Raw genomic sequence first — 44,195 nt, forward strand, 5'->3', positions numbered from 1 at the left:
CATTCAGGAGAGCAATGGCGATCGCCACCCTTTGCCGCATGCCGCCAGAAAACTGGTGGGGATAAGCCAGCAGTCTTTCATCAGGCGAGGGAATACCAACCTTGACCAGAGCCGCGCGTGCCATCTCCCGTGCTTTTTCACGACTCACATTTTGATGAGCAAAGATGGTTTCCATCATTTGTGTATCAATGCGCAGGACCGGATTCAGGGTCATCATCGGGTCCTGGAATATCATGGCGATGCGGTTGCCACGGATTTGCCGCATGGCTTCTGCCGGCAGGTTGCGCAAGTCCTGGCCCTTGAACAAGACCTTGCCTGCCATGACTTTGCCGGGTGAATCGATCAGGCCCATGATGGAATAGGCGGTCATGGATTTGCCAGAACCGGACTCACCGACCAGGCCCATGATTTGTCCTGGCTGCACGCTGAAACTGACATCATTCACCGCGCGCACAGTACCTCCACGGCTGGCAAATTCAGTCTGCAGGTTTTGTACTTCCAGAGTCGCCATCGTCATATTTAGCACCACCTATTGCGTCTGCAAGCGCGGATTGAGTACATCGCGCAAATGATCAGCCACCAGATTGATGGAGACGACCGTTAGCAACAAGGCCAGGCCAGGATAAAAGCTGATCCAGTATTTACCGGACAACAGATATTGATAACCATTGGCGATCAGCAAACCCAGTGAAGGTTCGGTCACTGGCAAACCCAGGCCCAGGAATGAGAGCGTGGCTTCGAGGGAAATGGCAGATGCGACCTGCAAGGCCGCAATGACGATCAGTGGCGGCAAACAGTTGGGCAGCAAGTGACGCCAGATAATGCGCGCTGGTGACAAGCCCAGGCCGACTGCCGCTTCTATATATTCTTTTTGCCTTTCCACCAGTGCCGCGCTGCGGGCCGTGCGCGCATAATAAGCCCATTGCACCAATACCAGCGCGATGATGATCTTGCCCACGCCCTGCCCTGTCAGCGCCAGCAAGATCATGGCAATCAGGATGGCGGGGAAAGATAGCTGTATGTCAGCAATGCGCATGATGATGGATTCGACGCGGCCACCCAGATAACCCGCCAGCAGGCCAAGACTCAAACCGATTACCAGCGCAATTACAGTGCTGGAAAAACCAACGATAAGCGAAATGCGCAAACCATAGAAGATGGCTGACAACATGTCGCGCCCCTGCTCATCAGTGCCTAGCAAAAACGTATGCTTGCCATCGGCAGAGAGTTTGCCAGGCTCCAGGCGTGAATCCATGACATCCAGCGCCATCAGGTCATACGGGTTTTGCGGTGAGATCAGTGGCGCAAATACCGCCAGCAAGACCAGCAGCAATAAAATCAAACTGCCCAGACTGGCGATGCGGCTGGCAAAGAAGTCGCGCAAGAAACGCTGTAAGGGCGTTTCAATTTTTGGGCTTATGGTTTCTGTCGCCATCACATCAGCCCCGGCTTTCTGACAAACGCACGCGCGGGTCCAGCAATGAATACAGCACATCCACCACCAGGTTGATGAGGATAAACAGGCTGACGATCAACAGCAGATAGGCAACGATGACTGGCCTGTCCAGCACGCGGATAGAATCGATGATGAGCTTGCCCATGCCTGGCCAGGCAAACACTGATTCTGTAACTATTGCAAAGGCGATGATGGAACCAAATTGCAAGGCAATCACAGTAACGATAGGAATCAGGATATTTTTAAGTACATGCACGCCTATGATGCGGCTATTTCGCAAACCCTTGGCGCGGGCAAAACGCACATAGTCTTGCAACAGCGCTTCTTGCGCACCTGAGCGCGTCAGGCGTATTACCATGGCGATATTGAAGAGCGCCAGGTTCAGCGCAGGCAAGAGCAAATGCCTGAGGCCATCTATGCTCAAAAAACTGACAGGCACACCCAGCAAAAGCGTTGTCTCACCACGCCCGCTGGAAGGCAGCCAGCCCAGTTGCACGGCAAACACCATGATCAGCATCAGCCCGACCCAGAAGGTCGGCAGGGAGAAGCCTAATATCGATACCGCCATGATGCTCTTTGCAGCAATGCTGTCTGGCCACAAACCAGCCAGCAAACCCAGTGGTATGCCCAGAGCTATCGCAATCAATATGGCAAATACGGCCAGTTCCAGCGTGGCAGGCATGCGTTCTATGATCAGAGCCAGTGCAGGTGTGGCATAAGCGAAGGAGCGCCCCATATCGCCAGCCAGGGCATTTTTAAGAAATAACCAGTATTGCTGCGGCAGGCTCTGGTCCAGGCCAAAGGCAGCAATGATGCGCGCACGCTCAACCTGGTCAGCCTCAGGGCTGATCAGGATATCGATGGGATTGCCTATCGCATACACGCCAGCAAATACCAGCAGTGACATGAGTAGTAAAACAGCCAGGCTTTGCAGCAGGCGGCGCAAGATAAATCCGGGCATACCTATCTCAGCTTCATAAGGGCGTCTGCAAACCCACAAAAACTGGTTTTCCTGGCGAAGTTCTGTATCTCTTTAAAGGTGTTTATCATGTGCAATCATTATTCTTTTTACCGGAAATCTCGGTCCGGAACATGTCGCCGGGTTTTACCGCCTTTCACTCGATGTCCTTGGCGCAGCACGAACATACCTGATTGTGCAAGGGTAACGCAAATCTGTTTTTATAGTATCGATATGCCAGGAATGAAATAGGCGTCAGGGCTACCAGTTTGCCTGGAATCTGGTATCTTTCTCTATACTGAAGAAAGTCATAGTCCGCCAACCAAGGTGCGCAGGCTATTCATTCTCTTTTCAACAGGATAACATCCTGTCAAGAATAATTGGCGTCTACCTGCCCATGGGCCAGAATACGCTACCCGGAGACAAATAATGAACCTGATCGATCCTATCGTCCAATTCCAGGCCGAAATCCAGCAAATCCGGCGAGATATCCATGCCCACCCGGAACTTTGCTTTGAAGAACACCGCACATCTGAAGTTGTCGCGCAAAAGCTGGAGGCCTGGGGCATACCCATTATCCGTGGCCTGGCTGGCACAGGCATCGTCGGTGTGCTCAAGAATGGCACAAGCGAACGCGCCATAGGCTTGCGTGCCGATATGGACGCCCTGCCCATGCAGGAAATCAATACCTTTGCCCATACCTCAAAACACGATGGGAAAATGCATGCCTGCGGTCATGATGGCCACACTGCCATGTTGCTGGGGGCGGCGCATTATCTGTCCAAATACAAGGAATTCGATGGCACGGTCTATCTGATCTTCCAGCCTGCCGAAGAAGGCGGTGGCGGTGCGCGCCGCATGATAGAAGAAGGCATGTTTGAGAAATACCCAATGGATGCAGTCTTTGGCATGCATAACTGGCCAGGCGCAGCAGTGGGCACTTTTGGTGTCACGCCAGGCCCCATGATGGCCTCGTCGAATGAATTTGAAGTCATTGTCAGGGGCAAAGGTGCCCATGCGGCGCAACCGCACAAGGGTATAGACCCCATCATCGTGGCGATACAGATGGCGCAGAGCTGGCAAACCATCGTCAGCCGCAATGCCAGCCCGCTGGAGTCAGCCGTCTTGTCGGTCACGCAAATCCATTCCGGCAGCGCGACGAATGTCATCCCGGATGAAGCGACGCTGATAGGCACGGTGCGCGCCTTCAGTACAGAAATGATAGATCTCATCGAAAAACGCATGCGCACCATCGCCGAGCATACGGCCGCCGCTTTTGATGCCCAGGTGGATTTCCGCTTCAAGCGCAATTACCCGCCCCTGATCAATCACGCCAAGGAAACTGCCTTTGCTGCCGAAGTCATGCGCAGCGTGGTAGGTGCAGACAATGTTGATGAACGGGTAGAGCCCACCATGGGAGCGGAAGATTTTTCTTTCATGCTGCAAGCCAAACCGGGTTGTTATGTCTTTTTGGGCAATGGCGATGGTGGACACAGGGACACGGGCCATGGCCTCGGGCCTTGCAACTTGCACAACCCCAGCTATGACTTCAATGATGATTTGCTCCCCATAGGCGCAACTTATTGGGTCAGGCTGGCAGAGGCCTACTTGAAAAAAAGCACCTGAGCTGCCATCTAGGCAGCCTGAATGACTTAAAATCACCTGAATTCACCTACTCAACCAGAATAAGCAAAGAAGACTTCTCCATGGCCGACGAAAAAGACAATAACGACGCACAACGTAGCCCTTTCCTCGAAGAAAAGGCATTTAAATCCCGTACCGTGCTGGTATTTGGTACGATTAACGATAAACTCGCTGCTGAAGTCAGCAAGCGTCTGATCGCCTTGTCGGCAGAGTCCAAAGAACCTATCACTATCCTGGTATCTTCACCTGGTGGCCATGTGGAATCTGGCGATGTCATTCATGACATCATCAGGTTCATCGATGCGCCAGTGAATATGGTTGGCACAGGCTGGGTAGGCAGTGCTGCCGTCAATGTCTTCTTGTCGGTCCCCAAAGAACGCCGTGTCTGCCTGCCAAATACCCGCTTTTTGATCCACCAGCCTAGCGGTGGTTTTGGTGGCCAGGCAACGGATATTGCTATCCAGGCCCGTGAAATCGTCAAGATACGCGAACGCATCGCTGCTCTGATCGCCAAAGAATCTGGCCAGACACTGGAAAAAGTGACGGCAGATATAGACCGTGATTTCTGGATGAGCGCTGTTGAAGCCAAGGAGTATGGACTGGTTTCTCGCATCATTGTTAACCAGAGCGAACTGTCCTGAGCTTGCGTTTCTACGCTGTATTTCGAGTTTAAAAAAATGCCCGTCAATAGACGGGCTTTTTTTATCAAGCTTAAAACTCTTCCCAGTCATCGGTCGCTGCGACTGGTTCTTTTCTTGTCGAGGCAGGCTTTGTAGCTTTGACAGCAGGCTTGGGCAAGTTACGCACCGCCGGTTTTGCGCCGGTATTTTTTGCTGCTACTGATCTGGCCACCGGCTCTGGTTTGCTACCGACTGTATTTGTCTGATCAAGTTTGAACACACTGACTACACGACTCAGGTTTTGTGCCTGGTCTTGCAAGGCGCCTGCTGCCGCAGCAGCCTCTTCCACCAGAGCGGCATTTTGCTGCGTCATCTGATCCATCTGGGTGACGGCAACATTGATTTGCTCTATACCCGCGCTCTGCTCCGTGCCAGCCGCCGTGATTTCACTGATGATGTCACTGACGCGTTTCACACTGTCAACCACTTCTTTCATGGTCTCACCAGCCTGATCAACAAGGCGGGTACCCTGTCCTACCTTGTCCACAGAGTCATTGATCAACTCCTTGATTTCCTTGGCAGCGCCGGCTGACCGCTGGGCCAGGTTGCGAACTTCTGACGCCACCACGGCAAAGCCGCGCCCCTGCTCACCGGCACGAGCTGCCTCTACCGCCGCATTCAAAGCCAGAATATTGGTCTGGAAGGCAATGCCATCAATAACAGCAATGATATCAACGATTTTTTTGGAAGATTCATTGATGGAACCCATGGTATCAACCACTTGCGACACCACATCGCCCCCTTTTTGCGCTACGGCAGAGGCAGAATGCGACAGTTGATTGGCCTGGCGTGCATTGTCACTATTGTGTTTGATGGTGGAAGTAATTTCTTCCATGGAAGAAGCGGTTTCTTCCAGCGAGCTGGCCTGGTTTTCGGTGCGGTTGGATAAGTCCATATTGCCTTCGGCAATTTCTTTTGTTGCAGCGGCGATTTCATCCGTACCCTGGCGCACTTCAGTCACCACTTGCAACAGGCTCTGGTTCATTTCCTTCAATGCCTGTAACAGCAAGCCGGTCTCGTCACTGGTACTCGATTGGATATTGCTGGTCAAGTCGCCAGATGCTACCGTTTGTGCAACCTTCAGTGCATCTTGCAAAGGGCGCGAAACGATGCGGGCGATGACATAAGCCAATAACATACCAAGCAAGATACTGGCGACCAAAACGGCAATAATCAAAGTGCGCGAAGCTAGATAAGCCTCCGTACCCTTCTTGTAGGCATCGACACCACCATCAACATTTGCTTTTACCATGTTATCGACCAGTCCACGGACTTTGGTATTGATTTTGGAAGAATCGCCACGCATCAAACTCATGGCATCCTTGCTATTACCTTCGCGTGCCAGTGCCATGATCTTCTCAGAAATCTGGAGATATTCCCCCATGGATTTACTGTACTCTTCGAACTGTTTTTTCTCTTCAGAAGTAGAAGCCAGGCGTGCGTATTCGGCCTCGTTTTCTTTCAACCCGGTAATCGCTTCCTTGGTGCGACCAATATATTTCTCTACCTCTTCGGCATTTTCTGCTGAGACCAGTTGAGCTTCCTGAGAACGGATGCGAGACACCCTTTCCTTGATCCCCATGGCAGCATTCACACTGGGCATCCAGTTGGTCCCCAGTTCATAGGCGTTTTGATTGACCTTGGCCAACATGGCGATGGAAAACACACCTAGAAAAACCGTGAGTAACAGCAGCAAACCAAATCCGACAAACAATTTGGCTGATATCCTCAGGTTATAAAACAATTTCATGATAAGTCCTTTATTGGAAAGAACAACAGAATTGCGAGGGAGGGGGAAATAAGAAACTTACTTAGACTATATATGTAGTTTTAGATGGATTTGTTGCAGATTGCAAATTTCTCATTGGAAATTTGTAGTTATCCAGCAAAAACCACAAAAAAAAAGAAAGCTGACTAGCAGCTTTCTCAAAAACAACGATGCATGAAAAATCAAGGCAAAACCGTGATTACCTTGACAGTTGCATCCACGGCGGAGCGTTCTATATAACCGATGCCCGTCGGATTGGCGGCGACTGCTTTCTTCACTTCAGCATAGTTATGCATTTCTTTCGGTGCAGTACCCTTGCCCGTGAAAACCAGTTTGGACCAGATAGTCTTGACTTCAGATAAATCCTTGTCAGCCACTTTTTTATAAAACTCGGCACGGATAGGGGAGTTGTCTGGCAAATCCACAGGGGTGAACATCGCCGACTTACCGAGGAAAAACTGGGATGCCTGGGCAGCAGTCATCGCCGTTGCCGGGTTGGCTGTATTGACGATGACAACCAGTTCTGCGGCACCGGCAAACGACGCACTGGTCATGAAGCTTGCGGCCAGCATTAAGTGTGTTAAATGTTTATTCATCGCACACCTCCATCAAAATACAAAATCAACTGCTGCCGCAAACACCGTGACCGGGCCCTTGAAACCAGGTTTGGCATTAATGAATACGCCTGGCCCATTTTCTGGCGACATCCTGTCGAGTTGAAGTTTTAAAGCGGCTGATTTATGGAAGTCCCAGCGCACACCTATGCTATTGCTGGTTTGTATAGGTGAAGCCGAGGCCAGGCCATTTGCACCCAGGGTGTAAGGCAGCAGGGGACCGGCAGTTGGCAAGCCAGCAACGGTGCGTGGGCTATCCTGTGTTGCCGAAGCATGGACGAAATATGGCAGGAAGCTGCCCATGCGATAGCCAAACATGGTGTACCAGGATGTCGTGTCGGCAATCGACAGGCTGGCAGATTTGCGCTTGCCATATTCAGCCTGCACGACCATGCTCTTCCAGTCCACACCCAGACCAACAGAGGTGAAAGATGCCTTGGTATCGTTGACTGCAATTGCGTTCGCACCAGAGACAAATCCAAACTTTGACAAACCGGAAACCAGAGTGTTCAGATTGGTTGAATTATCGACTGTGACATTCGCATCGACACGGCCGAAGCGGAAAGTGAAAGGACCATGCTCGGCGACAAGATTGATACTTGAGACCTTTTTGAATTTTGCCGTAAAGTTACTGCGGTTTTCTGAGTCGGTCACGCCGTAGGCAACTTGTGCCGTGATATTGGTGTCACCCAGACTGGTCTGATACAGCAAGTCTGCACCATCCAGGCTTTCCAGCGTCACCTGAGCATACATTTCTACCGGGGGACGCAACATGGTGTTGGCGTAACCGACATTGCGGTAATCAGAAATCATATAGACCGGCAAACCTATGCGGCCCACCCGTATATTCAGGCTCTCGGATACCTTGGCCTTAGCAAAGGCCCAGGCCAGTTCTGCACCAAAATTGTCCGTCACATTTTTACGCACCAGACCCTGGCCTGTGAAAGACAACCAGTCATTCATTTTTGCAGTGACTTGCAAACCCAGGTTGGAATCTACCCCGGTTTTTGCGCCACTGGTGACCCCTGCCAATTGATTGGGACGGGCAAATTCTGCATCGGAAGTATTACTGCGCGTCAGTGCAGCTGTACCAAATCCGCTAATGGTTATATTGGAAGTATCCTGGGCCCAGGCGGCCGATACTGCGGAAGTCATTGCCAATAAAGTGATAAAAGGCTTCAAATTCATGCTATCTCCTTGAAAGTTTCTTCATTGTAGGTTTTATTCATCTGACAGACTTGAACTATTTCCTGATGGAAATTTTCAAAACCATTTCACAACAACAACTTAACGACTGGCAATAGAGCACTGACTTACCTGATGTCTCGTAGGAGATGCCTGGTGGAAATAGAAATTTCAACCATTCTTTTCAAGTTAGATGATGACAAGACTTACAAAAAGTTATTTCACCATTTCTTGCACATTCCGTGGCGAAATGCCGACAGTTTCAATAAAACAAAAACAAGAAAACTGCACCTCAAATGAGCAATCTTGCCACATTGGTGCGTGCTGCGCTGGTGCAAAATTTATGTCAGCAAATATAAAAAAGCCTGAGTAAAAATACTCAGGCTTTTTAAATTTTTCTGCTTTTCTGACGAAATAGAAGCAGGCTTATTTATTCTTGCATTCCGTTTTTTTGCCTTGCGTACGACATTCCGTTATCAATTTACCGCGCTTGTTCCAGGCCTGGATTTTCCAGCTGTGCTGCTCACGTTCCATCGTCATGAAGCCAACTTCATTGGAATTGCTAAAGAAATCGAGTCTGGCTTCTGTATATGGCGTGGAATTCGCCGCGAGAGGTATCGGCAAAGGAGTATCCAGAGAAGAACCACCATTACCCGCTACAAATTGCACAGGATGATCTGTGCTAAAAGTCAAAGCCTGGAATAAATGCACATGACCTGCCAGTGTCGCTTGCACCCTGGATGGAAACAGGCGTGTGGTATTCAAAGTCTGCATGATGTCTTGCATGGCAAGATTGCCAGGGAAGATATTCAGCGGCCCATCTTTTTTACGCTCTGCGGCAAACGCCAGGATGGGGTGATGGTCAATGAAGATGTTGAAGTCTGCACTTTCTGCCAATGCATTGACGGTCTTGAACTGTTCCATATAGAGCTGGTAGGCAGCATCGGTTTTTGCCAGTGGTTTAATAGGCACTTTAGCAGAGTCAAAGATGATGAGTTGCGCCTGCTCGCTGCCCGCGCGCCCTAGGGGTACGGCATAAGGATCGCTATAGTCGCCACGCATGTCATTTCCTTCATCCACACAGTCGCGCCCTCTCTTCAAAGGGCGCGGGTCCATCAGACGCCACCAGCCTTGGCCTGCACGAACACAAGTTTCATGATTGCCGCGCACAACGACCCACGGCGCAACCTTCAGCAAAGCGTGCGCTGGTGTGAAGAAATCTGCCTGCCAGGTATCCCAGCCATAACCCCATGGGCTACCTGCACATTCCTTATTACCTTCAGGGCAAGCATTTTCGCGGTAGTGATAATCTCCGACATGCACGACCAGGTCAGGCTTGAAGCGCGCTGCGGTTTCCACCATTTCACGGAAAGCCCATTTCTCACTGTCATTGCAGGACTGGAAGTAATTGTCTGCCACTTTCAAACGGCAGCCAGTGTCACCAATGACAATGATTTTTTGTGCCACTGGTTTGGGGATGGGCAAATCACGGCCAGCAATACTGGCTGTTTTGGTGCTCGCCAATAATGCTGCTTCACAAGTCAACACAGGAAAAGTGGAAGGCTTGCTGTCTTCCGGTTTGCTTGCAGTTTTGCGCAAAGGCAGGGTATCCGCTGCTGCCCTGATGTTCATACTGGCAGCTTTGCCATCCTGCACCAGGGCCGGGCAAGTCGTATCTGTCGTAATGGCTCTGGCAATGGCTTGCCCGTTTTCACCAATGACGACCCAGGCAGTCTGCATTTTACTGACTTGTCCGGTTCGTATAGGGACGCTGCTGCAGGCAGCCAGCAAGCTGCCGATTGCCAAGGCACCTATCAGGCGCAGCTTCGCTGTCGAGTAAAAATTCATGCTCTTCTCCTTTTGTTTATTTCACCCCTGCTGCCTCGTATGCCAGTCGCTTAAAGTCAAAAGAAAACGGATGCCAGAAGCTCATGAGTCTTTGCGTCATCAATATCCCGGCGATATTGTGGCGTGGTGATATCCACCAATGCGTGCCTGCGATACCACCCCACTCAAATTCACCAACAGACGCTGGTGGATCTATCGATGACGGTTTTAGTGTTACCGCACCACCCAGGCCAAAACCCTTGCCAGGTACATCACCAACGCCAGGAAATGCAATGCCAGTACCTGGGGGCAAGTGGTTTTGCATCATGCGTTTGATCGTTTCTGGCTTGAGCAAGGTATCACCATCTGGCATGAAGCTGCGCATCAGTGCCAGCATGTCCTGCATGCTCGATACCAGGCCACCACCGCCAGACAGGCGGGCAACTGACGTGGTGAATGCGCCAGGGTAAGGAGACTTGTCGAGCTTGCGCAAGCCACGCTGCAAGATATTTTGCGGGTCTGTACCAGCATAGTAAGACGCCAGCCTGTCAAGCTTATGCGCAGGCACGACAAAGCTGGTGTCATGCATGGCCAGGGGATTGAGGATGCGCAACTGCAAAAAACGGTCAAAACTCATGCCACTGACAACTTCTACCAGCCGCGCCAGCACATCGGTGGCAATCGAATATTCCCAGGCTTCGCCGGGATGAAAACTCAGCGGCAATTCTGCCAGCACATCCATCATGTCGTTCAGACTGGTAAAGGCATTCATGACCCGTTTTTCATTGTAGGCCTTGTACATGACCGTGCCATGATCGAGCAAGCCATAACTCAAACCGGCAGTATGAGTAAGCAAATGCTTGACGGTGATCTTGCTGCGCGCTGGCTCGGTATCACTGATATTGGTCGCACCAGGTTTGAGCACCTGCATATGCGCCAGTTGCGGCAGGAATTCTTCTGCAGGCTGATCAAGTTCCAGCTTGCCATCTTCCATCAACAGCAAAACTGCCACCGAAGTGATCAGTTTGGTATTGGAAAACACGCGGAACAAATGACCATCGCGCATCGGCGTCTGGCTCTCGCGGTCGGCCCAGCCAGTGCAATGCTGGTGCACCAGTTCGCGCCCGACCAGCACGGCGGTCGAGACACCGGACAGGATCTGCCTGTCCACATATTTTTGCATGGCTGCGTTAACTGCGCTGAAATCGTAAGTCATTTGCTAAATGTTGAAAGCGACAAAGCACATATCTTACCTTTAGCCCAGCATATACTGCCAGCTAAAGAACACCGTCAGCCCGACGATGATGGTTGCCAGTTGATGCCTGCTCACCGCACACAGCAAGGCTGCTACAATCGCCGCTACCAATTGCGGATTGCGCCAGGTCAGTTCCAACTCCTTGCCATGAGGCGACAAGATCATGGGCACGATGATGGCTGTCAGGACAGTCACCGGCACAAACTCCAGTGCCTTTTTGAGGTTACCGGAAAATGCTACGCGGTCACCGAGGATGAAGATCAAGGCCTTGACCAGAAAGGTGATGACTGCCATGCCAAGGATGGTCAAAGTAATATTCATGCCTGCTCCGCGGTGATTTGTTCTTGCTTATTATCTTGCCTGGTGAAGCGCGACACCAGCATGCCCGTCGCCACCCCAAAAGCAATCGCCACCAGCAAGCCCAGTTTGTAAGGCAAATGTTGCAACGCATAAGCTGTGCTTCCAGCAACGATGGCGGCCAGCAAATGCGGACGTTTGAACAATTGCGGCACAACTATCGCAATAAAAGTTGCCACCATGGCAAAGTCCAGACCCAGGGTCTGTAATTGCGGGAATATCGCCCCAAACATCAGGCCTATCAGCGTCCAAGTTTGCCAGTTGACGTACATGGACAAGCCAGAGCCCAGGAAATACCAATGCCCCAAGGCATCCTGAGGATGCTGTCGGTAATAGCGATCAACCACGGCAAAAGTTTCATCCGTCAGCAAAAAACCCAGTCCCCAGCGCCAGCGCCTCGGTAAATGACGCACATGTGGCATGAGAGCAGCCGCATACAGCATATGTCGCAAATTAACGATAAAAGTCGCCAGCCATATCACCAGCATGCCAGTATGACTGGCGATAAGACCCGTGGCGATGAACTGGCTAGAGCCTGCAAACACCGCCAGCGACATCAATTGCCCTTGCCAGGCTTGCATTTGTGCTGTGGCGACCAGGGTCCCAAAGATCATGCCGAAAGGGGCTGCACCAATGAGCATGGGGACGGTGTCGCGGACACCAGCGGTGAAGTGCTTCATTCTTGTGGTTGCGGGCATGGGGGTGATTCCATATTGCGGATGGCGATTGAATGGGATCTTGCCTGTAAATTGGGGAAGGGGCTTGTACGTTCTTGCGGTTTGGGGGCGTTATTTGAAATAAAAAATTTACTTACGTGCCTCATCTGGCTGAAAGTAAATTAAATGACTCTAATGTTAGTTACGTCATTCCAGCGTGGGGTTAGCTGGAATCCAGCGGCGTTCGTAGTATGCTGCGCAATGCATTAAATTCAAAATCGTAGACTTACGAGCTAAATTTCTAAATGCCCGTACACGTCATTGACGATTGCAGGCCGGGGGTAGCCCGGCAGCTACTCCCTTTTCTTGCTTTCGCCAAGAAAAGGAAGCAAAAGAAGGCGACCCAGGCGTCGTCGCCCCCTAAAGGGGGTTCCCGTTTATGCAGTACAAAAAATGGGAAGGCCCGAAACTCGCTACGCTCAGACAGCGGTCCTTCTTTTTCCATTTTCTGTACCGCACAAACGGCGTCGACACATGGGAACAGCAAAAGTCAAAAACAACAACAACCCCAACGTCAACACGACTACTAATCATATTCTTAATGCACGACTGATCGAACCATCGCAAGTAATTTCAAACCCGCCACTTCCCCGGCGCAACCCCAAACGCCCTTTTAAAATGCCGCGTGAAATGACTCTGGTCCGCAAACCCTATCATGGTCGCAATCTCAGTCACCGACAGATTCTGCCGCAGCAAACTCTGCGCGCGGTTCAATCTCAGTTGATTACGCCAGGCATGCGGTGGCATGCCAGTAGTGCGGGAAAACAAACGGGCGGAGTAGAAGCTGGACAGGCCAACCTCTTGTGCCAACTCAGTCAGGCTGATAGATGTGCTTAGGTCTTCGCTGAGCCGGGATTTCATCATTTCTACCCTGACGGCATCGGGCAAAATAGTTTGCATAACCGGGCGAGTGCGGGCGTAGCGGGACAGCATAAGGGCAAAGCCTGCGGTCAGGGCGTTTTCTGCTGCCAGGGGATCACTACCTGCTTCCAGCAAACGATGGGCATATGCCAGTTGGGTGGAGACTTCGGCATCTTCAATGACTCCATCCGGCAACCAGGGAACACCAACAGCGCTTCCCGCCATGTCGCTGGCGAGTTGCTGCATCCAGTCTACGGACGGGTAAAACGCGCGGTAGGCCCAGCCATGTTCGGTTGCCCTTTCGCCGGTATGCACTTCGCCGGGATTGATGGCTGCGATGCAGCCAACCGAGGCCAGGCAGCGGGTGCCGCGATAGCGGTAGGTTTGTGCGCCAGACTGTATGACGGGGATGGAAAAGCTTTCATGCCAGTGCGGAGCAAATTCCTGGGCAAAGTATTCAGCGGTCAGCAACTCAGCATCCGGCAGCAGCGGGCTGCGCCAGAAACGGGCATCGTCACGGAAAGTGGCTGGTTTGTCCATGCGCTAGAAAATACGGCAAATCCTTTGATTATTAAGGATTATTCTATACCCAAGCGAGAACATTGACGCGCGTCAGCACCATTTCTGCTTATATGTGATACATTTTGCATCCCATTTTTATGTAACATTTGCTAATTCGTATTTAGACCCGCCCTATGAAAAAACTATCCCTCCTATTCATTGCCTGCCTTACTGCCTGTGGCGGAGGTTCCTCTACTCCTAACACCACGACAACCCCAACTGTCTCCGAACTTGAAGGAACATGGGTCTACTCCACGGGGAGCCATACCACTGGAACTGCCTGCGGTTTAGACATCCATGGCGCGTATGAGACACGTACCACTTTTACTTTCTCAGGCAACGCTATCACCGGCAAGAAGGAAGTTTGCGCCATCCTTACCGGTAACACTGGAGGCTTCATCCAAAATGATAGCCTGACGGGAATTTTCAAAACGGGCGACATTTATTTGACTTCTGGCACTGAATCCTACAAAACACTGGATATCACTTCGAACGGTACTACTCAATACACCGGCTATGCTTTGTTGGGAAACAAGTTTAAATTGCCTTTACCCAACCCTGCGACTGGCGCAGATGGCAGCACGCCTGCCAAGCGGATAAATACAGCCGCGTCTGTATATACACCGGGAGCAGGATTGGTAGACCAACCAGTTTTTGTCAAGCAATAAAGCAAGAGTAACCGTCTGACTGAATCGAATACTTGATAGAGGTTAAATGCAGAGTGCAGCTACTGTTAAGCTTTCACGCCCTATTTTCTACACCATCCAGTTAGCTGCATAGAAGAGGAACATCACCATGGATGTTTCTCTTCTTTTCCTCCTCCCTATAAAGCCTGCTACTCAAGCTAAGTTTGCTTCACTTGCCTTGAGGGCTAGGCGCCAAATAGCGCATCCACAAAATTTTGTGCGCAGGCAATGCTGTTGATGCTGGAAAACAACGTATAGCCATCAGATGAAAAATTTAAACGATTTCTTCCAATTTGATTTCAGGCAAACAAATTCCACCTTGTACCAAATGACAGATAGATTTTGAAAATGTGCGCGACAGCCACTTATAATGTCAGGCAAATGTCCAACATGTCCTGAACGTGATGTGAACAGACGGACTTACTCCCTACTCTAGAATTTCAAACACCAGATGGAAAGGTCAAAGTGACTTCTGCTGCTTCACCCATATTGCCCAGGCTGGAACTGACCGACATCTGTAAACGCTATCCGGCCGTTATTGCCAATGATGGTGTCAGGTTACAGGTTGCGCCGGGCGAAATTCATGCAGTGCTGGGTGAGAACGGCGCAGGCAAATCGACGCTGATGAAGATCATCTTTGGTGCTGTCAAGCCAGATTCAGGCACGGTGCGCTGGAATGGCCAGGAAATCAAAGTAGCGACGCCGCAAGATGCGCGCAAGCTGGGCATTGCCATGGTGTTTCAGCATTTTTCACTCTTCGATACGTTGACAGTGGCTGAGAACATCGCCCTTGGCCTGGACCAGAATGTGAATATGCTGGAGCTGGCCGAGCAGATCGCCCAGACTGGTGAAAACTATGGCCTGGAACTGGAACCGCACCGCCATGTACACACCTTGTCAGTCGGAGAAAGACAGCGTGTGGAAATCGTGCGCGCCCTGCTGACCAAGCCGCAATTGCTGATCCTTGATGAACCAACCTCGGTACTGACACCGCAGGCGGTACAAAAACTCTTTGTCACCCTCCGCAAGATTGCCGCTGAGGGTTGCAGCATCCTGTATATCAGCCACAAGCTCGATGAAATCCGTGAACTATGTCATAGCGCCACGGTCATGCGTGCAGGCAAGGTAACCGGGCACTGCGACCCGGCACAGGAGACCGCCGCCAGCCTATCGCGCATGATGATAGGTGCAGACTTGCCACCATCGGCCCATACCGAGCCCGTGACCCTGGGTGAATCACGGCTGCTGATCCGCCAGCTAAGTCTGCCGAAGGCGCATGCCTTTGCCACGGCCCTCGAAGACATACAACTGGAATTATTTGGCGGCGAAATTGTAGGCATTGCAGGTGTGTCTGGTAATGGCCAGCAAGAATTACTGGCTGCACTTTCTGGTGAAGACAGGCGCGCTGCGCCGCAAATGATAGAACTGAAAGGCAAACCAGTTGGCAACCGTGGCCCTGAGAGCAGGCGCAAGCTGGGCCAGAGCCTGGTGCCGGAAGAAAGACTCGGCCGTGGGGCAGTACCAGAGATGAGCCTGACCAGTAATATGCTGTTGTCGCACCAGCATGCGCCCTTCGTCAATAAGCGCATGATCAATTTTCGCCATACGATACAGGCGGCGGCGGATATCATCGCCCGCTTCCGCGTCAAGGCAGGTGGGCCTGCGGCACTGGCACGCAGCCTGTCGGGTGGCAATCTGCAAAAATTTATTGTGGGCCGTGAAATCACGCGACAGCCAGAGGTGTTTATCGTTGCCCAGCCTACCTGGGGCGTGGACGTGGGTGCGGCAGCGCAAATCCATGACGAGATACGCAAGCTCAAGCAAGCTGGTTGCGCTGTGCTGGTGATCTCGGAAGAGCTCGATGAATTGTTTGAATTATGTGACCGCATGCATGTGATCGCCAAGGGCCGCTTGTCGCCATCGATAGCAACAGCCAGCGCGACCAGGGAAAAGATAGGATTGTGGATGAGTGGTTTGTGGGAAGAATGGACAACGGCAGAAACGGTGTCCCTCGGTAAAACCGGTAGCAGCGGCAGCCGCAAGAAAATAAATGTGAAGAATGAGCGGGGCGAGCATGTTTAAGCTGGAATTACGTGCCGCCAGCTCGCGCAGCATGGCTTATCTTTCCCCTGTACTGGCTTTGTTGCTGACGATCTTTTTCGGTGCCCTGCTGTTCATGGCACTGGGTAAAAATCCTTTGACTGGCTTGCAGGTATTTTTGATAGAACCGATACGCAGCAAGGCATCCATCGCTGAACTGCTATTGAAGACGACGCCACTGGTCTTGTGCGCACTAGGACTGTCGGTCTGTTACCGTGCCAATGTCTGGAACATTGGTGCTGAGGGGCAGTTGATCGCCGGTGGCCTGGCCGCTGGCAGCACCATATTGTTTTTTGATACCGGCACGCCGGGCTTGTCGGGCGGCACGGTGTTGCTGCTGGCAACTTGCGCTGGTGTGGTAGGCGGTAGTTTGTGGGCGTCCATCACCGCCTTGTTGCGTGACCGCTTCAATGCCAATGAGATTCTGGTGTCACTGATGCTGACCTATATCGCGCAATTGCTGCTGATGTATGCCGTCAATGGCCCGCTGAAAGACCCACATGGCATGAACTTTCCACAGTCCAAAGTATTTTCCAGCGATTATCTGCTGCCGCACCTGTTCTCGGGAAGCCGCTTGCATATAGGCTTTATTGTGATGCTGGTTGCCTGTGGCTTGATGGCGGTATTTGTCTACCGCAGCTTTGCTGGTTATAGATTGACCGTGGGTGGTCTGGCACCGCTGGCAGCACGTTATGCAGGCTTCTCCAGCCGCCGTGCCTTGTGGACATCATTGCTGATTTCTGGCGGTTTCGCTGGCATGGCTGGCGCATTTGAAGTGTCCGGGCCTATAGGCCAGGTCTTGCCTTCTATCTCGCCCGGCTATGGTTTTGCCGCCATCATCGTCGCCTTCATCGGTCGTTTGAACCCGATAGGCACCATCTTTGGTGGCCTGGTGCTGTCGCTGTTTTACCTTGGTGGCGAGATGGCGCAATCGCGCCTGGGCCTGCCTTCTGCCATCACTGGCCTGTTCCAGGGCATGCTGCTGTTTTTGCTGCTTGCATGCGATACCCTGATTAATTACCGCCTGCGTTGGCAGAAATAAGCGACCATGGAAAATTTTGCTGCACTTATCGCCGCCTCCATCAATTCCGGTACACCGCTATTGATCGCCGCTTTGGGTCTGTTGATCAATGAGCGTGCAGGCGTGCTCAATCTTGGTGCCGAAGGCATGATGCTGGTGGCGGCCATCACTGGATTTGCCATCGCCCACCAGACTCATATGCCATGGCTGGGTTTTGTTGCTGGCGCTATTGCTGGCATGCTGATGGCGACTTTGTTTGCCTGGCTGGCACTGGTGCTGGTGACCAATCAAGTGGCAACTGGTCTGGCGCTGTCCATCTTTGGTGCTGGCCTGTCGGCCTTCATAGGGCAGTCTTTTGTCGGACAGTCCCTGCCTGCGGGACCACATGGCATTCCATTTTTATCAGATATCCCCTTCCTCGGCAAAGCCTTGTTTGACCAGCATCTTGCGGTGTATTTTGGCCTCTTGCTGTGTGGCGGCATTATCTGGTTCTTGTACCGCAGCCGCGCTGGCCTGGTCTTGCGGGCAGTAGGTGAATCGCCAGAATCTGCCCATGCGCTGGGTTACCCTGTGCGCAAGATACGTTATCTGGCCCTGTTGTTCAGCGGTGCCTGCTGCGGTATCGCTGGCGCCTATCTGTCTGTCGTGTATACACCGATGTGGGTAGAAGGCCTGGTTGCAGGGCGCGGCTGGATTGCACTGGCACTGACCACCTTCGCCACCTGGCGTCCGGCACGGGTCTTGCTGGGTGCTTTACTGTTTGGCAGCGTGACGATATTGCAGTTCCATTTCCAGGCGATAGGCATTGCCATACCCTCGGAAATTTTATCCATGCTGCCCTATCTGGCGACGATTATCGTGCTGGTACTGATCTCGCGTAACCCTGACTGGATACGCCTGAACATGCCTGCTTCCCTGGGCAAGCCTTTCCGCCCGGGGTCAGCTTGAATCTGTATGAATGTAATTTGCTGTGCGTTTTTTGAATAAAACTGAAAATCAAACCAAGGAAGCTATCCATGAAAATCTCTCGCAGAAAAACCCTGGCAGCCGCGCTGTCCCTGGCTATCGTCGGTCTTGCTGGCTGTGGCCAGAAGGAAGCAAGCAAATCCGCCAGCGCAGCAGCGTCTGCACCAGCCAGCACCGCTGCCGCACCTGCTGCGGCAGAACCTCTGAAAGTCGCTTTTGTATATGTAGGCCCGGTCGGTGATGCAGGCTGGACTTATGCCCATGATGTTGGCCGCAAGGCAGTAGAAGCCAAATTTGGCGACAAGGTCAAAACCAGCTTCGTTGAAAACGTACCAGAAAGCGCTGCTGATGCAGAACGCGTGATCCGCGACCTGGCTAACCAGGGCAATAAAGTGATTTTTGGCACCACCTTCGGTTACATGGAAGCCATGCTGAAAGTCGCCAAGGATTTTCCTGATGTGAAGTTTGAACATGCTACCGGTTATAAAACTGCTGAGAATCTCGCGCAATATGATGTGCGCACTTATGAAGGCGCTTACCTCGCCGGTATAGCCGCTGGCAAGATGAGCAAGTCTGGCAAGCTGGGTGTGGTTGCCTCTCTTCCTATTCCTGAAGTGCTGCGCAATATCAACTCCTTCACGCTGGGCGCTCGCTCTGTGAACCCCAAGGCCACCACCAAGGTAGTCTGGGTCAACAAATGGTTTGACCCTGGCAAGGAACGCGAAGCCGCCACTACCCTGATAGGCCAGGGCGTGGATGTGCTCATGCAAAACACTGATTCTGCCGCTGTCGTGCAAACAGCAGAAGAAAAAGGCGTGTATGCTTTTGGCTGGGACAGCGACATGAGCAAGTTCGGCGCCAAGGCCCACCTCGCCGCATCCGTCATAGACTGGGGCGTGTACTACACCAAGCGCGTGGATGAAGTGCTCAACAAAACATGGAAATCAGAGACCACCTGGTGGGGCCTGAAGGAAAACATGATAGACCTCAAAGCCTTCAACGCCAGCCTGTCAGATGAGGTCAAAAAACTCATCGCCGACAAACGCCAGGGCGTCATCGATGGCACAGGCCCGATCTGGAAAGGCCCGATCAAGGATAATACCGGCAAGGAAGTGCTGGGCAAGGATGCAGTGGCGGATGACAAGTTCCTGCATGACATCAAGTTTTATGTCGAGGGTGTGGAAGGCAAAGTGCCGGGTTGATGTAGGAGCATCGTTCCCTTTCAAGACGAAGAGATGGACTGTAGGTTGGGCTAAGTCTTATCAGCCCAACATTTGGCGTTTAAATAAGATATACGATTGCTGAGCCCCAATGTTGGGCTGATAAGGCGAAGCCTAACGAGGCCCGGCTCAAGCTACATCTATATTTTTACACCATCACCTTAGCCGAAGCTTCGGCCACTATCCGTCTCAACCACTGCACCTCCGCCGCCGCATGCGCGCGTTCATGCCAGAGCATGAAGAACTTCATCTTGGGTACGGTGACCGGCATGGGCAGGACTTCTATGGGCCAGTCTTTGGCGCATTGCACGGCAAAGCTGCGGCTGGTGGTGAAGATGAGGTCGGTGCGTGAGAGTACATAGGGCACCATGCCGAAATAAGGGATGGTCATCTGTATCTTGCGCTTCAAGCCCTGCTCTGCCAGCGCAGTGTCGATGATGCTGCGGTGACCCATCATGTAGGGTGTGGGGGCCAGGTGGGCCATTTCCAGATAATATTTGATCGACAAACCTTTGCTGACGACTGGGTGTTTGCGGTTGACCATGCACACCACTTCATCTTCAAACAATTGCGCCAGATGCAGGTGGGGTGGCAAGTCTGGCCAGTTGCCGATAACGCAGTCAAGCTCGCCACTTTCCAGGCCAGCGGCATAATCAAAACCGGCATTCAGGGCATGTACGGTCAGGCCAGCATTGGGGGCTTGTTCACGCAGTTTTTCTATGATCAGGGGGATCAGCAAGGCACTCAGGTAATCCGGTGCACCGAGGTGAAAGATGCGCTGGGTTGAGGCGGGCATGAAAGCTGGAGCCGGGCTGGCGATGCTTTCCAGTACATTCAGGCCCTGGCGTGCCAGCAACAAGAGTTCTTCACCGCGCTCGGTCGCAGTCATGCCATTTTTGCCGCGTACCAAAATGGCGTCGCCTGTGATTTCGCGGAGGCGTTTCAGCATATTGCTGATGGCGGGTTGTGACTGCCCCAGTTTCATGGCGGTGCGGGTCACACTGCGCTCAGTCAGCAGGGTATGCAGGACACGCAAGAGATTGGTATCGAGTTGATCCATCAAACGCTGGTTCATGCTGCTACCTCTGGCAGGGGCAATACATCACCATCGACAAACACCAGCATCTGGCCAGATGCACACTGGGTCCAGCTTTCATTGGTGGTCAGTGGTTCGGTGACGATGATGGCGACCTTGTCGGCAGGTGTGGTCAATTGAGAAAAATCCACGGCCATATCTTCATCCGTCAATGCGGCTGTGCTGAAAGGATGCTGACGCACGATGTAGTATAGCTTGGTGGAACAATGGGTGAACAGGGCTTCGCCATTCGACAGCATCATATTGAAAGTGCCATAACTGGCAATCTCTGCGGTGATCTCGCGCATGAACTGAGCCAGTTGCTGCACCGATGGCAATTGCTCGCCAAAATGGCGGCGCATGCGCTGCAGCAAATAGCAGAATGCCCGTTCGCTGTCAGTATTACCAACCGGCTGGAAACTGCCGTCAAGCACAGGCGCGAATTCCTTCAAATCGCCATTGTGGGCAAACACCCAGTAACGTCCCCAGCATTCGCGCACAAAAGGATGACAGTTTTCCAGGCTGACCTGGCCCTGGGTTGCCTTGCGTATGTGGGCGATAACGTTCTTGGATTTGATGGGATAACGCTTGATGAGCTCAGCCACTGGCGATTCCACCGCCGACTGGTGATCGACAAACAGGCGTACGCCGCTTCCTTCAAAGAAAGCGATGCCCCAGCCGTCCTTGTGCTCGTCCGTCAAACCGCCGCGTGTTGCAAACCCGGTAAAACTGAAAACGATATCAGTCGGGGTATTGCAGTTCATTCCTAGTAATTGACACATGATGCATATAGTGAAAACAGTTTGCACATACCTTACCATAGGCAAACCTGCTTATTATTCCCATCTATATAAGATTTTGAAGTTTGCTTATGTTATTTACGGCCAGCTTTGATGGCAAAACAACGGCCAGCAGCATAAGCAGGGAATGTCCGTCTGAAAAAATGTCACTTTAAAGATGCCATCGGTAAATGTTTTACATTTTGACCGTAGACTAAGCGTGTATTGAGGCAGATAATCTGAACGTGGCCTGAAATCAGGCTGATAAAGGAATAATCATGCAAAATTTCAGCACCGATGCCTTATTGCTGGCAGTACCTGAATTAAAGGATGTTGCGCCCAAACACTACCCGGACCTGGTGTTACTGGCAGCGCAGAAAACATTCAAGACACGCAAGCCATTCTGGCGTGAATTCATGACGGCTTTGACAATATTCGCAGCAATTTATCTGTCCAACCGCATAGCTGCACCAGACTCGATATGGATTAGCTGCGTGCTGACTGTCGGGCTGGCTCTTGTTTCCATGTTTACAATAGACTTGGTGTACTTCCGCAAGTTAAAGCCAGCAATCATTGATAGGCTTGCCAAGATCAAATCTGGTACAAAAGAGTAAACCCAGAGTAAGCGCAGCCCAGATCTTAAGCATCAAGTCTAGGACCTGAGGTTTCAGGTCTTTAAGGCAAACACTTTTTGAAATTCACGTTTGCCCTTGCTGGTCAGAGCCAGCGCCCGGCTATCTAGGTCACGCTCCAGCCAGGCGTGGTTTAGCAGCAAATTCAATAAAGCGGCACCCAATGCGCCACCCAGATGCGGTGTGCGCTCACTCCAGTCCAGGCATGAGCAGGCGAAACGCCGTCTGGCCTTGCGGGTAGTGGCGATATCCAGACCCAATTCTTCCAAGCCTTTGCTGCCTGTGCTTGTCAATTCATAGGCGGTTTCTTCACCGTCCACAGGTCTGATCCAGGCATGCTGCATCAGGTAATCATGTACACCCACTGCCACCTCACCCGCCATGTGGTCATAGCAGGTACGCGCCTTGCGCAGGCGGTCTGGCGTGTTGGGCACAAAGCGTGATTTGGGCAAACCTGCGATCAGAAGCAGGGATTCCAGTGCAATCGCGACTTCATTGCTTGCTAACTGGTAGTAGCGGTGCTTGCCTTGTGCCACCACGTTCACCAGATGCTGCTCAAGCAATTTGCTCAAATGCACACTGGCCGTGGAAGGACTGACCTCAGCCACGACAGCCAGCTCAGTACTGGTGCGGGCGCGCCCGTCCATCAGGCTGCACAGCATACGGGAGCGCGCAGGCTCGGCAATGGCACCAGCCAACTTGGCTAATTGGGTATCGGCGTATTCTATATTGGTGGGATTGTCTGCATTCATAGTTTGATGGTAAGCGAATTGTTCAATGCAAACAAGCCCTATACTGCATTTCATTACTTACCCAACGGCCATGCCATGACACATCCAATCACCATCCTGAATGCCGCTTGCCACCCAGACCCTTATCCGTATTACGCCAGCCTGCGCGAAGGGCCCACGCTGGTTTTCGATGCAGAACTCAAATGCTGGATTGCCAGCCGCGCTGCAGTCGTGCAAGAAGTGCTGGAATCACCTGCTTGCGCCGTCAGGCCAGTTGCCGAACCCGTGCCGCGCAATATTGCGGGTGGCACGGCGGGAGAAGTATTCTCAAATCTGATACGCATGAATGAAGGCCAGGCACATGCCCTGCCCAAGCAAGTCATACAAAGCTCACTACGCAAGCTGGATTTGTCTGGCATCGCTGCACATACGCACCAGCATGCCGCTCAACTTGCAAGGAAATATGATGTCACTACAGGGAACGGGCTGACACAATATTTGTTAGCTTTGCCTGTTCATGTCATGGGCAGCATATTGGGATTTGAAGAAGAAACCTTGCCTGACCTGGCAAACTGGATGGCAGATTTCGTACGCTGTCTGTCCCCCTTGAGCACAGCAGAACAAATTGATGCGGCACATGTGGCTGCTCAGGCTTTGCAAGACAATTTCCGCCAACTGCTGCAAGACAGCCAGGCAAAACCGCAAGGATTTTTGGCAGGTCTGCAAAACGAAGCTGAACTATGTGGCTGGCAGCATGCTGATGGCATCTTGTCCAACCTCATAGGCTTGCTATCGCAGACTTATGAAGCCACTGCTGGCCTGGCAGGCAATGGCCTCGTTGCCTTGCAAGCACACCCCGTCTTGCCGCAAGACTTGCGTGCAGACACTTCTGCCCTTGCACAAAAATTAAGCCAGTTCGTAGCCGAAGTGGCGCGTTACGATGCATCAGTGCAAAACACCAGACGCTTCGTCAACCATGATTGCGAAATCGATGGTCAGCCCTTGCAAGCGGGCGATGTCATCGTGGTCTTGCTGGCTGCTGCCAATCGTGATGCGGCGGCCAATGTTGATCCTGATCTCCTGCAACTGGACAGGCCAGACAGAAAAGTGTTCACCTTTGGCCATGGTCGCCACGCCTGCCCTGGCCAGGACATTGCAGAGCGCATCACAGCCACTTGTCTGTCTCATTTGCTGAGCATACCCGCATTTGATTTTGCTGCACTACGCTGGACTTACAGAGCTTCGCTGAATGGCCGCATCCCGGTATTTACTCACAACATCTAAAACAAGGAGAACACATGATAGCCGTGATTTTTGAAGTCATACCACATGCAGAAAACAAACAGGAATACCTGGATATCGCAGCAGGGCTTGCACCTTTGCTCCGGGAGATGGACGGTTTCATTTCCATAGAACGTTTCCAGAGCCTGATTGACCCCGGTAAGATTTTGTCCCTGTCATTCTGGCGTGATGAAGCAGCAGTCGCCAACTGGCGCAATACCGAAGAGCACAGGGCGGCGCAATCACAAGGACGCGGCCACGTGTTCGCAGCTTACCGTTTACGTATTGCATCGGTAGTGCGTGACTATGGTTTGCTGGAGCGTGAACAGGCACCGGTAGATAGTCGCCATGTACATGGCTAACGCATAAGTGCCCCCCCCAAACTTATGGCGCAACATCCTGCCTAACCAAAGGCAGTTTTCATATCCAGAGGGAATATCAACATGTCTGAACTACAGCTCTACCTGAATAGACATTTCCTGAACAAGGCACAATTCGCAGCAGCCTGCGCTATTTCTGAAGCAGAATTAAATGACTTGCTGGCAGCACAAATATTGCCCGGTCCTTCTTATGTAGTCTCAGAAAATGCCACCATCAACTCTGCTGTATTTGGTGAGTCAGATGTCACCGATACTGTTGCTGGAGAATATTTCCGTGGCTGTCATACCGTCTGGTGCGAAAGAGCAAAACAGCTGGTGGCTGAGCACGGAGAAACAGCGGCACCAGAACTGATGAAACAGGAATTCATGCGTGACTATATCGCTGCGCTGACTGAAATGAATACCAGTGTATGGCATCTGCGAGACTGCTTTGAAGCGGATGGCACGGTCAACATAGCCGGGCTGGCGGAAAATGCAGAACTCCACTGGAAGCATTTCCTGCTTGGCACCTTTGGCATATGTACGGCCAATCCAGTTTCTGCCGCTGAAATTGCATGCAAAGGCGTTTTACAAGAAAAGCTTAGCCACCTGACAGCCAATGGCAGCAAGACTGATTTCAGTGCGGCTGAAGCGAGGGGAATTCTGCCCGTAGTCGATGCCTTTGCAAACGCCGCCATGTGGTTTTCACCGGCAGAATATGCACGCTCCAGTCGCAAACGCCTCGTCGATGATCTGCGACCGCGCTTACAGGCAGCCATGACTATGTAAGTGCTGCACATGCCCTCAGGGTAGTTTTCTTCAATACAGGTCAAGTGTGGTCACGTATAAATCTGTCTATCGACTCACTTATACGGACCACGTTTATGCTCAATCTCTATCTCTCCATGGCCGCATTTGCGCTGGCCTCATCCATTTCACCTGGTCCTGTAAATATCGTTGCATTACGGTCGGGCACACAGTATGGCTTCCGTGCCAGCCTTGCCCATGTCAGCGGCGCGACCATAGGTTTTACGATCTTGCTATTTCTGACGGGCCTGTGTCTGCATGAGCTGTTAGCCATCATGCCTGCGCTGGCGCAAATCATAAAATGGGCAGGCGTCGCTTTCCTGCTGTTCCTGGCTTACAAGCTGGCTGTTGATAATGGGAAATTGGAAGTGGATGAACATGGCAAGGGACCGTCAGCCTGGTATGGCGCGCTCATGCAATGGCTGAATCCCAAAGCATGGCTGGCATCTATCGCAGGCATGGGCGCTTATGCAGCGAATGGTGACACCAGCATGATTTACCATTTCACCATTATCTATTTTTTCATTTGCTATGCATCGATAGCCGCCTGGGCTTATGCGGGCACGGCCTTGCGCCAGCTATTCAAAAAGCCAGCGCTGATGCGGGCCTTTAACCGTAGCCTTGCTGTGATGTTATTGATCAGTGCAGCGTATTTAGTGCTGAGTTGAGCCAGATTTCAAGCCTGGTACTGTCCCGGCGTCGCCGCCAGCAGGCGTTTGAAAACACGCTGAAAATGCGCCTGATCCGCAAAGCCTGCTTCCAGTGCAGCATCGGCAATGCTCGCACCTTGCCGCAATTTCTCTTGCGCATATTGCACACGGCGATTAATCAGGTAGGCATGCGGCGTCATGTCATATTGCTTCCTGAAAGCGCGGAATAAATAAGAAGTGGACAAGCCTGCGTGGGCAGAAATATCATCCAGACTCAGGTCTTGCGTGCAATGTTCATGGATAAAATCAGCGGCCAGTTTGAGCCTCGCATTTTCCAGTTGCAGTTCTGCCGGAGCAGATTGCAGGTGCTTGTGCACCTCAGAAAAATACTGGATCACATTACCCTGTTTGCTAAGCAGTTCAGCTTCGCTATCTATCAGGGTTTGATACAAATCGAGCAGGCCTTCATACAGGAAAATATTACCCGACACAGCACTGGTATAAGCCTGAAATTCCGGTTTTCTTACTTGTCCCAGTTCAGTCTGCAAAGCTGCCAGCCAGTTGGCATCAACGTACAACATGCAAAAAGCCCAAGGCAAATCATCGACAGGTCTACAGATATGCACCTGTCCCGGATTGATGATCACCAACTCACCTGCATGCACATGATGCTGCATACCCGCCATGAAAAAATTGCTTGCCCCTGCAGTAATAGCACCTATGCAGAAAGTCTGATGTGCATGTTTGTCATAACTGTCTGAACGACCTTCTGCCAGATAGCGTGCCTCGATAAACGGTAATCTGTCGTCGCGCCAGAAGCGCGGGACGGTATCTGTCTGAGTCTTGAGTTGCGCCATGTATGATGCCGCTGCCTATTTTCCGATACAGAAACGCGAGAAAATCACACCCAGCAAATCGTCGGAAGTAAATTCACCAGTGATGCTGTTCAAACGATCTTGTGTCAAGCGCAGTTCTTCGGCAAACAAATCCAGCGACTGATCATTTTGCGCTGCGTATTCCGCTGCGTTTTGCAGATGCTCATGCGCGTGTTTCAGGGCGATAAGGTGGCGTTCGCGGGCAAGGTAGAGTGATTCACCGGTTTGCTCCCAGCCAGCAATGCGCAGCAATTCCTTGCGCAGCAGATCTATGCCTATGTGTTCATGGGCAGACAGGTAAATATGTGTGGCATCTGACATTTCATCGACGCTGGCATGGTGGCCGGACAAGTCTATCTTGTTCCAGATGCGTATCACCGGCACGCCTTCAGGGAAGCGGGCGACGATGGCATCATCAGCGCGGGTAGGGCCGCGGCTGGCGTCAAGCAGATGCAGGATGACATCCGCCTTTTCTACTTCTGCCCAGGTGCGTTCTATGCCTATGCGCTCTACCGTATCGATGGCATTGGCGACCTGGCCTGCTTCAGGTTCATCATGCTCGTGGCGTATGCCTGCGGTGTCGATGATGTTGAGCGGTATGCCTTCTATATGAATAGTCTCGGTCACCTTGTCGCGGGTAGTACCGGCGATGGGGGTAACGATAGCGACATCATCGCCAGCCAATACATTGAGCAAAGAAGATTTACCGACATTCGGCTGGCCGGCCAGCACCACGTTCAAACCGGCGCGCAACAAAGCGCCTTGAGCAGCTTGCTCAAACACTTTTTGCAAGGCCGTTTGTATAGTGGCCAACTGGCCGCGGGCATTAGATTTTTCCAGGAAGTCGATTTCTTCTTCCGGGAAATCCAGCGTCGCTTCTACCAGCATGCGCAAATGCACGACTTTTTCTACCAGTGCATGGATGACTTTGGAAAAAGCACCGGACAGTGATTGAGATGCCGACTTGGCTGCGGCTTCGGTTGATGCCTCGATCAAATCAGATACCGCTTCTGCCTGCGCCAGGTCCAGCTTGTCATTCAGGAAGGCACGTTGAGTGAATTCACCCGGCTCGGCCAGACGCAGACCCGCATCCTTGCCTGCTTCCAGGCAGCGTGACAGCAGCATTTGCATGACCACCGGGCCACCGTGACCTTGCAGCTCCAGCACATCTTCGCCGGTATAAGAATGCGGTGCCTTGAAATATATCGCGATGCCCTGGTCAATGACCGTGCCATCTGCCTGGGTAAATGGCAAATAACTGGCATGACGCGGCTTGAATTGTGTATTGCCAAACAGGGCCGCGACGACAGGGGCAAGGTCTTTGCCGGAAATGCGCACTACACCGATACCACCGCGCCCGGGGGCAGTAGCAATGGCAGCGATGGGAATGGGTTCGTAGATCATGTTGAAATTCTATCTGTGCTTGCACATGATGAGTGCAAATTAGTCAGTGGGTTTGTGACGGAAATGCGACAGAGCGTATACCTACAAGAGCAGATATCGTAGGTTGGAACATATCTGTGCAAAAACAAAAAAGCCCGCAAGCAAACTTGCGGGCTTTCTCATTTGCTCAATTTTTAAGCTCTATCTTCAAGCCTTATGCTCGGGCGGAATAAACTTGTTATTGATGACCCACTGCTGTCCAATCGACAAGATATTGTTAACTACCCAATACAACACCAGGCCAGACGGGAAGAAGAAGAACATGACCGAGAATGCCAATGGCATGAACAACATCATCTTCGCCTGCATAGGATCAGCCGGGGCCGGGTTCAGCTTGGAGGTGATATACATCGAGATCGCATAGATCACCGGCAAGATAAACCATGGGTCAGGTGCAGTCAGATCCGTGATCCAGCCCACCCATGGTGCGCCGCGCATTTCCACGCTGGCTTGCAAGACCCAGAACAATGCCAAAAAGATAGGCATCTGGATCAGGATAGGGAAGCAGCCGCCGAGAGGATTGATTTTCTCGGTTTTGTACAACTCCATCATGGCCTGGTTCATTTTTTGCGGATCGTTTTTGAAACGTTCACGCACGGCCTGCATCTTCGGCGTCACGACCTTCATTTTTGCCATGCTGCGATAACCGGCAGCCGACAATGGGAACAAAGCCAGTTTGATGGCGATCGTGAAGACCACGATCGTCCAGCCCCAGTTACCCAGCATCTTGTGGATTTGCTCCATGACCCAGAACAAAGGCTTGGCGATGATGGTCAATACACCATAGTCTTTAACCAGCTCAAAACCTGGGGCAATTGCTTCCAGCTTGGCAGATTCTTGCGGGCCTGAATACAATTGAGCATTCATACTGACGGTTGCACCCGGTGCCACTGTGCCCATGGGCAAGACATTACCGACTGCGAACAGATTGGTATCAACTTGTTTCGTAAAGATTTCACGCTTGGTCTTGTCTTGCGGGATGAAAGAAGACACAAAGAAATGCTGCAACATCGCTATCCAGCCATTGTCTGATGCTTTGGCATGACTATCTGAACCCTTGGCGATTTTTTCAAAATCCAGTTTCTGGAATTTTTCTGCATCTGTATACACAGCAGGTGCATAGAACTCACCACTGCCAGAGAAAATGCCACCACTTTCAGGCTTGGTGCCGTCATGCAGTAATTGCAGATACAGAGAAGGCGTAACCGCTGCCGCACTGGTATTGGTAACATCATGACGCACATCAATCAGGTACTCACCTTTTTTGAAGGTATAAGTCTTGGTCAGCTTGACGCCACTTTGCTCGGATTCCAGCACCAGTTGCACCTGATTGCCACCTTCCAGGGTACGTACACCTGGTTTGGCAACGAAGCCGGATTTGTGATTAGGGTAAGCACCGCCCAACAAACCGGTTTGCGCCAGATAAGTGCGTTTATCAGACTTATTAAACAGGAACACATTTTTAGTGCGGTCCGTGTCATTTTTATGCTTGAGCAATTCCAGTTTTTTCAGTTCGCCACCAATGGTATCAATTTCCGCCTTGACGACATCAGTTGTGATGATAATGGTTTCACTCTTGATAACAGGGGCTGCTGTTGCATCCGTACCAGCTACTGCGGTAGCGCTTGCCGATGTGGCTGTAGCAGCGGTAGCACTATTGCTGGCAGAAGCCGAGGCACTGGTCACTTTGACAGACGGTGGCGGTGGAGCGAACATAGACGGCTTGCCGTTATATTGCCCCCAACCATTCCAGAGCATGAGCAGTGAGAAAGAGAAAATTACCCACAGGACGGTACGTTTGATATCCATTTGTGTATGTCAGGAAAGGGGAGAAGAATGTCCAGTATGCTTGCCATCATGGCAGCACTGGGCAGATGTGGGGGCAGTTTGCGATTTTTCACTAGCAGGTGGCACATTATCCACGCCGCCAGGATGCCAGGGATGGCATTTGCACAAGCGTTTGCCTGCCAGCAAACTACCCTTGGCGGCACCATGTACCTTGATGGCCTCTGCTGCATATTCAGAGCAACTGGGATAAAAACGACAGTTCTGCCCCAGCATGGGACTAATTGCCAGCTTATAAAATCTGAGCAACAGGAGCAGCAGGGTTTTCATCTCAAATGCCCTAAAGTTGACTTACCGGCAGTTTGCTAACCGCCACTGCGCAAGCCGGTGCGGCAAACAGACGCAAGATTTCCGCCCTGAGCTCACGCTTGAGCTGGGCGGTCGTCGCCGGCCCTGCCTTGCTGTTAACAGGGCGGGACAGCCGCACGATGCAATCCACATTCAGCAATGATGCGTGACGAAAAATCTCGCGGGTGACACGCTTGATCGTATTGCGCGTCACGGCACGTGGCGCAAAACGTTTAGCGGCCACCACACCCAGACGGGCATGCGGCAAATCATTGGTTCTGGTGTACAGCACAAAATGCGCGGTCTTTTGCACGGGGCGCAAACGAAAAACGGATGAAAACTCATCCGTTTTAACGATGCGTCGAACGCGGGCAAAATCTGCGCCGCCTGCACCTGCCTGAACTGGCTCAGTTATATGATTGATCATGCGAATTCAGCAAGGCTGGCGCAGACCAAAACTGATAATCAAGCTGCCAGGCGTTTACGGCCTTTGGCGCGACGTGCGTTCAGAACAGCGCGGCCACCGCGGGTTGCCATACGTGCGCGGAAACCGTGGGTGCGCTTGCGGCGAACGACGGAAGGTTGGTAAGTACGTTTCATGTTGGTCTCGCTAATTGAGCAATAAAAAAAATCGGAATTACGGATAAAGGCTGTCTTGGGTGCGACTTCGGCTTGCACATTTTCGTCAGGCCTTTCGCCTTTACTGCCCCAAAACCGCTGCTCATGGTGTTGCGCATCAATCCATCAAAAAACCGATAATTAAAGCCGCACCAATAAAAGAGGGGTAGGGAACCCTGAATTAGACACCATTTTTGCTTTGCGTGTCAATCACTTAGCGCAAAAATTAATCAATCAGGGCACAAGCATTGGTGCAATGCAAAGAATAAATTTAAACCCAAACCTGTGGATAACTCGGTCAAGCGGGGTTAAAATAGCGGATTAGCGCGGCACCGTTTTATGTCTTCCAGACAACTTACCCAGCGATAGAGGCGCAAACCTCACAGTAATCTTTACTAAATATCGCACCGGTAGAATTTAATTCGGCACCGCGCATTTGCATTTAATAATTAAAGTCATACATGGAAAATTTCTGGCAGGCCTGTTCTTCCCAACTTGAGCAAGAGCTTCCACCACAGCAATATAGCGCCTGGATCAAACCGCTAGTACCGCTTGACTATGAAAACGGCAAGCTGCGCATTGCGGCGCCCAACCGTTTCAAACTGGACTGGGTCAAAGCCCAGTTCGCCAGCCGCATCACCGACCTGGCGAACCAGTTCTGGGATGAGGATGTCGAAGTACAGTTTGTGCTTGATCCGCGTGGCAACAGAAAGCCGGCTCCCCCAGCGGCGGCTGCGCCACGTTCGCAAGGTTTGAATGCTGACCTCGATGCCCAGGGCAGCGTGCCAGAAATGATGTCCGAACCGGCGCAACCAGAAGTATCACCGCGCCGCGAACAAAGCCGTATTAATTCCGACCTCACCTTTGACAGCTTCGTCACCGGTAAGGCCAACCAGCTGGCCCGCGCGGCAGCTATCCAGGTGGCGAATAACCCTGGCGTTTCGTACAACCCCTTATTCTTATATGGCGGCGTTGGCCTGGGTAAAACGCATTTGATCCACGCCATTGGTAACCAGATCCTGGTCGATAACCCGAATGCCAAGATACGCTACATCCACGCAGAACAGTATGTCCGCGACGTAGTGACCGCTTACCAGCGCAAGGGTTTTGACGAGTTCAAACGCTATTACCATTCGCTGGATTTGTTGCTGATCGATGATATTCAATTCTTTGGCGGCAAGAGCCGTACACAAGAAGAATTCTTTTACGCCTTTGAAGCCCTGATTGCGGCCAAGAAACAGATCATCATCACCAGTGATACTTATCCAAAAGAAATCACCGGCATGGATGACCGCCTGATTTCGCGCTTTGACTCTGGCCTGACAGTCGCCATTGAACCACCAGAGCTGGAAATGCGCGTAGCGATTCTGCTCAAGAAAGCGCATTCAGAAGGCGTCAATATTTCTGACGATGTTGCCTTCTTCGTCGCCAAGCATTTGCGCTCGAATGTGCGTGAGCTTGAAGGTGCCTTGCGCAAGATCCTGGCTTACTCCCGCTTCCATGGCAAAGAAATCACCATCGACGTGGTCAAAGAAGCACTGAAGGATTTGCTGTCGGTACAAAACCGCCAGATTTCCGTAGAGAACATACAAAAGACCGTTGCTGACTTTTTCAACATCAAAGTCGCCGACATGTATTCGAAAAAACGTCCGGCCAATATCGCCAGACCACGCCAGATTGCAATGTATCTGGCCAAGGAACTCACACAAAAGAGCCTGCCAGAAATCGGCGAACTCTTTGGCGGCCGCGACCACACCACGGTCTTGCACGCCGTACGCAAGATCACCGCAGACCGTACCAAAAACCCCGAATGCAACCATGAGCTGCATGTATTAGAGCAAACGCTCAAGGGTTGATGGGCTGGATGTTGTAGGATGTGCAAGTTGCGATGGTTTTGGCAGTAATTTTTATGGCAGTTTTGTAGGGTTGGCAAGGGTTTTGCTCTGGAATTAGCAATACGCGAAATCGTATTGACGTCATCCCAGCGAAGGCTGGGATCCATCTGCGCAAGAGCCGTTTGCACAGAGCGACATAGAAATTTGGCAATATGATGTGACGCCCTCCCCCTGAAAGGGAGGGAATGAAAAATTTGTAAGGTGCCCCATGCGCATCAAAGTAACAAGCAATACCGCAGTAAATATGTGAAGCAGTTTATAAAAAAACAGTAAGAGATAATTTAAGTTCCTTATCACCATAATTTAGTGAGGATATTCAAATGCAATTGGTTAAAACCCACCGGGACACCCTGCTCCGGCCTTTGCAAATTGTGAGTGGTATTGTCGAGCGTCGGCATACATTGCCGATTCTGGCCAATATCCTCATTCGCAAAGACGGTGAACAAGTGTCGTTCCTGTCGACAGACATCGAAGTGCAGATCACGACCAAGGCGGCCATAGGCTCAGGTGGCGACAGCATTGCCACGACGGTAGCAGCCCGCAAATTGCTGGATATTTTGCGCGCCCTGCCAGATGACAATGATGTTGTCCTCAAGCTTGAAAACAAGAAGATGACCGTGCAGTCAGGCAAATCACGCTTCTCCTTGCAAACCCTGGCAGCGGAAGAATTCCCTACCGTAGCCCAGGCCGAGCATTTCAATGCCAGCGTCAACCTGCCACAAAAAACCCTGAAGCACCTGTTCAACATGGTGCATTTCTCGATGGCGCAACAAGACATTCGTTACTACCTGAATGGCTTGCTGCTGGTCGTCGATGGCAAGAACGTCATCGCCGTGGCAACTGATGGCCACCGCCTGGCGTTTTGCCAGGTCGAAGTCGAGCAAGAATTCCCGCGTCATGAAGTCATCATCCCGCGCAAGACCATCATCGAGATGCAGCGCCTGCTGGAAGACAAAGAAGACCCGGTACAGATCGACATCGCCAACAACCAGGTCAAACTGACTTTTGCCGATATCGAACTGATTTCCAAACTGGTCGAAGGCAAGTTCCCTGACTTTAACCGCGTCATCCCAAAAGGCTATAAAAACAGCTTCACTTTGGGCCGCGAGCAATTGCTGCGTTCATTGCAGCGTGCCGCGATCATGACGTCGGACAAGTTCAAGGGCGTGCGTTGCGTCATCACCCCTGGCCTGATGCAGATCCTGTCGACCAATGCCGACCAGGAAGAAGCGATAGAAGAAATCGAAATCGACTACGGTGGCGACAGCGTGGACATCGGCTTCAACGTCAGCTATCTGCTCGATGTATTGAACAACCTCAAATGCGACCAGATATCGGTCTCTTTGGGCGACTCCAATTCATCCGCACTGATCACTATCCCCGACAACACCGACTTTAAATATGTCGTCATGCCGATGCGAATATAGTTTTTTTATGTGCTGAATTGCCGTGAAAGCAGTACGCAAAATTCACGGCAATCTCATTACCGTCATTCCAGCGCAGGCGGGAATCCACCGGGCTGGCGTTCCAGTGTCTTTATGCGTAATGCATCAACAACGCAGACACTGAATCCAGACCAAGCAGGAATGACAAAGCAGTCCCTGAATATGTTTCACATTGGGCGATTGACACAATTGTCCAAAACAGTTCGTTTTTTTAGAAGGTAGCCATGTCCGATAACACCCAAGACAACACTCCAGCCCAGCCCAATCAATACGGCGCGTCCTCAATCCAGATTCTGGAAGGCCTGGAAGCCGTGCGGAAACGCCCCGGCATGTACATCGGTGACACCTCGGACGGCACCGGTCTGCATCACCTGGTCTTTGAAGTGCTGGATAACTCCATTGATGAATCCCTGGCAGGTCACTGTACCGAGATCAATGTCACCATCCACAGCGACAACTCCATCTCCATCACTGACAATGGCCGCGGCATCCCTACCGGCATTAAATGGGATGACAAGCACGACCCAAAACGCAGCGCCGCAGAAATCGTCATGACCGAGCTGCATGCAGGTGGCAAGTTCGATCAAAACTCCTACAAAGTATCTGGCGGTCTGCATGGCGTGGGTGTCTCCTGCGTGAATGGCCTGTCCAAGTTGCTCAAGCTGACTATCCGCCGCGATGGCAAAATGTATGCGATGGAATTTGTCCGTGGCGTACCGCAAAACCGCGAACTCGAAACCGTTGATGGCATCGTTACCTCCCCCATCAAAGTCCTGGGTGACACCGACAAGCGCGGCACTGAAGTCCACTTCTGGGCCGATGAAGAAATCTTTACCCATGTTGAATTCCATTATGAAATCCTGGCCAAGCGCATACGCGAATTGTCCTTTTTGAATAATGGCGTACGCATCAAGCTCAACGACCATCGCACCGGCAAAGAAGAATTGTTTGCCTTTGAAGGCGGCACCCGTGGCTTTGTTGAATACATCAACAAAAACAAAAGCATACTCAACCCGACGATTTTCCAGGCCACTGGCGAACGCCTGTCTGACCAGGGCACCAACATCACTGTTGATGTCTCCATGCAATGGAATGACGCCTACAATGAACAGGTATTGTGCTTCACCAATAACATCCCGCAGCGCGACGGTGGCACCCACCTGACCGGCCTGCGTGCCGCGATGACCCGCGTCATCAACAAGTATATTGAAGAACATGAATACGCCAAGAAAGCCAAGGTAGAAGTCACTGGCGACGACATGCGCGAAGGCCTGACCTGCGTCTTGTCAGTCAAAGTGCCAGAACCAAAGTTCAGCTCGCAGACCAAAGACAAACTCGTCTCCAGCGAAGTGCGCGGCCCGGTAGAAGAAATCGTCGCCAAGACCCTGTCTGACTTTTTGCAAGAACGACCAAACGACGCCAAGATCATTTGCGGCAAAATCGTCGAGGCATCCCGCGCCCGTGAAGCAGCCCGCAAAGCCCGCGAACTGACACGCCGCAAAGGTGTCATGGACGGCCTGGGCCTGTCCTCCAAACTGGCAGACTGCCAGGAAAAAGACCCGGCCCTGTGCGAACTGTACATCGTCGAAGGTGACTCTGCGGGTGGATCAGCCAAGCAAGGCCGCGACCGCAAGTTCCAGGCTATCTTGCCACTGCGCGGTAAAGTCCTCAACGTAGAAAAAGCCCGCTTTGAAAAAATGCTGTCCAGTGAGCAGATCACCACCCTGATCGCCACCCTGGGCACCAGCATAGGCCCGGACGAATTCAATGCCGACAAACTGCGCTACCACCGCATCATCATCATGACCGATGCCGACGTCGACGGCGCCCACATCCGCACACTGCTGCTGACCCTGTTCTATCGCCAGATGCCACAACTGGTAGAGCGCGGCCACATCTACATCGCCCAGCCACCACTCTACAAAGTCAAGGCAGGCCGCGATGAACGTTATCTCAAAGATGATGCAGAAGAAGCCACCTACATGATGACAGTGGCCCTGACCGGCGCGTCGCTCACACCAGGCACAGGCGCAGCCCCCATCACTGGTGAAGCCCTGGGCGAACTGGTACGCCAGTACAACCTGGCCAACGCCATCATGATGCGCCTGACCCGCGTCATCGACCGCGCAGCCCTCACCGCCATCATGACCGGCGTCACGCTGAAACTGGATAACGCAGAAAACGCAGAAGCATCCGCCATCGCCCTGACCGCCGCCATTGGCGACAATGCGGTGAAAGCAGTAGTACGCAGCGACGAACTCTCAGGCGCATTCAGCCTGCGCATAGAACGCCTGTACCACGGCAACATCAAGGTAAGCAGCATCGATGCCGACTTTGTTGACGGTGCCGATTACCAGGTACTGGAAAACGCCGCGACAACCTTCAAAGGCCTGCTCACAGAAGGCGCATTCATCCGCCGTGGTGAAGGCGAAAAAGCCAAGGAAATCGCCGTACACGATTTCCACCAAGCCATGCTCTGGCTGCGCGACGAAGCCGAACGCGGCGTCAGCAAACAGCGCTATAAAGGTCTGGGCGAAATGAACCCAAGCCAACTCTGGGAAACCACCATGGACCCCACAGTCCGCCGCCTGCTCAAAGTACAGATCGAAGACGCGATCGCCGCCGACCAGATCTTTACCACATTGATGGGCGACGACGTAGAACCACGCCGGGCGTTTATTGAATCGAATGCGTTGCGGGCGGGGAATATTGACGTTTGATGTTCTGAAGTTTGTGATGTAAAACGAAAAGGTCAATCAGAAATGGTTGGCCTTTTTTTGTATTTAACCTCTAAACATCTTCCCTTCTCATGTTAGGTAAATTACATTAATGCTATGAATTTGAATATCCCAATTAAGGGCTGTCAAGCCATTAGTGTCTCCGCTCATGCATTTGAAAGGGTTTATTGAGGTAGCGGCGGCATAGTAATCGAAGCAACCTATTAACTGGGAAATCGTATTCAGCTCGCCGTCGACCAGATATTCCTCCGCCGATGGATGACAACGTGAACGACAGACTACCCATTAAACTATCTTGTAATTTTTCATGCAATATGAGCCCACACTACGCGGCTAAACTAGATGAGATAAAAATTATTAAGGGCAAGAATTATGATAAATGATGACTGGCGTGCTGAGACTCAAACAAGGCTAACAAAAAGCTATCTATATAACACTTTAAAATCGAAATGCGGACAGGAGCCATCCGGTAATCATGTTCTTCAGCTTGTTGATGATGCCACGTACTATGCTTTTCAAAGGACGAAAACAATTTTGATCCATATGGGGGAATTTACCCTGCATGATGGCGATCATCTATTTAGAGTTTTGAGCTTGATGGAAAGAATTTTGCCTCAAGATCTAACTGAAAAGCTTTCCTCGCCTGAACTAATGTTATTAATTTTGAGTGCATTTTTTCATGATATTGGAATGGCGCCAGAAGTCAAAACGGTTTTATCATGGAAAAAAATATGGGATCGCAACCCGGTATTCGACGACGAAACAGATGAATCTGAGTACCGAAATTTCTTAAGATTTTATTCATCAAGACCAGATCAACAAACTCAAATTGAGACCTTTGTATCACAAGAAAACTTTAGTGGTGTTGAAATGGTTAAATCGTATTTAGTTACAGATTACATCCGCTTAACACACGCCCAAAGAGCAAAGGAAATTATAAAAGCGCATTGGATAGATAAGATTGTCTTTCGCGATGTAGACCTCGCAGTCGAATTTGCAACCATTTGCTTCAGCCATAATGATGATGCCCTTAGCCTTCTTGAGTTAGACAAAAACTATTTATGCGGCCCAGATGTTTTTGCTTGTCTTCCCCTAGTAGGTGTGGTTCTTCGTTTAGCAGACCTATTAGATTTTGACGGCAAGCGAACTCCTTCCGTATTATTTTCGCATTTATTTGTAAGACATCCCATTTCCATAAAAGAATGGAACAAGCATAGAGCGGTCGAGGCTTGGATAATTAACAGCAAAACCATTCAATATGCTGCAAAATGCAAGCACCCTGCTATTCAAGCATCGATCCATGCTTTTTGCGACACTATTGACAATGAACTGAGCGTTTGCAATAACGTAATCTCCGCGTTAAACGATTTCAATAAAAGTATTGGGCGCGAGATTTTTTTGCAAATTCCTTTTAAAGTCGATCGTTCAAAAATCGAAACACAGAAAGATGTGTTTGGAAATCCGGAGTACCTGTATCGAGAAACTCAGTTCAATCTAAGTAAGAGCCAAGTCATCGATTTGTTAATGGGTACAAAGTTATATGGCGATCCGGCCGTAGCACTTCGAGAACTGCTGCAAAATTCAATCGATGCATGCTTGCTTCGAAGTGCACTTGAGACCAGTTGGAGCAATTCTTATGATCCGCAGATAACGGTCAGATATTTCCAAGAAAACGGTACAGATATCCTAGAGGTGACTGACAATGGAATTGGAATGGATCAGTATATTATTGACACGTACTATTCAAAGGTCGGTTCGTCGTTTTACAAATCTTCAGATTTTTATGATCTTAAGTCAGAATCTAAAGCTCAATTTACTCCAATGTCTAGATTTGGCATAGGAATACTGTCGGCTTTCATGGTGGCCGATACCATAAGTGTTGACTCTCGTAAAATATACGGCCCCCATACGTCTAGTGAACCTCTTCAACTTACAATAGAAGGCCAAGAAAGCATTTTTTGGACACGACCAGGCAAAAGAAAAATTCCTGGAACTTCGACGAAACTTTTCCTCAGAAAAAACAAGAATCCTTGGCACCGAATGGCCGACTTAGAATTTGTGAAGTCTGTGGAGAACGTCATCCCAAATCCTCCCTTTAAAATAAAAATCGAGAGTGGGTCAGAAAATAAACAATTGGATGAGAATACTTTTGAAGCTATAAAGGTGTCGTCACTTAAAAATTATTATTGGAAGGATCATGAGAATATAAAAGAATTTACCGTTGATTTCTCTGACAAAGCTAAGGGGTTAGTTGGGTCAGCAATCATTGCGATTCTTGAGCACAGCCAAAATCCAGTGAATGAAATTAATGTTAATGCTAAATCAGTAAAAATTGATGGTGCAACTTATAAGTTGGATAAGTCTATCAGCGTCGAACAAAATATTATTAATATAAAGGCAACCTCTATTGAAATAGATGATAACGGGAAGATTGAACAATCAACATCAAGCAACGTTTTAGTAAAATCCAGCTCAAAAGTGTCGCTTCATGGCATTGAGGTATCAACTACTCTGTTTCCTGATTCATGGAACAGACAGAAAAATCAAGTAAAATTAGATTGGCCTCTTCCGATGCTTATTGTGTTAGATGTATGTGGAAATAGGGATCTTGATTTGAACTCAGCCAGAACTCAAATCATTATGAGTGACAAATGGATTCAGTTAGAAGAAGAACTGTGTTTTGTCATCTTCTCTCAAATCGCATCTCAAGTCACATTGAGATATTGGAATCAACTAAAAAAATTGCTATTGTTAAACACCAAAAATGACTTGTTTATCTCAGGTTTGCATCGAGTGGTTAAAACAAGCAAAAGGCCCAGGCAATCTACCAAATAGCGAACGCAGAATATCTCATGCAAATCCAGTGCCGTAGATTTGTATGCCAACACACGCTAATACCGTCACTTCTGCATCCGCCCCTTACTCGAACCTCTTAGCACAAATATCAGTGTAGGAATTTTGGAAAGAGTTTATTATTCTTGAAGTAGTGGCCGAATCCTATTGCAGCAAGCGAGCCCCTTATCATCATTCCAGTTTCCGCAAGATACCCAAAGCAGAAGCCAGCGTATATCCAGCTGCAAAAAGTCGTATGCGATTCGTAATATTCTAAATAGCTACTGACTTAGCACGTCATCGCGCTTGGGTGGGGCAGACTGGACTTCAGAGAACTCAGACTCAATGGTGAATACATTATCATCATTTCTGCTACGGTCGATCCCTCCTGAAATTTTCCCGGAATAGAAAGCCGACTCCACCTTGGCGGCCAGCGCCTTGTCGGTGGACGAGGTTGTATTTTCGCGGATATCAATGGCAGCCTTGGTGCAACCTCCCACTTCTCTCGCCACAACCAGCGCCTCCCACGAGGGTTCATAGTTCAACCAGGCGAAGGAGGAGCGATCAACGGTATCATCAGCTTTCCAGTGCTTGCCCGAGAGCAGAAACTCTCTTTTGTCGCTGTTGATATTGGCAAGTTTTTCCACCGCAGACGCCTCTATGCCGACGGAGCAGGCTGGGGCTCCAGCCGTTACCGTTCCGGATGAAGTAGCGCTCCTGTTCGCTTCCTTGTTTTTGGTAATTGATATCTTGGTTGCGCCCAAATGGACTAAGAGTTTGATTAACTCCGACTCTCTTTCGGCCATGAGGATTTCGTCGTATTTATCCTGAGGAATATAGACATTTTCTTTTCCCGCCGCCGGGAGGTCGGCGAGCGGATGGCGCTTGTACACCTCCCCCACTTGGGGATGGCCCGGAGGGAAATGGAATCCTGCCTCACGCACCATGTTCAAGGTCACGCCATGCTTGATGATAAAACTTTCCAAAGCCTTTTTTTCCTGCTCAGCGAGTGGGTTGGTTGTTTCCGGCTTTTCTTTCATGATCCGTGCAATGATCGCGGGACTGGATAAACCTGCGCCAAGAATCAAGCCGAGTGGAAGCGATATCAGCGGTACTCCGGCCGAGATTGCCGAGACCATTGTCCCGATTGTGGACGAACTACTTACCAATTCGATGCCTGCTTTACTGGTCTTTTCTCCTTGCATCACAAAATTGGGGTACGTCGCGCTTTCCGGAGGAATTTGGCGAAGCATATCATCGGGCGAGATGATGAAAATCTTACTCAGATCAAGGTCCATGATACAAATGTTTCGTTGATGGGTAGGAGATAGACACTTCAGGCTGCCTAGTGCGACGCCCAGTGTATGGTACGATGAAGTGTCAGCGAAGTATTAAATGTAACGCAAATCGCCTCTGATGGCGCATCTTCATCACGAACCGAAGCATAGCATCCTTGCCATATTGAAATATGCTTTAATCATCATGAAATATGCTTTAATCATCACACGCCCTGCCAGGACGCATGTGGGTAACGGTGCCAAGCACCGCGGCCATGCAATAAGTTGCGGCGTCTGGCTTCGTCGTAGGCGCGAGTGATGGTCGTCAGGTCGACGTCCTGCTGTGCAGCCAACAGGCGTTGCGGCGGCAGGCGGTCACCCGGTTTCAGCGATCCTTCTGCCACGGCCGCCTGCAAGGCATCTGCAATTTGCAAGAACCGTGGCCCGCCGTTCATGGCTAATCGCGGCAACCAGCTTGGCAATTTTTTGTCTTGTGTGTTTTTCAACTGGGACATTTTGTCCTCATGTATGGATATTGCTTTCAGGTAGTATGCATGAGGATGTGGAGCAACACTATGCTTGCAGGGCAGTCGTTGAGGCTTTCACCGCTCTGATCTGCATTCGGCAGCATACTTTGCTGGATGCCTGTGGGGATGGTTTGAACCAGAAGCGTCGCTGCTGAAGCAAGGTTTTAGTTAGTGGGCTTCACGATAGATAGTAGTCAGTAATAGCCTGGAAATACTCAAAATGATGGATTGGATACCTGTAGTCTTGGTTACGTTCAAGATTCTCGTGCTTGCCGTGGGCATGTTTTTCGCCATCAAGTGGCATTATGATCAAGGGAAGAAGGAGCAGGACAACGGGCTGGAGCAGCGCGCGGTGCTTCGCGCGAGTGGCAAGGTGGCCGTCATCTTCATGCTGTCGCTCCTGGGCCTGGGGCTTTTCACCTTTGTTCTTGCCAGTACGTTCGGCTTGGACTTGAGCTTCCCGTGATGGCTAAGAGTCGTTGGCCGATATGCAGTGATAAGGCAGGCTGCACGACCATCAGGGTTGTTGCCGCTTAAAAAAATCCCAGATCATTTCCGCCCCATTCGGTGCCATCGGCGATGGGCCTAGCAAGCGGGCGCGGCGGTAGTAGGGTTGCGGCAGGCCGTGGCCACCGCCGTGGATGGTGACGAGTTCGACTTCGGTTCTGGGGTCTTGCTTCCAGCTTACTTGTTCTACATTGACACCTGATATTGCGGTCGTCTGTGCTGTGGGTGCGGCGGTGATTTTGTACAGGTCTGCGAAATATTGCGCCGATGCGCGTGCATTGAGTACGTCGCCGCATTTGTAGAACAGGCCTAGCAGGTTCACTTCGCCGCCATTGTAGGGCACCAGCGGGTCTTTGGTGCCGTTCATGATCATGACGGAGGTTCCGCCGGTGCCTGCGGGTTTACAGCGGAAGTTTTGCGGGACTTGCACGCTGGCAGACACTGCGGCCACTGCGCGGAAGCGGCTTGGAGATTCCAGTGCCAGGCGTAGTGACATGAAGCCGCCTGCGGATACGCCAGTGGCGAATACGCGGGTTTTGTCTGTGCCGAGGTCGTTGATGAGTTTGTCGGTCAGGGCGTTGAGGAAGCCGACGTCGTCGATGTCGCGGCCATTGACCTGGTAGTCGCCGATCTTGCCGCAGTCGTTCCAGTCAAAGCTGTGGGAATTGGGGTAGACGATGGCAAAGCCATGCTGGTCGGCGAGGCGTTCGAAGCCGTAGCCGGTTTCTACGCGTATATCTGCTGCGCTTTGGCCTGAGCCGTGCATGACCAGCACCAGCGGTGCGCCTTTGGGCAAGTCACGTGGGACATAGCTGATGTAGGTGCGCTTGATGCCACCTGCTTGAATGCTGCCTTTTTGCACAGCGCCAGACAAGGCTGGGCGCACAGGTGTTGGGGAATAAATGAAGTAGGCGAACAGCGCGCCGCACAATGCGATGAGGGCAAGCAGCCCCAGCAGGGTCCAGGCAAACCAGCGTAGCACTCGTTTCATCTTGCACCTCGATTGGCTGCACACGTTAATGTAAGCAAGACCGCAATAAACGAGTAAAGCGGCCTGAGCGCATTTAGGTGAAACGATGATACCTGCTTCATTTGCTTAACTCCTGATGGCCGCTAGGGGGCGCAGATAAATCAATGTGAGACTGCACCCTGATTTGATGCTGCTGATTGTGCTCATTGTGCTGATGCTGCGATTATTCAACTATTCGACTTCGCGCAGATTTTTTTCTACTGTCACGAGCCTGCCGTGCATTTCTGCCAGCGCTGCCTGGCTTGCACGCGCTCGGTAAGCTTCGTCCTGCCCGAGGCGCACCCTTGCCTGCACAACCTCGGATAGGTATTTCATGAAGTAGACGATGACGGCAGCAGCAGCGAGGAAGAATAACGCAGCAAATAACATTTTAAGACATGTTACCCCATATGATTCTGGTTTGTTGTGCAGGGAAAACACCGCCGTAGCGATACCGCTTACTTCAAAATATTTAGGGCACCTCTGATTAAGTCCAAAATCGTAAAATTAATTCTCGAAAAATCAATGACTTACGAATGGCGAACCGGACTTAATCAGCGCTTCCTTAGAACTCATTTCATAAATAGGATGAGTGCGAACAAGACGATTTGGGATGCAGTGCAAGACGTGACGCGCAGCTAAGGCGTCCGCCTTTGCAAGCGGCACAACGCTGCAATGCGCCCAAATCGTCAGTTCCCGAAGGGTTT

The 44,195-nt window shown here is 51.1% G+C and carries 41 protein-coding genes and 1 pseudogene (1 of these 42 only partly in view); 17 read left to right on the top strand and 25 right to left on the bottom strand.

The window, feature by feature from the left end; genetic code table 11:
- The 3 genes in view from Q8K39_RS00535 to Q8K39_RS00545 are tightly spaced (at most 12 nt apart) and all read right to left on the bottom strand, a layout consistent with a single transcriptional unit that may run on beyond the window.
- On the bottom strand, nucleotides 1-517 hold the 5' portion of the coding sequence (locus Q8K39_RS00535; RefSeq protein ID WP_305257858.1) for an ABC transporter ATP-binding protein. Its footprint begins 470 nt before the window's first position; only the first 517 of its 987 coding nucleotides appear in the window; it begins with the start codon at nucleotides 515-517; its stop codon lies beyond the left edge, outside the window.
- A 12-nt stretch (nucleotides 518-529) separates the two neighbouring features.
- Entirely contained in the window at nucleotides 530-1,435 is a 906-nt protein-coding gene (locus Q8K39_RS00540; RefSeq protein WP_305257859.1) for an ABC transporter permease, read from the bottom strand.
- Between the two features lie 4 nt (nucleotides 1,436-1,439).
- Nucleotides 1,440-2,417, bottom strand: a complete 978-nt coding sequence (locus Q8K39_RS00545) for an ABC transporter permease (protein ID WP_305257860.1) — start codon at nucleotides 2,415-2,417, stop codon at nucleotides 1,440-1,442.
- Between the two features lie 426 nt (nucleotides 2,418-2,843).
- On the opposite strand from Q8K39_RS00545, the gene Q8K39_RS00550 reads away from it, so the two are divergent.
- Together Q8K39_RS00550 and Q8K39_RS00555 are read left to right on the top strand one after the other, a co-directional pair.
- The gene (locus Q8K39_RS00550) at nucleotides 2,844-4,040 is read left to right on the top strand and encodes a M20 aminoacylase family protein (protein ID WP_305257861.1); all 1,197 of its coding nucleotides are present in this window, start codon (nucleotides 2,844-2,846) and stop codon (nucleotides 4,038-4,040) included.
- An 80-nt stretch (nucleotides 4,041-4,120) separates the two neighbouring features.
- Nucleotides 4,121-4,699 carry an ATP-dependent Clp protease proteolytic subunit gene (locus tag Q8K39_RS00555; protein WP_305257862.1) on the top strand — a complete coding sequence of 193 codons (579 nt, stop codon included), beginning with the start codon at nucleotides 4,121-4,123 and terminating at the stop codon, nucleotides 4,697-4,699.
- A 70-nt stretch (nucleotides 4,700-4,769) separates the two neighbouring features.
- Here Q8K39_RS00555 and Q8K39_RS00560 read toward each other — a convergent pair whose 3' ends face one another.
- The 8 genes from Q8K39_RS00560 to Q8K39_RS00595 all read right to left on the bottom strand — a co-directional run bounded on the left by Q8K39_RS00560 (nucleotide 4,770) and on the right by Q8K39_RS00595 (nucleotide 13,861).
- Nucleotides 4,770-6,488, bottom strand: a complete 1,719-nt coding sequence (locus tag Q8K39_RS00560; RefSeq protein ID WP_305257863.1) for a methyl-accepting chemotaxis protein — start codon at nucleotides 6,486-6,488, stop codon at nucleotides 4,770-4,772.
- A 200-nt stretch (nucleotides 6,489-6,688) separates the two neighbouring features.
- Nucleotides 6,689-7,102, bottom strand: a complete 414-nt coding sequence (locus Q8K39_RS00565; protein WP_230413703.1) for a hypothetical protein — start codon at nucleotides 7,100-7,102, stop codon at nucleotides 6,689-6,691.
- A gap of 12 nt (nucleotides 7,103-7,114) precedes the next feature.
- Complete coding sequence (locus tag Q8K39_RS00570) at nucleotides 7,115-8,308, bottom strand: hypothetical protein (RefSeq protein ID WP_305257864.1); 1,194 nt, start codon at nucleotides 8,306-8,308, stop codon at nucleotides 7,115-7,117.
- Nucleotides 8,309-8,731: 423 nt separating this feature from the next.
- A complete protein-coding gene (locus tag Q8K39_RS00575; RefSeq protein ID WP_305257865.1) occupies nucleotides 8,732-10,153 on the bottom strand; it encodes a metallophosphoesterase in 1,422 nt (473 codons plus the stop codon).
- A 16-nt stretch (nucleotides 10,154-10,169) separates the two neighbouring features.
- Nucleotides 10,170-11,348 carry a serine hydrolase gene (locus tag Q8K39_RS00580; RefSeq protein WP_305257866.1) on the bottom strand — a complete coding sequence of 393 codons (1,179 nt, stop codon included), beginning with the start codon at nucleotides 11,346-11,348 and terminating at the stop codon, nucleotides 10,170-10,172.
- Between the two features lie 39 nt (nucleotides 11,349-11,387).
- Nucleotides 11,388-11,708 (bottom strand): AzlD domain-containing protein, encoded by a 321-nt coding sequence (locus Q8K39_RS00585; RefSeq protein ID WP_305257867.1) that lies wholly within the window; start codon nucleotides 11,706-11,708, stop codon nucleotides 11,388-11,390.
- On the bottom strand, nucleotides 11,705-12,442 hold the full coding sequence (locus tag Q8K39_RS00590; RefSeq protein ID WP_305257868.1) for an AzlC family ABC transporter permease: 738 nt from the start codon (nucleotides 12,440-12,442) through the stop codon (nucleotides 11,705-11,707). The genes Q8K39_RS00585 and Q8K39_RS00590 overlap by 4 nt, the downstream gene beginning before the upstream one ends.
- 591 nt (nucleotides 12,443-13,033) lie before the next feature.
- The gene (locus Q8K39_RS00595; protein WP_305257869.1) at nucleotides 13,034-13,861 is read right to left on the bottom strand and encodes an AraC family transcriptional regulator; all 828 of its coding nucleotides are present in this window, start codon (nucleotides 13,859-13,861) and stop codon (nucleotides 13,034-13,036) included.
- 155 nt (nucleotides 13,862-14,016) lie between these two features.
- Between Q8K39_RS00595 and Q8K39_RS00600 the strand changes: the two genes are divergently transcribed.
- The 5 genes from Q8K39_RS00600 to Q8K39_RS00620 all read left to right on the top strand — a co-directional run bounded on the left by Q8K39_RS00600 (nucleotide 14,017) and on the right by Q8K39_RS00620 (nucleotide 19,857).
- Nucleotides 14,017-14,550, top strand: coding sequence for a hypothetical protein (locus Q8K39_RS00600; RefSeq protein WP_305257870.1), 534 nt, complete (start codon nucleotides 14,017-14,019; stop codon nucleotides 14,548-14,550).
- Between the two features lie 483 nt (nucleotides 14,551-15,033).
- A complete protein-coding gene (locus Q8K39_RS00605) occupies nucleotides 15,034-16,650 on the top strand; it encodes an ABC transporter ATP-binding protein (protein ID WP_305257871.1) in 1,617 nt (538 codons plus the stop codon).
- A complete protein-coding gene (locus Q8K39_RS00610; RefSeq protein ID WP_305257872.1) occupies nucleotides 16,643-17,710 on the top strand; it encodes an ABC transporter permease in 1,068 nt (355 codons plus the stop codon). The genes Q8K39_RS00605 and Q8K39_RS00610 overlap by 8 nt, the downstream gene beginning before the upstream one ends.
- 6 nt (nucleotides 17,711-17,716) lie before the next feature.
- Complete coding sequence (locus Q8K39_RS00615; protein ID WP_305257873.1) at nucleotides 17,717-18,637, top strand: ABC transporter permease; 921 nt, start codon at nucleotides 17,717-17,719, stop codon at nucleotides 18,635-18,637.
- 68 nt (nucleotides 18,638-18,705) lie between these two features.
- Complete coding sequence (locus tag Q8K39_RS00620) at nucleotides 18,706-19,857, top strand: BMP family ABC transporter substrate-binding protein (RefSeq protein WP_305257874.1); 1,152 nt, start codon at nucleotides 18,706-18,708, stop codon at nucleotides 19,855-19,857.
- Nucleotides 19,858-20,023: 166 nt separating this feature from the next.
- Here the strand turns inward: Q8K39_RS00620 and Q8K39_RS00625 are convergent, their stop codons facing one another.
- Together Q8K39_RS00625 and Q8K39_RS00630 are read right to left on the bottom strand one after the other, a co-directional pair.
- Nucleotides 20,024-20,950, bottom strand: a complete 927-nt coding sequence (locus Q8K39_RS00625) for a LysR family transcriptional regulator (RefSeq protein ID WP_305257875.1) — start codon at nucleotides 20,948-20,950, stop codon at nucleotides 20,024-20,026.
- Nucleotides 20,947-21,732 carry a class II glutamine amidotransferase gene (locus tag Q8K39_RS00630; RefSeq protein ID WP_305257876.1) on the bottom strand — a complete coding sequence of 262 codons (786 nt, stop codon included), beginning with the start codon at nucleotides 21,730-21,732 and terminating at the stop codon, nucleotides 20,947-20,949. The genes Q8K39_RS00625 and Q8K39_RS00630 overlap by 4 nt, the downstream gene beginning before the upstream one ends.
- 275 nt (nucleotides 21,733-22,007) lie before the next feature.
- Here Q8K39_RS00630 and Q8K39_RS00635 point away from each other — a divergent pair, with 275 nt between their 5' ends.
- Nucleotides 22,008-22,343, top strand: a complete 336-nt coding sequence (locus tag Q8K39_RS00635) for a hypothetical protein (RefSeq protein ID WP_186953805.1) — start codon at nucleotides 22,008-22,010, stop codon at nucleotides 22,341-22,343.
- A gap of 53 nt (nucleotides 22,344-22,396) precedes the next feature.
- Here the strand turns inward: Q8K39_RS00635 and Q8K39_RS00640 are convergent, their stop codons facing one another.
- Nucleotides 22,397-23,113 (bottom strand): helix-turn-helix transcriptional regulator, encoded by a 717-nt coding sequence (locus tag Q8K39_RS00640; RefSeq protein WP_186953804.1) that lies wholly within the window; start codon nucleotides 23,111-23,113, stop codon nucleotides 22,397-22,399.
- Between the two features lie 75 nt (nucleotides 23,114-23,188).
- On the opposite strand from Q8K39_RS00640, the gene Q8K39_RS00645 reads away from it, so the two are divergent.
- The 4 genes from Q8K39_RS00645 (at nucleotide 23,189) to Q8K39_RS00660 (ending at nucleotide 26,207) form a co-directional block, all read left to right on the top strand.
- On the top strand, nucleotides 23,189-24,376 hold the full coding sequence (locus Q8K39_RS00645) for a cytochrome P450 (protein WP_305257877.1): 1,188 nt from the start codon (nucleotides 23,189-23,191) through the stop codon (nucleotides 24,374-24,376).
- Between the two features lie 14 nt (nucleotides 24,377-24,390).
- Nucleotides 24,391-24,735, top strand: a complete 345-nt coding sequence (locus Q8K39_RS00650; RefSeq protein WP_305257878.1) for an antibiotic biosynthesis monooxygenase — start codon at nucleotides 24,391-24,393, stop codon at nucleotides 24,733-24,735.
- Between the two features lie 81 nt (nucleotides 24,736-24,816).
- A complete protein-coding gene (locus Q8K39_RS00655) occupies nucleotides 24,817-25,521 on the top strand; it encodes a DUF6058 family natural product biosynthesis protein (RefSeq protein WP_305257879.1) in 705 nt (234 codons plus the stop codon).
- A gap of 95 nt (nucleotides 25,522-25,616) precedes the next feature.
- Nucleotides 25,617-26,207: a LysE family translocator gene (locus Q8K39_RS00660; protein WP_305257880.1), complete on the top strand. Its 591-nt coding sequence runs from the start codon at nucleotides 25,617-25,619 to the stop codon at nucleotides 26,205-26,207.
- Nucleotides 26,208-26,215: 8 nt separating this feature from the next.
- Here the strand turns inward: Q8K39_RS00660 and Q8K39_RS00665 are convergent, their stop codons facing one another.
- The 6 genes from Q8K39_RS00665 to rpmH all read right to left on the bottom strand — a co-directional run bounded on the left by Q8K39_RS00665 (nucleotide 26,216) and on the right by rpmH (nucleotide 31,240).
- Nucleotides 26,216-27,046: an AraC family transcriptional regulator gene (locus tag Q8K39_RS00665; RefSeq protein ID WP_305257881.1), complete on the bottom strand. Its 831-nt coding sequence runs from the start codon at nucleotides 27,044-27,046 to the stop codon at nucleotides 26,216-26,218.
- Nucleotides 27,047-27,061: 15 nt separating this feature from the next.
- Complete coding sequence (gene mnmE / locus Q8K39_RS00670; protein WP_186953798.1) at nucleotides 27,062-28,468, bottom strand: tRNA uridine-5-carboxymethylaminomethyl(34) synthesis GTPase MnmE; 1,407 nt, start codon at nucleotides 28,466-28,468, stop codon at nucleotides 27,062-27,064.
- 186 nt (nucleotides 28,469-28,654) lie between these two features.
- Entirely contained in the window at nucleotides 28,655-30,316 is a 1,662-nt protein-coding gene (gene yidC / locus Q8K39_RS00675) for a membrane protein insertase YidC (RefSeq protein WP_305257882.1), read from the bottom strand.
- A 9-nt stretch (nucleotides 30,317-30,325) separates the two neighbouring features.
- Nucleotides 30,326-30,622 carry a membrane protein insertion efficiency factor YidD gene (yidD, locus tag Q8K39_RS00680; RefSeq protein ID WP_186953796.1) on the bottom strand — a complete coding sequence of 99 codons (297 nt, stop codon included), beginning with the start codon at nucleotides 30,620-30,622 and terminating at the stop codon, nucleotides 30,326-30,328.
- A gap of 10 nt (nucleotides 30,623-30,632) precedes the next feature.
- The gene (gene rnpA / locus Q8K39_RS00685; protein WP_186953795.1) at nucleotides 30,633-31,067 is read right to left on the bottom strand and encodes a ribonuclease P protein component; all 435 of its coding nucleotides are present in this window, start codon (nucleotides 31,065-31,067) and stop codon (nucleotides 30,633-30,635) included.
- Nucleotides 31,068-31,105: 38 nt separating this feature from the next.
- Complete coding sequence (gene rpmH, locus Q8K39_RS00690; RefSeq protein ID WP_061535510.1) at nucleotides 31,106-31,240, bottom strand: 50S ribosomal protein L34; 135 nt, start codon at nucleotides 31,238-31,240, stop codon at nucleotides 31,106-31,108.
- 479 nt (nucleotides 31,241-31,719) lie between these two features.
- On the opposite strand from rpmH, the gene dnaA reads away from it, so the two are divergent.
- The 4 genes from dnaA to Q8K39_RS00710 all read left to right on the top strand — a co-directional run bounded on the left by dnaA (nucleotide 31,720) and on the right by Q8K39_RS00710 (nucleotide 40,171).
- Nucleotides 31,720-33,114 (top strand): chromosomal replication initiator protein DnaA, encoded by a 1,395-nt coding sequence (gene dnaA, locus Q8K39_RS00695; protein WP_186953794.1) that lies wholly within the window; start codon nucleotides 31,720-31,722, stop codon nucleotides 33,112-33,114.
- 359 nt (nucleotides 33,115-33,473) lie between these two features.
- A complete protein-coding gene (gene dnaN / locus Q8K39_RS00700) occupies nucleotides 33,474-34,580 on the top strand; it encodes a DNA polymerase III subunit beta (RefSeq protein ID WP_305257883.1) in 1,107 nt (368 codons plus the stop codon).
- Nucleotides 34,581-34,822: 242 nt separating this feature from the next.
- Nucleotides 34,823-37,318: a DNA topoisomerase (ATP-hydrolyzing) subunit B gene (gene gyrB / locus Q8K39_RS00705; RefSeq protein WP_305257884.1), complete on the top strand. Its 2,496-nt coding sequence runs from the start codon at nucleotides 34,823-34,825 to the stop codon at nucleotides 37,316-37,318.
- Between the two features lie 390 nt (nucleotides 37,319-37,708).
- Complete coding sequence (locus Q8K39_RS00710) at nucleotides 37,709-40,171, top strand: HD domain-containing protein (RefSeq protein WP_305257885.1); 2,463 nt, start codon at nucleotides 37,709-37,711, stop codon at nucleotides 40,169-40,171.
- Nucleotides 40,172-40,449: 278 nt separating this feature from the next.
- Here Q8K39_RS00710 and Q8K39_RS00715 read toward each other — a convergent pair whose 3' ends face one another.
- On the bottom strand, nucleotides 40,450-41,466 hold the full coding sequence (locus Q8K39_RS00715; protein ID WP_305257886.1) for a hypothetical protein: 1,017 nt from the start codon (nucleotides 41,464-41,466) through the stop codon (nucleotides 40,450-40,452).
- A 230-nt stretch (nucleotides 41,467-41,696) separates the two neighbouring features.
- Nucleotides 41,697-41,960: pseudogene (locus Q8K39_RS00720) on the bottom strand (GntR family transcriptional regulator); the annotation flags it as partial.
- A 232-nt stretch (nucleotides 41,961-42,192) separates the two neighbouring features.
- On the opposite strand from Q8K39_RS00720, the gene Q8K39_RS00725 reads away from it, so the two are divergent.
- A complete protein-coding gene (locus tag Q8K39_RS00725) occupies nucleotides 42,193-42,438 on the top strand; it encodes a hypothetical protein (protein WP_305257887.1) in 246 nt (81 codons plus the stop codon).
- Between the two features lie 51 nt (nucleotides 42,439-42,489).
- Here Q8K39_RS00725 and Q8K39_RS00730 read toward each other — a convergent pair whose 3' ends face one another.
- The 3 genes from Q8K39_RS00730 to Q8K39_RS00740 form a co-directional block, all read right to left on the bottom strand.
- A complete protein-coding gene (locus Q8K39_RS00730; protein ID WP_305257888.1) occupies nucleotides 42,490-43,470 on the bottom strand; it encodes a PHB depolymerase family esterase in 981 nt (326 codons plus the stop codon).
- A gap of 210 nt (nucleotides 43,471-43,680) precedes the next feature.
- Nucleotides 43,681-43,878, bottom strand: a complete 198-nt coding sequence (locus Q8K39_RS00735) for a hypothetical protein (RefSeq protein ID WP_305257889.1) — start codon at nucleotides 43,876-43,878, stop codon at nucleotides 43,681-43,683.
- Nucleotides 43,879-44,010: 132 nt separating this feature from the next.
- Nucleotides 44,011-44,195: hypothetical protein (locus Q8K39_RS00740; protein ID WP_305257890.1), on the bottom strand; the 185-nt coding region annotated here is incomplete at its 5' end.

It is taken from the genome of Undibacterium sp., assembly GCF_030683615.1.
Classification (GTDB): Bacteria; Pseudomonadota; Gammaproteobacteria; order Burkholderiales; family Burkholderiaceae_D; genus Undibacterium; species Undibacterium umbellatum.

Bases quoted from the DNA above. Each gene is read 5' to 3' on its own strand.
- Q8K39_RS00725 (WP_305257887.1), top strand. From the start codon at position 42,193: ATGATGGATTGGATACCTGTAGTCTTGGTTACGTTCAAGATTCTCGTG.
- Q8K39_RS00715 (WP_305257886.1), bottom strand. From the start codon at position 41,466: ATGGACCTTGATCTGAGTAAGATTTTCATCATCTCGCCCGATGATATG.
- Q8K39_RS00595 (WP_305257869.1), bottom strand. From the start codon at position 13,861: ATGGACAAACCAGCCACTTTCCGTGACGATGCCCGTTTCTGGCGCAGC.
- yidD (WP_186953796.1), bottom strand. From the start codon at position 30,622: ATGAAAACCCTGCTGCTCCTGTTGCTCAGATTTTATAAGCTGGCAATT.
- Q8K39_RS00615 (WP_305257873.1), top strand. From the start codon at position 17,717: ATGGAAAATTTTGCTGCACTTATCGCCGCCTCCATCAATTCCGGTACA.
- Q8K39_RS00585 (WP_305257867.1), bottom strand. From the start codon at position 11,708: ATGAATATTACTTTGACCATCCTTGGCATGGCAGTCATCACCTTTCTG.
- Q8K39_RS00645 (WP_305257877.1), top strand. From the start codon at position 23,189: ATGACACATCCAATCACCATCCTGAATGCCGCTTGCCACCCAGACCCT.
- Q8K39_RS00550 (WP_305257861.1), top strand. From the start codon at position 2,844: ATGAACCTGATCGATCCTATCGTCCAATTCCAGGCCGAAATCCAGCAA.
- Q8K39_RS00665 (WP_305257881.1), bottom strand. From the start codon at position 27,046: ATGGCGCAACTCAAGACTCAGACAGATACCGTCCCGCGCTTCTGGCGC.
- Q8K39_RS00555 (WP_305257862.1), top strand. From the start codon at position 4,121: ATGGCCGACGAAAAAGACAATAACGACGCACAACGTAGCCCTTTCCTC.
- Q8K39_RS00635 (WP_186953805.1), top strand. From the start codon at position 22,008: ATGCAAAATTTCAGCACCGATGCCTTATTGCTGGCAGTACCTGAATTA.
- Q8K39_RS00580 (WP_305257866.1), bottom strand. From the start codon at position 11,348: ATGACTTACGATTTCAGCGCAGTTAACGCAGCCATGCAAAAATATGTG.
- Q8K39_RS00540 (WP_305257859.1), bottom strand. From the start codon at position 1,435: ATGGCGACAGAAACCATAAGCCCAAAAATTGAAACGCCCTTACAGCGT.
- Q8K39_RS00560 (WP_305257863.1), bottom strand. From the start codon at position 6,488: ATGAAATTGTTTTATAACCTGAGGATATCAGCCAAATTGTTTGTCGGA.
- yidC (WP_305257882.1), bottom strand. From the start codon at position 30,316: ATGGATATCAAACGTACCGTCCTGTGGGTAATTTTCTCTTTCTCACTG.
- Q8K39_RS00630 (WP_305257876.1), bottom strand. From the start codon at position 21,732: ATGTGTCAATTACTAGGAATGAACTGCAATACCCCGACTGATATCGTT.
- rnpA (WP_186953795.1), bottom strand. From the start codon at position 31,067: ATGATCAATCATATAACTGAGCCAGTTCAGGCAGGTGCAGGCGGCGCA.
- Q8K39_RS00730 (WP_305257888.1), bottom strand. From the start codon at position 43,470: ATGAAACGAGTGCTACGCTGGTTTGCCTGGACCCTGCTGGGGCTGCTT.
- Q8K39_RS00655 (WP_305257879.1), top strand. From the start codon at position 24,817: ATGTCTGAACTACAGCTCTACCTGAATAGACATTTCCTGAACAAGGCA.
- Q8K39_RS00640 (WP_186953804.1), bottom strand. From the start codon at position 23,113: ATGAATGCAGACAATCCCACCAATATAGAATACGCCGATACCCAATTA.
- Q8K39_RS00610 (WP_305257872.1), top strand. From the start codon at position 16,643: ATGTTTAAGCTGGAATTACGTGCCGCCAGCTCGCGCAGCATGGCTTAT.
- Q8K39_RS00710 (WP_305257885.1), top strand. From the start codon at position 37,709: ATGATAAATGATGACTGGCGTGCTGAGACTCAAACAAGGCTAACAAAA.
- Q8K39_RS00565 (WP_230413703.1), bottom strand. From the start codon at position 7,102: ATGAATAAACATTTAACACACTTAATGCTGGCCGCAAGCTTCATGACC.
- gyrB (WP_305257884.1), top strand. From the start codon at position 34,823: ATGTCCGATAACACCCAAGACAACACTCCAGCCCAGCCCAATCAATAC.
- Q8K39_RS00600 (WP_305257870.1), top strand. From the start codon at position 14,017: ATGAAAAAACTATCCCTCCTATTCATTGCCTGCCTTACTGCCTGTGGC.
- Q8K39_RS00660 (WP_305257880.1), top strand. From the start codon at position 25,617: ATGCTCAATCTCTATCTCTCCATGGCCGCATTTGCGCTGGCCTCATCC.
- Q8K39_RS00735 (WP_305257889.1), bottom strand. From the start codon at position 43,878: ATGTTATTTGCTGCGTTATTCTTCCTCGCTGCTGCTGCCGTCATCGTC.
- dnaA (WP_186953794.1), top strand. From the start codon at position 31,720: ATGGAAAATTTCTGGCAGGCCTGTTCTTCCCAACTTGAGCAAGAGCTT.
- rpmH (WP_061535510.1), bottom strand. From the start codon at position 31,240: ATGAAACGTACTTACCAACCTTCCGTCGTTCGCCGCAAGCGCACCCAC.
- Q8K39_RS00575 (WP_305257865.1), bottom strand. From the start codon at position 10,153: ATGAATTTTTACTCGACAGCGAAGCTGCGCCTGATAGGTGCCTTGGCA.
- Q8K39_RS00590 (WP_305257868.1), bottom strand. From the start codon at position 12,442: ATGCCCGCAACCACAAGAATGAAGCACTTCACCGCTGGTGTCCGCGAC.
- Q8K39_RS00650 (WP_305257878.1), top strand. From the start codon at position 24,391: ATGATAGCCGTGATTTTTGAAGTCATACCACATGCAGAAAACAAACAG.
- Q8K39_RS00570 (WP_305257864.1), bottom strand. From the start codon at position 8,308: ATGAATTTGAAGCCTTTTATCACTTTATTGGCAATGACTTCCGCAGTA.
- Q8K39_RS00620 (WP_305257874.1), top strand. From the start codon at position 18,706: ATGAAAATCTCTCGCAGAAAAACCCTGGCAGCCGCGCTGTCCCTGGCT.
- Q8K39_RS00545 (WP_305257860.1), bottom strand. From the start codon at position 2,417: ATGCCCGGATTTATCTTGCGCCGCCTGCTGCAAAGCCTGGCTGTTTTA.
- dnaN (WP_305257883.1), top strand. From the start codon at position 33,474: ATGCAATTGGTTAAAACCCACCGGGACACCCTGCTCCGGCCTTTGCAA.
- mnmE (WP_186953798.1), bottom strand. From the start codon at position 28,468: ATGATCTACGAACCCATTCCCATCGCTGCCATTGCTACTGCCCCCGGG.
- Q8K39_RS00625 (WP_305257875.1), bottom strand. From the start codon at position 20,950: ATGAACCAGCGTTTGATGGATCAACTCGATACCAATCTCTTGCGTGTC.